The sequence below is a fragment of the Escherichia sp. MOD1-EC6819 genome (assembly GCF_002965765.1).
Taxonomy (GTDB): domain Bacteria; phylum Pseudomonadota; class Gammaproteobacteria; order Enterobacterales; family Enterobacteriaceae; genus Escherichia; species Escherichia ruysiae.
The window spans coordinates 1-57671 of record NZ_PTRG01000007.1; the positions used below are offsets into that span (position 1 = coordinate 1).

Sequence of the window (57671 nt, forward strand, 5' to 3'; positions counted from 1 at the left end):
AGGCCTGCCGCCAGCGTTCAATCTGAGCCATGATCAAACTCTTCAATTTAAAAGTTTGATGCTCAAAGAATTAAACTTCGTAATGAATTACGTGTTCACTCTTGAGACTTGGTATTCATTTATCGTCCGAGGACGTTAAGAATCCGTATCTTCGAGTGCCCACACAGATTGTCTGATAAATTGTTAAAGAGCAGTGCCGCTTCGCTTTTTCTCAGCGGCGCGGGGTGTGCATAATACGCTTTCCCGCTACAGAGTCAAGCATTTTTTGCTTTTCTCTGTTGAGATTCTCAGGAGAACCCCGCTGACCCGGCGGCGTGTTTGCCGTTGTTCCGTGTCAGTGGTGGCGCATTATAGGGAGTTATTCTGAGCTGACAAGAGGAAATTTAAAATAATTTTCCGAATGCGCGTTTTTTCATCAAAACACTTGCTGGTGTGCCATAAAACAATCAATTTGCCGTTTTTGCAACCGCAATCACACTTCCTGGTGGCATACTAAGGAGGAAAAAAAGAATAAGGAAGATGAGTATGCCATTAAGCGCACAACAGTTAGCTGCACAGAAAAACCTTTCGTATGTTCTGGCCGAGAAGCTGGCGCAACGGATCTTAAAAGGTGAATACGCACCCGGCACCATTCTGCCTGGTGAAATTGAGCTGGGTGAGCAATTTGGAGTGAGCCGTACTGCGGTACGCGAAGCGGTCAAGACGTTAACGGCAAAAGGAATGGTTTTGCCACGACCACGAATTGGTACGCGTGTCATGCCGCAATCCAACTGGAATTTTCTTGATCAAGAGTTGCTCTCCTGGTGGATGACAGAAGAGAACTTTCATCAAGTTATTGATCATTTTCTGGTTATGCGTATCTGTCTGGAGCCGCAAGCCTGCTTATTGGCAGCAACGGTGGGCACCGCAGAACAGAAGGCGCATCTCAATACACTGATGGCCGAAATGGTGTCGTTAAAAGAGCATTTCCGCCGGGAGCGTTGGATTGAGGTCGATATGGCCTGGCATGAACATATTTATGAAATGAGCGCCAATCCGTTTTTGACATCTTTCGCTTCACTATTTCATTCGGTTTATCACACTTACTTTACGTCAATAACCAGCGATACCGTGATAAAACTGGATCTACACCAGGCGATTGTCGATGCAATAATCCAAAGTGATGGCGACGCTGCATTTAAAGCTTGTCAGGCGCTGCTACGCTCCCCGGATAAGTAATATAACAAACGGATACAGTATGGCGGGTTTGCCGTGCATTGCGGCAATGGTCATCTTTATACGGACACTAAATCTCACCATCCTGAATACCACCTTATCCGCAATTGCTGCCATCATCAGTTATACGCTGACGGTGGCAATGCTTATTCCGGAGAATTATTACTGTTGCTTTCAGTAGCAATATTCATGCTTCTGAAAGCAACAGTAATAATTTGATTAAAAAAAGCGTAAATCTAAGCCGAGCCGCGCTCCATTAGTATCGGCGTAAGTTGTAGTCGTTGTTGCTGTAGATTTGGCTGTGCTATCCGGTGGATGAGTACATCAATCGCCAGCTCTCCCAGTTCATCTTTTGGTTGATGAATTGTAGTGAGCGGTGGCGTCATAAAGCTTGCCAGTTCGATATCGTCATAGCCAATCACCGCGATATCCTGCGGGACATATAACCCAGCCTGATATAGAGCCTGGTATACGCCAACTGCCATAGCGTCATTTCCAGTAAAGACTGCCTGGGGGCGCAGCGGATGCGATAACAATTGCTGCATCGCGTCAAACCCGCCGTTAAATTCAAAATCGCCAGTGACTTCATAACCATCAGGAACGTCAAGGCCAGCACGCTTCATTGCCGCCCGATAACCTTCCAGCCGCAAGCGCGCAGGCGTTTTATCCAACGGACCGGTAATACAGGCAATTCGGGTATAACCTTTGTCGATCAGATATTGCGTCGCTAAATCTCCGCCCAGCAACGAGTTATCCTGAATAAGATCGCTGTCGCCATCGAACGGCGCCCAGTCCATCATCACAGTAGGGATTGTTGGATAACGTTGCATTATTTCACGCGAAGGCTGGTGTGTTTCGGTGCACAGTAACAGCAAGCCATCAACGCGCTTTTGCATCAGCGTTTCCAGATTGCGATTCATTCGCTGCTCATCGCCTTCGGTATTACAAAGAACAAGGCTATAACCGCGTTCGAAGCAACTGCGTTCAACGCCACGCACCAGTTCGGAATAGAAAGGATTGGTACTGGCAGTAATCAACATGCCAATGGTTCGAGTCTGATTGAGCTTGAGGCTACGCGCCAGAGCTGATGGCGCGTAATTGAGTTCCTTAATCGCCGCTTCAACTTTGGCGGTAATCGCTTCGCTGACGAAGCGATCTTTATTGATGACGTGAGAAACGGTTGAGGTAGAAACGCCCGCCAGGCGGGCAACATCTTTCATTGTGGCCAAGCGTCACCTCTGCCTGTCTAAAAATGTTTCGATCTCTTCACGCCACGGTACTGACGGTTGTGCGCCTTTGCGCGTTACGGCAATCGCAGCGGCAGCATGAGCAAAACGAATCGCCTCAGGCAATGGTTTTTCTTCCAGCAACGCCGTGATTAACGCGCCGTTAAAAGTATCTCCGGCAGCAATGGTATCGACAGCCTGAACCCGGAATCCAGGAACACGCTGACCTTCGCCATTCACGCTAGCCCACACGCCACGACTTCCTAAGGTAATCAGTACGGTACGGATACCTTTCTCATGCAGTACCTGCGCAGCCTTCGCCGCATCTTCATCATTTTCAACACGAATACCGGTGAGCTTTTCTGCTTCAGTTTCGTTTGGCGTAATAATGTCCACCAGCGCCAGCAATTCATCAGGTAATTCGCGAGCCGGAGCGGGGTTAAGCGCAACGATAGTCTTATTTTGATGGGCGATTTTCGCCGCCGCCATCACACTTTCGAGTGGTGATTCCAGCTGCATTAATAATGCCGACGCGTTAGCAATACGCTCACGTTGCGCTTCCACCAGCGCCGGGGAAAGGGCAGCGTTAGCCCCGGCATGAATACCAATGACGTTCTCGCCTTCACCATTAACAAAAATCAGCGCCACGCCTGTCGATTCGCCTTTGATCACGCTGACCGGCGAAATATCAATATTATCAGTGGCGAGCTGCTGGCGAACGCTCTCACCAATACTGTCATCTCCCGTGCAGGCAATAAACGCGATATTCGCGCCGCTACGCCCTGCTGCCACAGCCTGATTCGCGCCTTTACCGCCGAATGCGACTTGATAGTGGTTACCGGTTACTGTTTCGCCTGGAGTTGGAAAAGATTGAAGATTAAGAATGTGGTCAGCATTAATGCTGCCAAGAACAACGAGGCTGCCTGCGTTTTGCATATTCGGGATGTCCATAAAATGCGCCACCGTGTTAGGGTGGCGCGTGCCCTGCTTTTCTTTATATTACACGTTCATCTGTCGATGACGTATTTATGTCACCATCAGGTCATACAACCTGATTAAAACTACTGCTTAACAACCAGTTTCAGATCAACCGGATACTTAGCCTGAACTTTCTCGCCTTTCAGCACTTTATCAGCGGTTTCGACGCCTTTAGCGCCAATCTGATCGGGTAGCTGAGCGATAGTCGCTGCTAGTTTGCCATCATTCACCGCTTTTTCGCCATCCGGTGTACCGTCAAATCCGACGACCATCACATCCGATTTACCGGCAGTTTGCAGCGCGCGCAGTGCGCCCAGCGCCATTTCATCATTCTGCGCGAACACAGCCTGCACATCCGGGTGAGCGGTCAGCAGGTTCTGCATGACGTTCAAACCTTTGGTGCGATCGAAGTCTGCCGGCTGGCTAGCGAGAACGTTAAACTTGTGAGCAGCAACGGCCTGCTGGAAGCCTTCACCACGTTCACGAGCAGCGGATGTACCGGCAATGCCTTGCAGTTCGATAACTTTTGCACCTTCGCCAGCTTTCTTCGCGATGTAATCACCCGCAATTTTGCCTCCCAGTACGTTATCAGAAGCAATGTGGCTAACCACTTCACCTTTCGTTGCCTGGCGGTCAAGAGTGATAACCGGGATGTTCGCCTGGTTAGCCATCTTCACAGCATTACCCACTGCGTCGGAGTCCGTCGGGTTAATCAGCAGAATTTTGGTGCCGCGAACGGTTAAGTCCTGCACGTTTGCCAGCTCTTTCGCCGGGTTGTTCTGGGAGTCCAGCACCACCAGGTTATAGCCAAGTTTATCCGCCTCTTTCTGCGCGCCATCTTTCAGCGATACAAAGAACGGGTTGTTAAGTGTAGAAACCACCAGCGCGATGGTGTCTTTTGCCATCGCATTCGCACTGACGGTGGCGCTTAGCGCAACAGCGGAAACCAGGGTAGCCAGTTTTTTCATGTTCATATTCAAGATGTCCTGTAGTCGTTATTACTGTTTTTTGTTGTCTACCAGCACCGCCAGCAAAATCACCACCGCTTTGACGATCATCTGGTAATAAGAGGAAACACCTAACAAATTCAACCCATTATTAAGGAAGCCAAGAATTAATGCGCCGATCAACGTCCCAACAATGCGACCTTTTCCGCCCGCCAGGCTCGTACCGCCCAGAACCACCGCAGCAATAGCATCCAGCTCATAGCCAGTCCCCGCAGTAGGTTGCGCGGAGGAGAGGCGCGCCACTTCAATGATCCCGGCCAGCGATGCCAGCAGACCACAAAGAGAATAGACGATGATTTTGATTTTATTGACGTTGATACCAGAAAGGCGCGTTGCTGCTTCGTTACCACCCAGCGCGTAGATGTAACGTCCCAGACGCGTGTGATGCAGCATGTACCAGGCCGCGAGGAAAACAATCCCCATGATCCAGACTGGCGTCGGAACACCCAGCGGACGACCAATACCAAACCAGCCGAACAGATCGGCGTTCTCAGTAAATCCGGTATTCACCGGACTACCGTTGGTGTAAACCATGGTCACGCCGCGCAGTAAAAGCATCATAACCAGCGTAGCGATGAACGCCTGGACGCGACCTTTCGCCACAATCACCCCGGTTACCGCGCCAATTGCCGCACCTAACGCGAGAGCGGCAGCGACAGCCACCAGCGCGTTGACTTCAATGCCGACGATAGATGCAGCAACTGCACCAGTCAGCGCCAACAGAGAACCGACCGACAGGTCGATGCCTGACGTCAGGATAACCAGCGTCATCCCGACCGCCATAATGGCGTTCACCGAGGTTTGCTGGAGAATATTGAATAAGTTATTGATGGTGAAAAAGTTCGGGCTTAACGTCGAGACAATCGCGATCAGCACCAGCAGAGCGATAAGCGATTTCTGTTCCATCAGCCACGCTTTCGTGAAATAACGGCGACCAGAGACAGTCTGGGTTGTCATTTTTTTACTCCTGATTCACGCGATTAAGCTTGCCCACAGCGGCAGCCATTAACACTTCCTGAGTGGCCTGCTCTCGAGTAAATTCCCCGCTGAGATGCCCTTCATGCATGACGATAATGCGATCGCTCATGCCTAATACTTCTGGCATTTCCGATGACACCAGAATGATGCTCAAACCATCGGCTTTGAACTGGTTAATCAGTTGATAGATCTCTTTTTTCGCGCCGACATCTACGCCACGGGTAGGCTCATCAAGGATCAACACTTTAGGACGCGTCATCAGGCCACGGGCAATCGCCACTTTTTGCTGATTTCCCCCGGAAAGCAGGCCTATTGCCTGTTCCATCGACGGCGTCTTGACGTTGAACAGACGGATAAAATCACTGACCGCCTGCTGCTCATCCGCATGTTTCAGGCTACCACCTGTGCGACTGAAGTAGCGTAGCGCGGTCAGTGACATGTTCTCTTTTACTGACATGCCCAACACTAAACCGTCGCGTTTACGGTCTTCAGAGATATACACAATGCCGTTTGCCAGGCCATCCTGCGGCGAACGGGTAACGACCTCATGCCCATCCAGGGTGACGTAACCGCTGGTGCGCGGCAGGGCGCCATAGAGCACTTTCATCAGTTCGGTACGACCTGCGCCCATCAAACCAGAGACGCCAAGAATTTCGCCTTTGCGTAAAGTAAAAGAGACATCGTTAACGCCGGGTCCGCAGAGATTATCGACTTTCAGTAAGACGTCCCCCGGCGCTTTGTCCAGGTGTGGATACTGATCTTCCAGCTTACGTCCCACCATCATCTCAATCAGCGAATCTTCAGTCAGTGACGCTACTTCGCGCTCGGCAATAAATTGCCCGTCACGAAAAACGGTAACGTCATCGCAAATCTCGAAGATTTCTTTCATACGGTGGGAAATATAGACAATGCCGCGCCCCTGCGATTTCAGTTCGCGGATAACGCGGAACAGGGATTCTGTTTCGGTATCGGTCAGCGCATCGGTCGGTTCATCCATAATGATGACTTTCGACTCAAAGCTCAGCACTTTGGCAATTTCCACCATCTGCTGGTCGCCAATAGAAAGATCGCCCACCAGCTTGTCGCTTTTAAACCGCAGGTTAAGTTTGGCTAAGAGTTTATCCGCTTCGGCATACATGGTTTTCCAGTCAATTTTGCCAAAGCGATTTACAAACTCACGACCGAGGAAAATGTTTTCTGCAATGGTCAACTGCGGGATCAGGTTCAGTTCCTGGTGGATAATCCCAATCCCGGCTTCCTGGGAGGATTTCGGCCCGGTAAAAGTAGTCTCTTTACCCAACCATAAAAGCGTACCTGCATCACGGGTATAGATACCGGTCAGCACTTTCATCATGGTGGATTTACCCGCACCATTTTCGCCTACCAGCGCCATCACACGACCTGGATAGACATTTAACGCGGCTCCCGAGAGAGCTTTTACGCCCGGAAACGCTTTATCGATACCTTTAAGCTGTAGTAATGCTTCCATGGCGGCCTCAGAACGTCACGCCAGCACAGAGAATGATATTCGCATACGGAGAACATTCTCCGCTGCGAATTACCGCCTGACTTTCTGCGGTTTGTTGTTTGAATTGTTCATGCGTGGTGTAACGAATTTCAATAGTGTTTCCCTGGTGTTTTTGCAGCTGCTCAAGGTGAGTGAGCAACGTTTCGTGGAGTTGCGGATTATGTTGTTTGATCTCTTCCGCGATAATGGCTGCCTCGACCTGCATTTCACTTGTGACGACGCCCAGCACCTGCATAAAAGAAGGTACACCCTGGGTTAATGCCATATCGATACGCGTTGTACTTTTGGGGATGGGTAAACCAGCATCACACACCACCAGCGTATCGGTATGTCCCAGACGGGAGATCACCGATGAAATATCAGAATTAAGAACGGTGCCTTTTTTCATTTTTTTCTCCATCAGCGAAACGTTTCGCTGACCCGCAGTTTAATCCTGACTGATTAAGGAAAACCATCACGACGTTACTGAAATGTGATCAACATCGAAACGTTTTACATCGTGAGTAACCATGAAAAAAAACGCCCCCTTATGGAGAAAGGAGGCGTCTGGCGTTAGATTTCGACCTGAGTACCCAATTCGATAACCCGGTTTGGTGGGATTTCAAACTGATCCGGCGCGCGCAGCGCATTACGTTGCAACAGCAAGTACAGCTTGCCGCGCAGACGCAAATACCACGGGCGTTTGCCAAGGATCAGTGATTCATGCGACATAAAGAAGGAGGTTTCCATCATCCGGCAACTTAATCCTTCCAGACCGCAGCGGTGGAAAACTTCTTCCACGTTTGGCGTTTCTCGCCAACCATAACTTGCCACCACCCGCCAGAACGTGGGCGACAATTGTTCAATCTGTACCCGACGGACGTTATGGACATATGGCGCGTCTTCAGTACGCAGAGTTAACAGAATAACCCGCTCATGCAACACCTTGTTATGTTTAAGGTTATGCATCAGCGCAAAGGGAATGACATTAATTGCACGCGACATATACACAGCGGTTCCGGGAACGCGAACAGGCGGTGATTTCTCCAGTGAAGCAATCATTGCTTCCAGAGAGTTACCATGTTCGTGCATCCGACGCAGCAGGCGGAAACGCTCGCTCTTCCAGGTCGTCATCACGATAAACATCACCGTGCCGAGGCTCAGAGGCAACCAGCCGCCGGAAAGCAGTTTATCGAGGTTAGCGGTAAACAGAGGGATATCGACACAAAGGAAAGCAATCAAAATCAGCGCAACAAAATACTTATTCCAGTGCCAGTTCTGACGCGCCACGGTGGTTGAAAGAATAGACGTCAGCACCATCGTTCCGGTCACCGCAATTCCATACGCCGCCGCCAGGTTGCTGGAGTGCTCAAAGCTGACAATGACAATCACGACTGCGACATAGAGCATCCAGTTCACAAACGGAATGTAGATTTGCCCTGACTCCATTTCAGAGGTGTGAATAATGCGCATCGGCGACAAGTATCCCAGACGTACCGCCTGACGCGTCAATGAGAAAACACCAGAAATAACCGCCTGCGAGGCAATCACCGTTGCCAGTGCGGCGATGATCAGTAGCGGGATCAGCGCCCAGTCCGGAGCCAACAGGAAGAACGGGTTCTTAATCGCTTCCGGGTGTTTTAACAGCAGCGCCCCCTGCCCAAAGTAGTTAAGGGTCAAAGACGGCAATACGACGGTGAACCACGCCAGGCGAATAGGGAACTTACCAAAGTGCCCCATATCGGCATACAGCGCCTCGACACCGGTAATCGACAGCACCACCGCGCCTAACGCAATAAAGGAAACGGTTTTATATTCAAGGAAGAAATGCACCGCCCACATTGGATTTAAAGCATGTAACACTTCAGGGTTGGCAATAATGCTACGTAACCCCAGCCCCGCCAGAATCAAAAACCAGGTCAGCATAATCGGCGCAAACAACTTACCGACCATGGCAGTGCCATGCTTTTGAATCATAAACAGTAAAGTGAGAACGATGATTGAGAGGGGAACTATCCAGGTATCCAGCTGAGGGGCGACGATTTCCAGACCTTCAATGGCTGACATCACCGAAATAGCGGGTGTTATGACAACTTCACCATAGAAGAAACTGCCGCCGATTAGCCCCATAATCACCAGCATTGATGTCGTTCGCGCCGACGTATTACGCCCGGCAAGCGACATCAATGTCAGTATGCCCCCTTCCCCGGCGTTATCTGCCCGCATCACGAAGGTGAGATATTTAATGGAAACCACAAAGATTAGCAGCCAGAAGATCAGCGATAAAAAGCCAAACACAGCATCGCGTTCAACGCCAAAACCAAACTGGCCGGACAAACATTCACGAAGTGTATATAACGGGCTGGTACCAATATCGCCGTAGACAACTCCAATCGCCGCGAGGGTAATCGCGGGCAACGATTGCTTATTATCAGTGCTCATAGACTAGTCTTTCGTTGAAATATGAAATGTGTGCGTAGTCCCTTGGCCCACAAAAAAGCGCACAGTATGCACGATTAACGGCAAAATCGTACTCCTAAATGCGGCCACATTAACCTGGCTCAAAGAAAAATAGCCCTCCTTTGAGACTATTTTTGCCACCAGCAAGAAACGTCTATACTCGCAGTTTACGCAGAACTTTTGACGAAAGGACGCCACTTCATTATGGCTCACCCTCATTTATTAGCGGAAAGAATTTCCCGTCTAAGCAGTTCGCTTGAAAAAGGGCTTTATGAACGTAGCCACGCCATCCGCCTGTGTTTGTTAGCGGCATTAAGTGGTGAAAGCGTATTCCTGCTTGGCCCACCAGGTATTGCTAAAAGTTTAATCGCCCGGCGCTTAAAATTCGCCTTCCAGAATGCGCGCGCGTTTGAATATCTGATGACCCGCTTCTCCACACCGGAAGAAGTTTTTGGCCCCCTTTCTATTCAGGCGTTAAAAGATGAAGGCCGCTATGAGCGTTTAACCAGCGGCTACCTGCCGGAAGCAGAAATCGTCTTTCTTGATGAGATCTGGAAAGCCGGGCCAGCGATTCTTAATACCCTACTAACCGCTATTAATGAACGCCACTTCCGCAACGGCGCACATGTTGAAAAAATCCCTATGCGCCTGCTGGTGGCGGCCTCCAACGAACTGCCAGAAGCAGACAGCAGCCTGGAAGCGTTATATGACCGTATGCTGATTCGTCTGTGGTTAGATAAAGTGCAGGATAAAACGAATTTTCGCTCCATGCTGACCAGCCAACAGGATGAAAACGACAATCCCGTTCCACCATCCTTACAGGTCACGGATGAAGAATACGAACGCTGGCAGAAAGAGATTGGTGAAATTACGCTGCCCGATCATGTATTTGAGCTGATTTTTATGCTGCGCCAGCAACTGGATAAATTACCGGATGCGCCTTATATCTCCGACCGTCGCTGGAAAAAAGCGATCCGCTTATTGCAGGCCAGCGCCTTTTTTAGCGGTCGCAGCGTGGTTGTCCCGATTGATCTCATCTTGCTGAAAGATTGCCTGTGGTACGACGCCCAAAGTCTGAATTTAATTCAACAACAAATTGACGTATTGATGACCAGTCATGCGTGGCAGCAACAGGAAATGCTGACGCGACTGAGTGCAATTGTGCAGCGTCGCCTGCAACTCCAGCAGCAACAAAGCGATAAAACGGCCTTTACGGTGATTCGTCAGGGTGGCATGTTCAGCCGTCGCCCACAGTATCAACTTCCTGCCGACGTTGCTGCTTCCACGCTGACCCTGTTGCTGCAAAAACCATTAAAATTGCATGATATGGAAGTTGTTCATATCGCTTTTGAGCGTAGCGCACTGGAACAGTGGCTGAGTAAAGGTGGTGAAATTCGCGGCAAACTGAACGGTATCGGCTTTGCCCAGAAACTGAATCTGGAAGTTGATAGCGCCCAACATCTGGTTGTACGCGATGTGAGTTTACAAGGCAGTACGCTGGCGCTTCCCGGTTCATCGGCTGAAGGTCTGCCTGGTGAAATAAAACAACAACTGGAAGAGCTTGAAAGCGACTGGCGCAAGCAACACGCCTTATTCAGCGAACAGCAAAAATGTCTGTTTATCCATAGCGACTGGTTAGGTCGCATTGAAGCCAGCCTACAGGATGTCGGCACCCAGATTCGCCAGGCGCAACAATGCTAACACTGGATACGCTCAATGTGATGCTGGCCGTCAGCGAAGAGGGATTGATCGAAGAGATGATCATCGCTCTGTTGGCCTCACCGCAGTTGGCGGTCTTCTTTGAAAAATTCCCACGACTGAAGGCGGCAATCACTGATGATATTCCCCGCTGGCGTGAGGCGCTGCGCAGTCGGCTGAAAGATGCCAGAGTTCCGCAGGAACTCACGGAAGAAGTCATGTGCTATCAGCAAAGCCAACTTCTTTCCACACCTCAATTTATTATGCAGCTACCGCAGATACTGGACTTACTGCATCGACTGAATTCCCCGTGGGCCGAACAAGCCCAGCAGTTGGTTGATGCCAACGGCACGATCACTCCAGCATTACACACGCTTTTTCTCCAGCGTTGGCGCTTAAGTCTGATAGTGCAAGCGACGACGTTAAATCAACAGTTATTAGAAGAAGAACGCGAACAACTGTTGAGTGAAGTTCAGGAACGCATGACGCTAAGTGGGCAGCTTGAACCGATTCTGGCAGAAAACAACACCGCAGCCGGTCGTCTGTGGGATATGAGCGCCGGTCAGCTTAAACGTGGCGACTATCAGTTAATTGTAAAATACGGTGAATTTCTTAACGAACAGCCGGAACTGAAGCGCCTGGCGGAACAGCTCGGGCGTTCGCGGGAAGCCAAATCGATACCACGCAACGATGCGCAGATGGAAACCTTCCGCACTATGGTGCGCGAACCGGCGACCGTTCCTGAGCAGGTTGATGGTCTGCAACAAAGCGATGATATTTTACGCCTTCTGCCGCCGGAACTGGCTACGCTTGGGATAACTGAACTGGAGTATGAGTTTTACCGTCGGCTGGTGGAAAAGCAGTTGCTTACCTATCGTCTGCACGGTGAATCGTGGCGTGAAAAAGTGATCGAACGCCCGGTGGTACATAAAGATTACGACGAACAGCCGCGCGGGCCGTTTATTGTCTGCGTGGATACTTCCGGCTCAATGGGCGGCTTTAATGAACAGTGTGCGAAAGCATTCTGCCTGGCATTGATGCGCATTGCCCTCGCTGAAAACCGGCGCTGCTTTATTATGTTATTTTCCACCGAGATTGTCCGTTATGAGCTTTCAGGCTCACAAGGCATCGAACAAGCGATTCGCTTTTTAAGCCAGCAGTTTCGTGGCGGCACCGATCTTGCCAGCTGTTTTCGCGCCATTATGGAACGCTTGCAAAGCCGGGAATGGTTTGACGCCGATGCGGTGGTGATTTCTGATTTTATCGCCCAGCGGTTGCCTGATGACGTGACGAGTAAAGTGAAAGAGTTGCAGCGGGTACATCAGCATCGCTTTCATGCCGTGGCGATGTCGGCACACGGCAAACCCGGCATCATGCGCATTTTCGATCATATCTGGCGTTTTGATACCGGGATGCGAAGCCGCCTGCTCAGACGCTGGCGGCGATAAATTATTACAGCAGAGAAGGGACGCTCTCACGAACTGCCGCAGGCCAAACGCCACACTGAACCTGGCCGATATGCGGCAGTTGCAGCAGTAGCATGGTCAAACGAGACTGGCCGATACCGCCGCCGATAGTCTGCGGCATTTCACCGCGCAGCAGCGCCTGATGCCACTCTAGTTGCAGACGATCTTCATCACCAGTTAGCGCCAGTTGGTGCTTCAGCGTGTCAGCATCTACGCGAATCCCCATTGAAGAAAGTTCAAACGCATCTTCCAGCACCGGGTTCCACACCAGAATATCGCCGTTCAGACCCGCATGGCCCAGTTCTGACGGGGTGCTCCAGTCATCATAATCCGGTGCGCGCACGTCGTGACGATGACCATCACTCAACTTGCCGCCAATCCCGACAAGGAATACCGCGCCAAGATCTTTCGCAATCGCCCGCTCACGCCCTTTGGCATCGAGATCCGGATAACGAGACAGTAATTCCTGGCTGTGTACGAAGTGGATCTGATCCGGCAGGAACGGTGCCAGGCCAAACTCTTCGCTAACCGCAGCTTCGGTTGCTTTAATTCCCGCCCAGATCGCCTCTACGGTACTTTTCAGAGTCGAGAATTGACGCTCGCCGTCGCCCATTACGCGTTCCCAGTCCCACTGGTCTACATAGACCGAGTGCAACGGAGAAAGACGGTCTTCATCGGGGCGAAGGGCTTTCATGTGCGTGTACAGCCCTTCGCCCACGCTGAAGTCGTGTTGCCCTAACGTCTGACGTTTCCACTTCGCCAGTGAATGAACCACTTCGAACTGGGCATCAGGCAGAGCTTTCACTTTTACCTGTACCGCTTTTTCACAGCCCGACAAGTTATCCTGCGTGCCATCCCCCACACGACTAAGGATTGGCGCCTGGACTTCAATCAGCCCTAAGCGTTCTTCCAGTTGACGAGAAAAGTGAGATTTCACGAAGCTAATTTGACGTTGTTTGGCAATGTAAGCGGTTTTCATTTTTTATACTCCTGCGTCCTGTTGCGTATGATTAAGCAACAAAAACCAGTACACATGCAATAATCATTCAATAAAAAGCCTTACTCACTTTTGATTCATTAAAAAAGAAGACTAAAATAGAATGAATCATCAATATGAATAAGAAAATCCTATGGAAAATTATCTGATCGACAATCTGGACCGTGGCATCCTGGAAGCATTAATGGGCAATGCGCGCACCGCTTACGCTGAACTGGCGAAACAATTTGGCGTCAGCCCGGGGACGATTCACGTTCGTGTAGAGAAAATGAAGCAGGCGGGGATCATTACCGGTGCGCGTATCGACGTCAGCCCGAAGCAGCTTGGTTATGACGTAGGCTGCTTTATCGGCATTATATTAAAGAGCGCCAAAGACTACCCTTCCGCGCTGGCAAAGCTGGAAAGCCTTGATGAAGTTACTGAAGCCTATTACACAACCGGCCACTACAGCATCTTTATAAAAGTGATGTGCCGTTCGATCGATGCTCTCCAGCATGTACTTATCAACAAGATCCAAACAATTGATGAAATTCAGTCCACCGAAACACTGATCGTCCTGCAAAACCCGATCATGCGTACCATCAAGCCATGATCAGCTTTTTTAATCCCATACTTTTCCACAGGTAGATCCCAGCGCGTTCACAGCGTACAATACGCCACTCTTAATAAAGGTGGCGGTTTATGGCAGATATCACTCTTATCAGCGGCAGCACCCTGGGCGGTGCCGAATATGTAGCAGAACACCTGGCAGAAAAGCTGGAAGAGGCGGGTTTTACCACCGAAACGCTGCATGGTCCGTTGTTAGAAGATTTATCTGCCTCCGGGATCTGGCTGGTTATCAGTTCTACCCACGGCGCCGGAGACATTCCGGACAACCTTTCTCCTTTCTATGAAGCGTTGCTGGAACAAAAACCCGATCTTTCTGCGGTACGCTTTGGCGCAATCGGTATTGGCAGTCGTGAATACGACACTTTTTGTGGTGCGATCGATAAACTCGAGGCAGAACTCAAAAATTCCGGTGCGAAACAGATGGGCGAAACACTGAAGATCAACATCCTTGATCACGACATTCCGGAAGATCCGGCAGAAGAATGGCTGGGATCGTGGATTAATTTACTCAAATAAGTATACAGATCGTGCGATCTACTGTGGATAACTCTGTCAGGAAGCTTGGATCAACTGGTAGTTATCCAAAGAACAACTGTTGTTCAGTTTTTGAGTTGTGCATAACCCCTCATTCTGATCCCAGCTTATACGGTCCAGGATCACCGATCATTCACAGTTAATGATCCTTTCCAGGTTGTTGATCTTAAAAGTCGGATCCTTGTTATCCACAGGGCAGAGCGATCCTAATAAGAGATCACAATAGAACAGATCTCTAAATAAAAAGATCTTCTTTTTAATACCCAGGATCCCAGGTCTTTCTCAAGCAGGCAAAGTTGAGTAGAATCCACGGCCCGGGCTTCAATCCATTTTCATACCGCGTTATGCGAGGCAATCACCATGTTTTATCCGGATCCTTTTGACGTCATCATCATTGGCGGGGGTCATGCAGGCACCGAGGCCGCGATGGCTGCGGCGCGTATGGGTCAACAGACTCTGCTTTTGACACACAATATCGACACTCTGGGACAGATGAGCTGCAACCCGGCAATCGGCGGTATTGGGAAGGGACATCTGGTAAAAGAAGTGGATGCACTCGGCGGTCTGATGGCAAAAGCGATCGACCAGGCGGGTATCCAGTTTAGGATACTAAACGCCAGCAAAGGATCGGCGGTTCGTGCAACCCGAGCACAGGCGGATCGTGTGCTGTACCGTCAGGCGGTACGCACTGCACTTGAGAATCAACCAAACCTGATGATCTTCCAGCAGGCGGTTGAGGATCTTATTGTCGAAAATGATCGCGTGGTCGGTGCTGTCACCCAAATGGGGTTGAAATTCCGTGCTAAGGCTGTCGTGCTCACTGTAGGCACTTTCCTTGACGGCAAGATTCATATCGGTCTGGATAATTACAGCGGTGGTCGTGCTGGAGATCCGCCTTCCATTCCGCTTTCTCGCCGTTTGCGCGAACTTCCACTGCGCGTTGGTCGTCTGAAAACAGGGACGCCGCCGCGTATTGACGCCCGCACCATCAATTTCAGTGTGCTGGCGCAACAGCATGGCGATAACCCAATGCCGGTGTTCTCGTTTATGGGCAACGCAGCGCAGCATCCACAGCAGGTGCCGTGCTATATCACCCATACCAACGAGAAAACTCATGACGTGATCCGCAGTAACCTCGATCGTAGTCCAATGTATGCCGGAGTGATTGAAGGTGTTGGCCCACGCTACTGTCCGTCGATCGAAGACAAAGTCATGCGCTTCGCCGACAGAAATCAGCATCAGATCTTCCTTGAACCGGAAGGGCTGACGTCTAACGAAATTTATCCGAACGGCATCTCCACCAGCCTGCCGTTCGATGTGCAGATGCAAATCGTCCGCTCCATGCAGGGGATGGAAAATGCGAAGATCGTGCGTCCAGGTTATGCCATTGAGTATGACTTCTTCGATCCTCGCGACCTGAAACCGACGCTGGAGAGCAAGTTTATCCAGGGGTTGTTCTTTGCTGGTCAGATTAACGGCACTACCGGTTACGAAGAAGCTGCAGCGCAAGGTTTGCTGGCCGGTCTTAACGCCGCTCGACTGTCTGCCGACAAAGAAGGCTGGGCGCCTGCACGTTCCCAGGCTTACCTTGGCGTACTGGTCGATGACCTGTGCACTTTAGGAACCAAAGAACCGTACCGTATGTTTACCTCACGCGCAGAATATCGACTGATGCTGCGTGAAGATAACGCAGACCTGCGTCTGACTGAAATTGGTCGTGAGCTGGGGCTGGTTGATGATGAACGTTGGGCGCGCTTTAACGAGAAGCTTGAGAACATCGAGCGTGAGCGCCAGCGTCTGAAATCGACCTGGGTAACGCCGTCAGCGGACGTTGCAGCCGAAGTGAATGCTCACCTGACTGCGCCGCTTTCCCGTGAAGCCAGTGGTGAAGATCTGCTGCGTCGTCCGGAAATGACTTATGAAAAATTAACCACGCTGACGCCGTTTGCCCCTGCGTTGACAGACGAACAGGCGGCGGAACAGGTTGAGATTCAGGTTAAATACGAAGGTTATATTGCGCGCCAGCAAGATGAGATCGAAAAGCAGCTGCGTAACGAGAATACCTTGCTGCCTGCGACGCTGGATTACCGCCAGGTATCCGGTCTTTCTAACGAAGTGATCGCCAAACTCAACGATCACAAACCGGCCTCTATCGGTCAGGCTTCGCGTATTTCTGGCGTCACGCCTGCGGCTATCTCCATTCTGCTGGTATGGCTGAAAAAACAAGGTATGCTGCGTCGTAGCGCATAACGCATTAAAAATGCCTGGTAAGCACCTGCTTACCAGGCAACGCATCAAGAACAGGTAATCACCGTGCTCAACAAACTCTCCTCACTGCTGAAAGACGCAGGAATTTCGCTTACCGATCACCAGAAAAATCAGCTTATTGCCTACGTAAATATGCTGCACAAATGGAACAAGGCGTACAACCTGACTTCGGTGCGCGATCCTAATGAGATGCTGGTACGCCATATTCTGGACAGCATTGTCGTCGCACCTTATCTGCAAGGTGAACGTTTTATTGATGTCGGCACCGGCCCGGGTCTGCCCGGCATTCCTCTATCTATCGTACGCCCTGACGCCCACTTCACACTACTGGATAGCCTCGGTAAACGCGTGCGTTTCCTGCGCCAGGTTCAACATGAATTGAAACTTGAGAACATTGAGCCGGTACAGAGTAGGGTAGAGGAGTTTCCGTCAGAGCCACCGTTTGATGGTGTAATTAGCCGTGCTTTTGCCTCTCTGAACGATATGGTGAGCTGGTGTCATCATCTTCCTGGCGAGCAAGGCCGTTTCTATGCGCTGAAAGGACAAATGCCGGAAGATGAAATAGCCCTATTGCCCGCAGAATATCAGGTTGAATCAGTGGTTAAACTTCAGGTTCCTGCTCTGGATGGCGAACGCCATTTGGTTGTGATTAAAGCAAATAAAATTTAATTTTTATCAAAAAAATCATAAAAAATTTATCGGTTTGACTGTTAACAACGACCAGGTTTTTTACTGATATAACTGGTTACATTTAACGCCACGTTTACCATTTCGCATCAATGAACTAACGTGGCTTTTTTGGGTAAGCAGAAAATAAGTCATCGGTGAAAATATCAGTCTGCTAAAAATCGGCGCTAAGAACCATAATTTGCTGTTAAAATTTTATTAAGAATGTCAATGTCTGGTTTTTGTTATGTAAATGCTATTTATGAAAACAGTATCTGTTTTTAGACTGAAATATCAGAAACTTGCAATGGCATCATTTGCCAAGTAAATAAATATGCTGTGCGCGAACATGCTCGATCTGTGATCTGAAGCACGCTTTACCACCAGTGTTTACGCGTTATTTACAGTTTTTCATGATCTGGCATGGTTAGCAGAAAAGTCGCAATTGTATGCACTGGAAAAATATTTAAACATTTATTCACCTTTTGGCTACTTATTGTTTGAAATCACGGGGGCGCACCGTATAATTTGACCGCTTTTTGATGCTTGACTCTAAGCCTTAAAGAAAGTTTTATACGACACGCGGCATACCTCGAAGGGAGCAGGAGTGAAAAACGTGATGTCTGTGTCGCTCGTGAGTCGAAACGTTGCTCGGAAGCTTCTGCTCGTTCAGTTACTGGTGGTGATAGCAAGTGGATTGCTGTTCAGCCTCAAAGACCCCTTCTGGGGCGTCTCTGCATTAAGCGGAGGCCTGGCAGTCTTTCTGCCTAACGTTTTGTTTATGATATTTGCCTGGCGTCACCAGGCGCATACACCAGCGAAAGGCCGGGTGGCCTGGACATTCGCATTTGGCGAAGCTTTCAAAGTTCTGGCGATGTTGGTGTTACTGGTGGTGGCGTTGGCGGTTTTAAAGGCGGTATTCTTGCCGCTGATCGTTACGTGGGTTTTGGTGCTGGTGGTTCAGATACTGGCACCGGCTGTAATTAACAACAAAGGGTAAAAGGCATCATGGCTTCAGAAAATATGACGCCGCAGGATTACATAGGACACCACCTGAATAACCTTCAGCTGGACCTGCGTACATTCTCGCTGGTGGATCCACAAAACCCCCCAGCCACCTTCTGGACAATCAATATTGACTCCATGTTCTTCTCGGTGGTGCTGGGTCTGTTGTTCCTGCTTATGTTCCGTAGCGTCGCCAAAAAGGCGACCAGCGGCGTACCAGGTAAGTTTCAGACCGCGATTGAGCTGGTAATCGGCTTTGTTAATGGTAGCGTGAAAGACATGTACCATGGCAAAAGCAAGCTGATTGCACCGCTGGCCCTGACGATCTTCGTTTGGGTATTCCTGATGAACCTGATGGACTTACTGCCTATCGATCTGCTGCCATATATCGCAGAACACTGGATCGGTTTGCCGGCACTGCGTGTAGTTCCGTCTGCTGACGTGAACGTGACGCTGTCTATGGCACTGGGCGTATTTATCCTGATTCTGTTCTACAGCATCAAAATGAAAGGCATCGGCGGCTTCACGAAAGAGTTGACGCTGCAGCCGTTCAATCACTGGGCGTTCATTCCTGTCAACTTAATCCTTGAAGGGGTAAGCCTGCTGTCCAAACCAGTTTCACTCGGTTTGCGACTGTTCGGTAACATGTATGCCGGTGAGCTGATTTTCATTCTGATTGCTGGTCTGTTGCCGTGGTGGTCACAGTGGATCCTGAATGTGCCGTGGGCCATTTTCCACATCCTGATCATTACGCTGCAAGCCTTCATCTTCATGGTTCTGACGATCGTCTATCTGTCGATGGCGTCTGAAGAACATTAATTTACCAACACTACTACGTTTTAACTGAAACAAACTGGAGACTGTCATGGAAAACCTGAATATGGATCTGCTGTACATGGCTGCCGCTGTGATGATGGGTCTGGCGGCAATCGGTGCTGCGATCGGTATCGGCATCCTCGGGGGTAAATTCCTGGAAGGCGCAGCGCGTCAACCTGATCTGATTCCTCTGCTGCGTACTCAGTTCTTTATCGTTATGGGTCTGGTGGATGCTATCCCGATGATCGCTGTAGGTCTGGGTCTGTACGTGATGTTCGCTGTCGCGTAGTAAGCGTTGCTTTTATTTAAAGAGCAATATCAGAACGTTAACTAAATAGAGGCATTGTGCTGTGAATCTTAACGCAACAATCCTCGGCCAGGCCATCGCGTTTGTCCTGTTCGTTCTGTTCTGCATGAAGTACGTATGGCCGCCATTAATGGCTGCCATCGAAAAACGTCAAAAAGAAATTGCTGACGGTCTTGCTTCCGCAGAACGAGCACACAAGGACCTTGACCTTGCAAAGGCCAGCGCGACCGACCAGCTGAAAAAAGCGAAAGCGGAAGCCCAGGTAATCATCGAGCAGGCGAACAAACGCCGCTCGCAGATTCTGGACGAAGCGAAAGCTGAGGCAGAACAGGAACGTACTAAAATCGTGGCTCAGGCGCAGGCGGAAATTGAAGCCGAGCGTAAACGTGCCCGTGAAGAGCTGCGTAAGCAAGTTGCTATCCTGGCTGTTGCTGGCGCCGAGAAGATCATCGAACGTTCCGTGGATGAAGCTGCTAACAGCGACATCGTGGATAAACTTGTCGCTGAACTGTAAGGAGGGAGGGGCTGATGTCTGAATTTATTACGGTAGCTCGCCCCTACGCCAAAGCAGCTTTTGACTTTGCCGTCGAACACCAAAGTGTAGAACGCTGGCAGGACATGCTGGCGTTTGCCGCCGAGGTAACCAAAAACGAACAGATGGCAGAGCTTCTCTCTGGCGCACTGGCGCCAGAAACGCTCGCCGAGTCGTTTATCGCAGTTTGTGGTGAGCAACTGGACGAAAACGGTCAGAACCTGATTCGGGTTATGGCTGAGAATGGTCGTCTTAACGCGCTCCCGGATGTTCTGGAGCAGTTTATTCACCTGCGTGCCGTGAGTGAGGCTACCGCTGAGGTAGACGTCATTTCCGCTGCCGCACTGAGTGAACAACAGCTCGCGAAAATTTCTGCTGCGATGGAAAAACGTCTGTCACGCAAAGTTAAGCTGAATTGCAAAATCGATAAGTCTGTAATGGCAGGCGTTATCATCCGAGCGGGTGATATGGTCATTGATGGCAGCGTACGCGGTCGTCTTGAGCGCCTTGCAGACGTCTTGCAGTCTTAAGGGGACTGGAGCATGCAACTGAATTCCACCGAAATCAGCGAACTGATCAAGCAGCGCATTGCTCAGTTCAATGTTGTGAGTGAAGCTCACAACGAAGGTACTATTGTTTCTGTAAGTGACGGTGTTATCCGCATCCACGGCTTGGCCGATTGTATGCAGGGTGAAATGATCTCCCTGCCGGGTAACCGTTACGCTATCGCACTGAACCTCGAGCGCGACTCTGTAGGTGCGGTAGTTATGGGTCCGTACGCTGACCTTGCCGAAGGCATGAAAGTTAAGTGTACTGGTCGTATCCTGGAAGTTCCGGTTGGCCGTGGCCTGCTGGGTCGTGTGGTTAACACCCTGGGTGCGCCAATCGACGGTAAAGGTCCGCTGGATCACGACGGCTTCTCTGCTGTAGAAGCAATCGCTCCGGGCGTTATCGAACGTCAGTCCGTAGATCAGCCTGTACAGACTGGTTATAAAGCCGTTGACTCCATGATTCCAATCGGTCGTGGTCAGCGTGAATTGATCATCGGTGACCGTCAGACCGGTAAAACCGCATTGGCTATTGATGCCATCATCAACCAGCGCGATTCCGGTATCAAATGTATCTATGTCGCTATCGGCCAGAAAGCGTCCACCATTTCTAACGTGGTACGTAAACTGGAAGAGCACGGCGCACTGGCTAACACCATTGTTGTGGTAGCAACCGCGTCTGAATCCGCAGCACTGCAATACCTGGCACCGTATGCCGGTTGTGCAATGGGCGAATACTTCCGTGACCGTGGCGAAGATGCGCTGATCATTTACGATGACCTGTCTAAACAGGCTGTTGCTTACCGTCAGATCTCCCTGCTGCTCCGTCGTCCGCCAGGACGTGAAGCATTCCCGGGTGACGTATTCTACCTCCACTCTCGTCTGCTGGAGCGTGCTGCGCGTGTTAACGCCGAATACGTTGAAGCCTTCACCAAAGGTGAAGTGAAAGGGAAAACCGGTTCTCTGACCGCGCTGCCGATTATAGAAACTCAGGCGGGTGACGTTTCTGCGTTCGTTCCGACCAACGTAATCTCCATTACCGATGGTCAGATCTTCCTGGAAACCAACCTGTTCAACGCCGGTATTCGTCCTGCGGTTAACCCGGGTATTTCCGTATCCCGTGTTGGTGGTGCAGCACAGACCAAGATCATGAAAAAACTGTCCGGTGGTATCCGTACCGCTCTGGCACAGTATCGTGAACTGGCAGCGTTCTCTCAGTTTGCATCCGACCTTGACGATGCAACACGTAAGCAGCTTGACCACGGTCAGAAAGTGACCGAACTGCTGAAACAGAAACAGTATGCGCCGATGTCCGTAGCGCAACAGTCTCTGGTTCTGTTCGCAGCAGAACGTGGTTACCTGGCGGATGTTGAACTGTCGAAAATCGGCAGCTTCGAAGCCGCTCTGCTGGCTTACGTCGACCGTGATCACGCTCCGTTGATGCAAGAGATCAACCAGACCGGTGGCTACAACGACGAAATCGAAGGCAAGCTGAAAGGCATCCTCGATTCCTTCAAAGCAACCCAATCCTGGTAACGTCTGGCGGCTTGCCTTAGGGCAGGCCGCAAGGCATTGAGGAGAAGCTCATGGCCGGCGCAAAAGAGATACGTAGTAAGATCGCAAGCGTCCAGAACACGCAAAAGATCACTAAAGCGATGGAGATGGTCGCCGCTTCCAAAATGCGTAAATCGCAGGATCGCATGGCGGCCAGCCGTCCCTATGCAGAAACCATGCGCAAAGTGATTGGTCACCTTGCACACGGTAATCTGGAATATAAGCACCCATACCTGGAAGACCGCGACGTTAAACGCGTGGGCTACCTGGTGGTGTCGACCGACCGTGGTTTGTGCGGTGGTTTGAACATTAACCTGTTCAAAAAACTGCTGGCGGAAATGAAGACCTGGACCGACAAAGGCGTTCAATGCGACCTCGCAATGATCGGCTCGAAAGGCGTGTCGTTCTTCAACTCCGTGGGCGGCAATGTTGTTGCCCAGGTCACCGGCATGGGGGATAACCCTTCCCTGTCCGAACTGATCGGTCCGGTAAAAGTGATGTTGCAGGCCTACGACGAAGGCCGTCTGGACAAGCTTTACATTGTCAGCAACAAATTTATTAACACCATGTCTCAGGTTCCGACCATCAGCCAGCTGCTGCCGTTACCGGCATCAGATGATGATGATCTGAAACATAAATCCTGGGATTACCTGTACGAACCCGATCCGAAGGCGTTGCTGGATACCCTGCTGCGTCGTTATGTCGAATCTCAGGTTTATCAGGGCGTGGTTGAAAACCTGGCCAGCGAGCAGGCCGCCCGTATGGTGGCGATGAAAGCCGCGACCGACAATGGCGGCAGCCTGATTAAAGAGCTGCAGTTGGTATACAACAAAGCTCGTCAGGCCAGCATTACTCAGGAACTCACCGAGATCGTCTCGGGGGCCGCCGCGGTTTAAACAGGTTATTTCGTAGAGGATTTAAGATGGCTACTGGAAAGATTGTCCAGGTAATCGGCGCCGTAGTTGACGTCGAATTCCCTCAGGATGCCGTACCGCGCGTGTACGATGCTCTTGAGGTGCAAAATGGTAATGAGCGTCTGGTGCTGGAAGTTCAGCAGCAGCTCGGCGGCGGTATCGTGCGTACCATCGCAATGGGTTCCTCCGACGGTCTGCGTCGCGGTCTGGATGTAAAAGACCTCGAACACCCGATCGAAGTCCCGGTAGGTAAAGCGACTCTGGGTCGTATCATGAACGTACTGGGCGAACCAGTCGACATGAAAGGCGAGATCGGTGAAGAAGAGCGTTGGGCGATTCACCGCGCAGCACCTTCCTACGAAGAGCTGTCAAACTCTCAGGAACTGCTGGAAACCGGTATCAAAGTTATCGACCTGATGTGTCCGTTCGCTAAGGGCGGTAAAGTTGGTCTGTTCGGTGGTGCGGGTGTAGGTAAAACCGTAAACATGATGGAGCTGATTCGTAACATCGCGATCGAGCACTCCGGTTACTCTGTGTTTGCGGGCGTAGGTGAACGTACTCGTGAGGGTAACGACTTCTACCACGAAATGACCGACTCCAACGTTATCGACAAAGTATCCCTGGTGTATGGCCAGATGAACGAGCCGCCGGGAAACCGTCTGCGCGTTGCTCTGACCGGCCTGACCATGGCTGAGAAATTCCGTGACGAAGGTCGTGACGTTCTGCTGTTTGTTGACAACATCTATCGTTACACCCTGGCCGGTACGGAAGTATCCGCACTGCTGGGTCGTATGCCTTCAGCGGTAGGTTATCAGCCGACCCTGGCGGAAGAGATGGGTGTTCTGCAGGAACGTATCACCTCCACCAAAACCGGTTCTATCACCTCCGTTCAGGCGGTATACGTACCTGCGGATGACTTGACTGACCCATCCCCAGCAACCACCTTTGCTCACCTTGACGCAACCGTGGTACTGAGCCGTCAGATCGCATCTCTGGGTATCTACCCGGCCGTTGACCCGCTGGACTCCACCAGCCGTCAGCTAGATCCGCTGGTAGTTGGTCAGGAACACTACGACACCGCTCGTGGCGTTCAGTCCATCCTGCAACGTTATCAGGAACTGAAAGACATCATCGCCATCCTGGGTATGGATGAACTGTCTGAAGAAGACAAACTGGTGGTAGCGCGCGCTCGTAAGATCCAGCGTTTCCTGTCCCAGCCGTTCTTCGTGGCAGAAGTATTCACCGGTTCTCCGGGTAAATACGTCTCCCTGAAAGACACCATCCGTGGCTTTAAAGGCATCATGGAAGGCGAATACGATCACCTGCCGGAGCAGGCGTTCTACATGGTCGGTTCCATCGAAGAAGCAGTGGAAAAAGCCAAAAAACTTTAACGCCTTAATCGGAGGGTGATATGGCAATGACTTACCACCTGGACGTCGTCAGCGCAGAGCAACAAATGTTCTCTGGTCTGGTCGAGAAAATCCAGGTAACGGGTAGCGAAGGTGAACTGGGGATCTACCCTGGCCACGCACCGCTGCTCACCGCCATTAAGCCTGGTATGATTCGCATCGTGAAACAGCACGGTCACGAAGAGTTTATCTATCTGTCTGGCGGCATTCTTGAAGTGCAGCCTGGCAACGTGACCGTTCTGGCCGACACCGCAATTCGCGGCCAGGATCTCGACGAAGCGCGAGCCATGGAAGCGAAACGTAAGGCTGAAGAGCACATTAGCAGCTCTCACGGCGACGTAGATTACGCTCAGGCGTCTGCGGAACTGGCCAAAGCGATCGCGCAGCTGCGCGTTATCGAGTTGACCAAAAAAGCGATGTAACACCGGCTTGAAAAGCACAAAGCCAGTCTGGAAACAGGCTGGCTTTTTTATTGCGTGCGCTGCGCATATTTTCATCTGGATAGCAGTACAGCAGGATTTGTGCTGTGGTCATTCATGTTCCGCGATTAACTCTTCTTATATAAACCAGCGAAATTCTTTGCTTGTTTTCTCGTTTATTCATTGATCGAAATAAGAGCAAAAACATCATGCTGACGCTTAAATGAAGGTGCTATCTTACTTTTATGCAGACAAAAGGCGCGCCAATGGTCGAAAATGATGTTTTCGTCAGTGGGGATAATCCTTTATTGCGCAATTTATCCTCTGTCCATTTCACGATGAAAAAAATGTAGTTTTTTCAATGTGAAGCGGTTTAAATTCGTTCTCAAATTACAGTCAGGACGCGTATGTTGAATAATGCTATGAGCGTAGTGATCCTTGCAGCAGGCAAAGGCACTCGCATGTATTCTGATATTCCAAAAGTGCTGCATACCCTTGCCGGGAAAGCGATGGTTCAGCATGTCATTGATGCTGCGAATGAATTAGGCGCAGCACACGTTCACCTGGTTTACGGTCACGGTGGCGATCTGCTTAAACAGTCGCTGAAAGATGACAACCTGAACTGGGTGCTTCAGGCCGAGCAACTGGGCACCGGTCATGCAATGCAGCAGGCTGCACCTTTCTTTGCCGATGATGAAGACATTTTAATGCTCTACGGCGATGTGCCGCTGATCTCGGTCGAAACACTCCAGCGTCTGCGTGATGCAAAACCGCAGGGTGGGATTGGTCTGCTGACAGTGAAACTGGATGATCCAACCGGTTATGGTCGCATTACCCGTGAGAATGGCAAAGTTACCGGCATTGTTGAGCATAAAGATGCTACCGATGAGCAGCGTCAAATCCAGGAGATCAACACCGGTATTCTGATCGCCAACGGTGCAGATATGAAACGCTGGCTGGCGAAGCTGACCAATAATAATGCTCAGGGCGAGTACTACATCACCGACATTATTGCCCTGGCGTATCAGGAAGGACGTGAAATCGTCGCTGTACATCCGCAGCGTTTAAGCGAAGTCGAAGGTGTAAATAACCGTCTGCAACTCTCCCGTCTGGAGCGCGTTTATCAGTCCGAACAGGCAGAAAAATTGCTGCTGGCGGGAGTTATGCTGCGCGATCCGGCTCGTTTTGATCTGCGCGGTACGCTTACTCACGGGCGCGATGTTGAAATTGATACTAACGTTATCATCGAGGGTAATGTTACTCTCGGCAATCGCGTGAAAATTGGCACTGGTTGCGTGATTAAAAACAGCGTGATTGGCGATGATTGCGAAATCAGCCCATATACAGTCGTGGAAGATGCGAATCTGGCGGCGGCCTGTACCATTGGCCCGTTTGCCCGTCTGCGTCCTGGTGCAGAGCTGCTGGAAGGTGCGCACGTCGGTAACTTCGTTGAGATGAAAAAAGCGCGTCTGGGTAAAGGCTCGAAAGCCGGTCATCTGACTTACCTGGGCGATGCGGAAATCGGCGATAACGTTAACATCGGCGCGGGAACTATTACCTGCAACTACGACGGTGCGAATAAATTTAAAACCATTATTGGCGACGATGTATTTGTCGGTTCTGACACCCAACTTGTTGCACCGGTAACGGTTGGTAAAGGCGCAACCATTGCTGCGGGTACTACCGTAACGCGCAATGTTGGTGAAAATGCCCTGGCAATCAGCCGTGTGCCGCAGTCACAAAAAGAAGGCTGGCGTCGTCCGGTTAAGAAAAAGTAATTCTGGCTGGGTAATCCGGCCACCAGGGATGAGGAGATAACATAATCTCCCGCCCAATATGTTGTACTTATAAAAATAACCCCACTCTCTACAAGGCTCGGGGCGCCCGAAAAATCGGGTATACAGGTTGACCGACAACGATATCAATCGGAATTAAAAACTATGTGTGGAATTGTTGGCGCGATCGCGCAACGTGATGTAGCTGAAATCCTTCTTGAAGGCTTACGTCGTCTGGAATACCGTGGTTATGACTCTGCCGGTTTGGCAGTCGTCGATGCAAACGGAAATATGACCCGCTTGCGTCGTCTCGGTAAAGTACAGATGCTGGCCCAGGCAGCGGAAGAACATCCTCTGCATGGTGGCACCGGTATTGCTCACACCCGCTGGGCGACTCACGGAGAACCTTCAGAAGCGAATGCGCATCCGCATGTTTCTGAACACATTGTGGTGGTGCATAACGGCATCATCGAAAACCATGAACCGCTGCGCGAAGAGTTAAAAGCGCGTGGCTATACCTTCGTTTCTGAAACCGACACAGAAGTGATTGCTCACCTGGTGAACTGGGAACTGAAACAGGGCGGCACTCTGCGTGAGGCCGTTCTGCGCGCTATCCCGCAACTGCGGGGCGCTTACGGTACGGTTATCATGGACACCCGCAACCCGGATACTTTGCTGGCGGCTCGTTCCGGTAGCCCGCTGGTTATCGGCCTCGGTATGGGCGAAAACTTTATCGCTTCTGACCAGTTGGCACTATTGCCGGTGACCCGCCGTTTTATCTTCCTTGAAGAGGGCGATATTGCGGAAATCACTCGCCGTTCGGTAAACATCTTCGATAAATCTGGCGCGGAAGTAAAACGTCAGGATATCGAATCCAATCTGCAATATGACGCGGGCGATAAAGGTATTTACCGCCACTACATGCAGAAAGAGATCTACGAACAGCCTAACGCGATCAAAAACACTCTCGCCGGACGTATTAACCACGGTCAGGTTGATCTAAGCGAGCTGGGCCCGAATGCCGATGAACTGCTGTCGAAGGTTGAGCATATTCAGATCCTCGCCTGTGGCACTTCTTACAATTCTGGTATGGTTTCCCGCTACTGGTTTGAATCGCTGGCAGGCATTCCGTGCGACGTCGAAATCGCCTCTGAATTCCGCTATCGCAAATCAGCCGTGCGTCGTAACAGTCTGATGATCACTCTGTCGCAGTCCGGTGAAACGGCAGATACCCTGGCTGGCCTGCGTCTGTCGAAAGAGCTGGGTTACCTTGGTTCGCTGGCAATCTGTAACGTTCCTGGTTCTTCTCTGGTGCGTGAATCCGATCTGGCGCTGATGACCAATGCCGGTACTGAAATTGGCGTGGCATCTACCAAAGCCTTTACCACTCAGCTAACTGTGCTGTTGATGCTGGTGGCAAAATTGTCTCGACTGAAAGGTCTGGATGCCTCCATTGAACATGACATCGTGCATGGTCTGCAGGCGCTGCCGAGTCGTATTGAGCAGATGCTGTCTCAGGACAAACGTATTGAAGCTCTGGCAGAAGATTTCTCTGACAAACATCACGCACTGTTCCTGGGCCGTGGCGATCAGTATCCCATCGCGCTGGAAGGCGCATTGAAGCTGAAAGAGATCTCTTATATTCACGCTGAAGCCTACGCTGCGGGTGAACTGAAACACGGTCCGCTGGCGTTGATTGACGCCGATATGCCGGTTATCGTCGTCGCGCCGAATAACGAACTGTTGGAAAAACTGAAATCCAACATTGAAGAAGTTCGCGCGCGTGGCGGTCAGTTGTACGTCTTTGCCGATCAGGACGCAGGTTTTGTAAGTAGCGATAATATGCACATCATCGAGATGCCGCATGTGGAAGAAGTGATTGCCCCAATCTTCTACACCGTTCCGCTGCAACTGCTGGCGTACCATGTCGCGCTGATCAAAGGCACCGATGTTGACCAGCCGCGTAACCTGGCGAAATCGGTTACGGTTGAGTAATTCTAACCGTTAAGTAAGTAAGGGCTGCCAGCGGGTGGCCCTTTTTCATATTTATTTCCAATAAATTTTCCATTTAGATAACTAAATAAATATATTCTGAATTTTTACCAATGTCCGTTTACGAACTTGATTTACTATTATTTGAATAATATTTATATAATAAATTTATATTCTCCGATTGATTTATAGATATTAATTTAGCTAAACCTGTGTCATTGATGTAATATGTTTGCGAATCATAAATACACTTATTAATATAAGTGATGGTTCGGGTTGAAGGATATATTATATCAATGGAGTTTTTATGAAACGTAATATTATTGGTGGTGCATTCACGCTGGCATCTTTAATGCTGGCCGGACATGCACTCGCAGAGGATGGTGTTGTTCACTTTGTTGGTGAAATTGTTGACAGTAGTTGTGAAGTTACCTCCGATACAGCGGATCAAACTGTTCCTCTTGGAAAAGTCAGTAAAAATGCATTTTCAGGCGTAGGTAGCATGGCATCGCCACAGCAGTTTAGTATTAAACTGGAGAAATGCCCGGCAACGTACACTCAGGCTGCGGTTCGTTTTGATGGTACAGAAGCACCTGGCGGCGATGGCGATCTGAAAGTGGGTACTCCGACTACAGCTGCCGATCCGGGTGATTATACCGGCACCGGGGCAGCGATTGTGGCCACTGGTGTTGGTATCCGTATCTTTAACCAGGCTGACAACTCTCAGGTCAAACTTTATAACGACTCAGCTTATACCACTATCGATGGTAACGGCACTGCGGAAATGAAATTTATTGCACGCTATGTTGCAACAAATGCAGTCGTAACGGCGGGTACAGCGAACGCCGATTCACAATTTACTATCGAATATAAGAAATAATTTATCAGAGCCTTTTTATTCAGTTGGCTTTGGCCAGGGAGTTATTATGTCCAGAAAAAGTTGTTTAATCAGGCTCTTTAAAACAACCCTTTGGTACAAATTATTTATCGCGATTATGTTAAGCCTTTTTTTAGGCCAGCCAGCATTAACCTATGCAGGCGTTGTCATTGGCGGTACGCGGGTTGTTTACATAAGTAATAATGCAGATAAATCTATTTCTGTATTCAGCAAGGAAGAGAAGATCCCTTATCTCATCCAGTCATGGGTGGATCCGTTTAATAAAGATGATAAAAGTAAAGCGCCCTTTACTGTTATACCTCCTGTATCCCGACTTGAACCCGGACAAGAAAAAGTATTACGTATTCTTCACACGAAGGGAATGTCATTACCCGACGACCGTGAATCCGTCTTCTGGCTGAATATCAAAAATATTCCGCCTGCAGCAACCAATAAAGCGGCTAACTCTTTGGAAATTGCTGTTAAAACGCGTATCAAGCTGTTCTGGCGACCAGCAACTATTCGACTTATTCCTGAAGATGCAGCGCCTAAGGTTAAGTGGCGCCGTGAAGGCAAAAATCTGATTGCTGAAAATCCAAACCCGATTCATATCAGTGTGATGGATGTCATTGTTGATGGCCATGATGTGCCTCTCAATATGATCCGTCCTTTCGAAACGCTCTCTTTACCGTTGCCTGCCAATTCTGCAGGTAACCAAATGACCTGGCGATTCATAAATGATTATGGCGCGATAAGCGAACCGCTAAAAAACGCACTGTAAGCATGGCATAAGGATAGGCGTATTATGGTTACGACCAGAATAGCGGTTGGCCTGATGGCAGGGACGTGTCTGATATTCTCACATAGTCTGATGGCCCAGGTCAGCGTATTTAACCCGGCGCTACTGGAAATCGACCATCAATCCGGGGTCGACATTCGTCAGTTTAACCGGGCAAATATGATGCCTCCCGGCGTTTATAGCGTTGATATTTTTATCAACGGTAAAATGTTTGAACGTCAGGATGTGACATTTGTTCAGGATAATCCCGATGCTGATTTACACGCCTGCTTTGTCGCTATAAAAAAAACGCTGATCTCCTTTGGCGTAAAAGTTGATGCACTGAAATCGCTCAATGATGTGGATGAAACGGTCTGTATTGATCCTGAGCCACGCATTGAAGGCTCATCCTGGCAACTGGACAGCGATAAACTGCAACTGAATATCTCCATTCCCCAAATCTACATGGACGCGATGGCCTACGATTACATAAGCCCTACGCGTTGGGATGAGGGGATTAATGCGCTCACTATCAACTACGATTTTTCCGGTTCACATACCCTGCGTTCTGATTATGGTTCTCAGGAGACGAATACCAGCTATCTCAACCTGCGCAACGGACTGAATATTGGGCCGTGGCGATTACGCAATTACAGTACTTTAAACACAACCGATGGTCGTGCGGATTACAACTCTATAAGCACCTGGATACAACGTAATATTGCCGCGTTACGAAGCCAGATTATGATCGGCGATACGTGGACGGCGAGCGATATTTTCGACAGCACGCAAATCCGTGGCGCACGTCTTTATACCGATAACGATATGTTGCCTGCCAGCCAGAATGGATTTGCCCCTGTGGTGCGTGGCATTGCCAAGTCCAACGCCACGGTCATCATTCGTCAAAGTGGTTATGTGATTTACCAGTCTGCCGTTCCACTAGGTGCCTTTGAAATTACTGACCTGAACACTGCCAGTTCAGGGGGAGATTTGGACGTAACTATCAAGGAAGAAGATGGTAGCGAACAACGATTCACCCAACCTTACGCCACTTTGGCAATCCTTAAGCGTGAAGGTCAAACAGATGTCGATATCAGTGTGGGTGAATTACGCGATGAAGATGGATTTATGCCAGATGTCATCCAGGCGCAGATCCTTCATGGCCTGCCGCATGGGTTTACGTTGTATGGTGGTTTACAGGCTACCGAGAATTATGGTTCAGCAGCGTTAGGGATGGGTAAAGATCTTGGTTCTCTGGGTGCTATCTCGTTCGATGTGACTCATGCGCGTGCAAAATTTAGTCATGATGATACGGAAACCGGACAGTCCTATCGCTTTCTGTATTCGAAACGTTTTGATGATACGGACACCAGTTTGCGTCTGGTTGGCTATCGTTATTCCACTGAAGGCTACTATACCCTCAACGAATGGGCGTCACGGAGCAACAGTCCTGACGATTTCTGGCAAACCGGTAACCGCCGCAGTCGTGTGGAAGGAACGCTAACGCAGTCGCTGGGAAGAGATTACGGCAACGTATACCTGACATTAAGTCGTCAGCAGTACTGGCATACCGATGATGTCGAGCGATTAATGCAATTTGGCTACAGCAGTAGCTGGAAGCGTCTCTCGTGGAATATCTCCTGGAGTTATTCCAATACCGCTCGTCAGGGGACGAGTAATAATTATGCCAGTGATAACAGCAGTGAGCAGATCTACATGCTCTCTTTATCTGTGCCTTTATCTGGCTGGTGGGGGAATAGTTACGCCACATATTCCGTTTCACAAAATGATAATTCCGGCAGTTCACATCAAGTAGGGATAAGCGGAACAGCCCTGGAAAAAAATAATCTGTCCTGGAATTTAATGCAGTCTTATAACAGCCACGATGATGAAGTTGGCGGGAATATGTCACTGTCTTATGACGGCACCTACGGTTCGTTGAACGGCAGTTATAATTACAGCCAAAATTCCCAGCGACTCAATTACGGTATTAAGGGCGGAATTCTGGCGCACAGCGAAGGGGTAACGTTAAGTCAGGAGTTAGGTGAAACCATCGCTCTGGTTAAAGCACCAGGCGCAGCCGGGCTGGAAATTGATAATATGCGCGGTGCCGCAACGGACTGGCGTGGCTACACGGTCAAGACACAACTAAATCCGTATGATGAAAACCGAGTGGCAATCAGTGATAACTATTTCTCGAAAGCCAATGTCGAGCTTGATAATACCGTCGTGACGATGATTCCGACGCGTGGCGCAGTGGTTAAAGCAGAGTTTGTTACGCATGTGGGTTACCGTGTTTTATTCAGAGTCATGAATGTAAACGGTAAGCCAGCACCATTTGGCGCGATGGCATCAGTACAAAGTACGTCCTCTGCAAACTCAGGGATTGTGGGGGAGCATGGCGAGCTTTATCTCTCGGGGCTTCCTGAAAAGGGACAAGTAACATTATCCTGGGGCGAAAATGCGACCACAAAATGTACCTTCGATTACACTCTCTCATTACCTGCAAGTGAAAGTGGATTAATTGAGCAAGACGTGACATGTCATTAAAAGGATTTTTATGAACAAGAATATTATACGATGGTGGTTGGCGATTCTTATTGTCTCTTTTAGTGGCACAATACTAGCTGCGCCTAAAGGTATCTGTACTCCAGATAATGGGGTTTTCCATAGTACGCTTAATTTTTCAGGCTATCTTATTACAGCGAACCAGAACAGAGTAGGTACGATATTTAACACTACGGTGAGTAATGGTGGCTCTTATCCAGGTCGCTGTCATTGTGATACGGGGCCTTTAGATCGATTCTCCTTTATTTACTACACAGCCAGAATCAATGATGCCTTAAGCTTTGCTGGTGTTCACTCAGGCTTGAATTATTATAATCTTAATCCGAATCTCGATGTGGGTATTGCAATTGATATTCTCGGAGTAGGAATGGTTAATGCACCGTTTGACTATCAGCCTAATAAGCCTTCTAACAGTTATGATTGTGGCCGTATTTCCCCCTTGAATATTTCCAGCGGTGCAAGAGCACAAATTTATTTTTATATCAAAAAAACCTTTGTGGGAAAGTTAATTATTCCTGAAACAAAGATATCTACGTTGTATGGAACCATAAGTCGTGATACGCCGGTTGATTATTCTCAACCGATGGCTGATGTTTACATTCACGGCGATATCACTGCGGCACAAACTTGCGAAATTAATAATTTACAACCGGTTTATTTTGATTTTAAAGAAATACCCGCCGCAGATTTTTCCTCTGTTACCGGGAGTGCGGTAACAACGCATAAAATCACTAAAACCGTCACTATTGAGTGTGAAAACATGGGGTTACTGAATACAGACGATATCACCACATCATTTTATGCTACTGAATCCAGTACGGATAATTCTATGGTTGTAACGTCAAACCCCAACGTGGGGGTAAAAATATACGATAAAAATAATAAGGAAATCAAAGTAAACGGAGGCGAATTGTCGACAGATATGGGCAAAACAACCGTCTATGGAGAGAAAGCTGGCAACGTCACTTTTTCTGCCGCACCTGCAAGTCTCACTGGAGCTCGCCCTGCGCCAGGAACATTTACCGCGACTGCAACCATAACAATTGAGATTGTTCGCTAACCGAACTGACAGCGGTGCTCCTCACACCGTTGTCATTTTACGCATTTTTGGCTGTATATTTTCATCCGACATGACAAAACGATGACATCGCTTTCCTTTTTTTCTTCAAATAAATTAAATACTTAAATAATAATCCTGATTTGTCATAAAACTGTCATAAACCTTACATATAACTGTCACCTGTTTGTCCTATTTTGCTTCTCGTAGCCAACAAACAATGCTTTATGAATCCTCCCAGGAGACATTATGAAAGTTATGCGTACCACCGTCGCAACTGTTGTCGCCGCGACCTTATCGATGAGTGCTTTCTCTGTGTTTGCAGAAGCAAGCCTGACAGGTGCAGGTGCAACCTTCCCTGCGCCGGTGTATGCCAAATGGGCTGACACTTACCAGAAAGAAACCGGTAATAAAGTTAACTACCAGGGTATCGGTTCTTCCGGTGGCGTAAAACAGATTATCGCCAATACCGTTGATTTCGGTGCTTCAGACGCGCCGCTGTCTGACGAAAAACTGGCTCAGGAAGGCCTTTTCCAGTTTCCGACCGTGATTGGCGGCGTGGTGCTGGCGGTTAACCTGCCGGGTCTGAAATCTGGTGAACTGGTGCTGGATGGTAAAACTCTCGGTGACATCTACCTGGGCAAAATCAAAAAGTGGGATGACGAAGCCATCGCTAAACTCAATCCGGGTCTGAAACTGCCTTCACAGAACATTGCCGTAGTGCGCCGCGCAGATGGCTCCGGGACTTCCTTCGTCTTCACCAGCTACCTGGCGAAAGTGAACGAAGAGTGGAAAAACAACGTTGGTACTGGCTCTACCGTAAAATGGCCGATCGGTCTGGGCGGTAAAGGTAACGACGGTATCGCCGCGTTCGTTCAGCGTCTGCCGGGTGCAATTGGTTACGTTGAATATGCTTACGCTAAGCAGAACAACCTGGCGTACACCAAACTGATCTCCGCTGATGGTAAACCGGTTAGTCCGACCGAAGAAAACTTCGCTAATGCAGCAAAAGGTGCAGACTGGAGCAAAACCTTCGCTCAGGATCTGACCAACCAGAAAGGCGAAGATGCATGGCCTATTACCTCTACCACGTTCATACTGATCCACAAAGATCAGAAGAAACCTGAGCAGGGTGTAGAAGTGCTGAAGTTCTTCGACTGGGCATACAAAACCGGGGCTAAACAGGCTAACGACCTTGATTACGCCAGCCTGCCGGAGAGCGTTGTAGAACAGGTTCGCGCTGCGTGGAAGACCAATATTAAAGACAGTAGCGGTAAGCCGCTGTACTAATAAAACACCATGCCGGATAAGGTCTTTACGTCGTATCCGGCATTACAAAATGACTTTGTAAACGCGTTTAACTGAAGAGTAACTTATGGCTGCAACCAAGCCTGCTTTTAACCCACCGGGTAAAAAGGGCGACATAATTTTCAGCGTGCTGGTAAAACTGGCGGCGCTGATTGTGCTATTGATGTTGGGTGGCATTATTGTCTCTCTGATCATCTCCTCCTGGCCGAGCATTCAGAAATTTGGTCTGGCTTTCCTGTGGACCAAAGAGTGGGATGCGCCGAACGATATCTACGGGGCGCTGGTGCCGATCTACGGTACGCTGGTGACCTCGTTTATCGCGCTGCTGATCGCCGTTCCGGTGAGTTTCGGTATCGCCCTGTTCCTGACCGAGCTTGCGCCAGGCTGGCTGAAACGCCCGCTGGGGATCGCCATTGAGCTGCTGGCAGCCATTCCAAGTATCGTTTACGGCATGTGGGGCCTGTTTATCTTCGCGCCGCTGTTTGCCGTTTACTTCCAGGAGCCAGTCGGCAATATCCTGTCGAATATCCCGATTGTCGGCGCGCTGTTCTCCGGACCGGCCTTTGGTATCGGTATCCTCGCGGCAGGCGTGATCCTCGCCATCATGATCATTCCGTACATTGCGGCGGTCATGCGCGATGTGTTCGAACAGACACCTGTGATGATGAAAGAGTCGGCCTACGGTATCGGCTGCACCACCTGGGAAGTTATCTGGCGTATCGTTCTTCCGTTCACCAAAAATGGTGTTATCGGCGGCATTATGCTGGGGCTGGGGCGCGCGCTCGGTGAAACCATGGCGGTGACCTTTATCATCGGTAACACCTATCAGCTCGACAGCGCCTCGCTGTACATGCCGGGCAACAGTATCACCTCTGCGCTGGCGAACGAATTTGCGGAAGCGGAATCTGGCCTGCACGTTGCCGCACTGATGGAACTGGGCCTGATCCTGTTTGTAATTACCTTCATCGTACTGGCCGCATCGAAGTTTATGATTATGCGCCTGGCTAAGAATGAGGGGGCACGCTAATGGCTATGGTTGAAATGCAAACCACTGCGGCGCTGGCGGAATCACGCCGCAAAATGCAGGCGCGTCGCCGCCTCAAAAACCGTATTGCGCTGACGCTCTCAATGGCGACGATGGCCTTCGGCCTGTTCTGGCTGATCTGGATTTTAATGTCCACCATCACTCGCGGAATCGACGGTATGTCGCTGGCGCTGTTCACCGAAATGACGCCGCCGCCAAATACGGAAGGTGGTGGTCTGGCGAACGCCCTGGCGGGTAGCGGCCTGTTAATTTTGTGGGCCACGGTATTCGGTACGCCGCTGGGTATTATGGCGGGGATTTATCTGGCGGAGTATGGCCGTAAATCCTGGCTGGCAGAAGTGATTCGCTTTATTAACGACATTCTGCTCTCCGCTCCGTCGATTGTGGTTGGTCTGTTTGTTTATACCATCGTGGTGGCGCAGATGGAGCACTTCTCCGGCTGGGCGGGCGTAATTGCGCTGGCGCTGTTGCAGGTGCCGATTGTTATCCGTACCACCGAGAACATGCTGAAACTGGTGCCGGACAGCCTGCGTGAAGCGGCTTATGCGCTGGGTACGCCGAAGTGGAAGATGATCTCCGCGATTACGCTGAAAGCGTCGGTGTCCGGGATCATGACCGGTATCCTGCTGGCGATTGCCCGTATTGCCGGTGAAACCGCGCCGCTGCTGTTTACCGCGCTCTCCAACCAGTTCTGGAGCACGGACATGATGCAGCCGATCGCCAACCTGCCGGTGACGATCTTTAAGTTTGCGATGAGCCCATTTGCGGAATGGCAGCAACTGGCCTGGGCCGGGGTATTGATCATCACCCTGTGCGTCCTGCTGCTGAACATTCTGGCGCGCGTTGTTTTTGCGAAGAATAAACACGGTTGATATTGCTGACACGGTTTTCCCCTCACCCTAACCCTCTCCCCAGAGGGGCGAGGGGACCGATCGAGCGCCTTTTTGACTCTGTACACGGTTAACACTTTGTCGGATGCGGCGTGAGCGCCTTATCCGGCCTACGGTAAGCCTGATTAGCGAAGTGCATCAGGCACGATGAGGAAAAGATTGCAATGAGTATGGTTGAAACTGCCCCGAGTAAAATTCAGGTTCGTAATTTGAACTTCTACTACGGCAAATTCCATGCCCTGAAAAACATCAACCTGGATATCGCTAAAAACCAGGTTACGGCGTTTATCGGGCCGTCCGGCTGCGGTAAATCGACGCTGCTGCGTACCTTCAATAAAATGTTTGAACTGTACCCGGATCAGCGTGCGGAAGGTGAAATTCTGCTCGATGGCGACAACATTCTGACGAACACTCAGGATATCGCCCTGCTGCGTGCGAAAGTGGGCATGGTGTTCCAGAAACCGACACCGTTCCCGATGTCCATCTACGACAACATCGCTTTTGGTGTCCGTCTGTTTGAGAAGCTCTCTCGTGCCGACATGGACGAGCGCGTACAGTGGGCATTGACCAAAGCCGCATTGTGGAACGAAACCAAAGATAAATTGCACCAGAGCGGTTACTCTCTCTCTGGTGGTCAGCAACAGCGTCTGTGCATTGCGCGAGGAATCGCCATTCGCCCGGAAGTGCTGCTGCTCGACGAACCGTGTTCGGCGCTCGACCCTATCTCCACCGGGCGTATTGAAGAGCTGATCACCGAACTGAAGCAGGATTACACCGTGGTGATCGTCACCCACAACATGCAGCAGGCTGCGCGTTGTTCCGACCACACGGCATTTATGTATATGGGCGAATTGATTGAGTTCAGCAACACGGACGATCTGTTCACCAAGCCAGCGAAGAAACAAACAGAAGACTACATCACCGGTCGTTACGGTTGATTCAGGAGTGCGTTATGGACAGTCTCAATCTTAATAAACATATTTCTGGCCAGTTCAATGCCGAACTGGAAAGCATCCGCACGCAGGTGATGACCATGGGCGGTATGGTGGAGCAACAGCTTACTGATGCCATCACCGCCATGCACAACCAGGACAGCGATCTGGCGAAGCGTGTGATCGAAGGCGACAAAAACGTCAACATGATGGAAGTGGCAATCGATGAAGCCTGTGTGCGCATTATTGCTAAACGTCAGCCGACGGCGAGCGACCTGCGTCTGGTGATGGTGATCAGCAAGACCATCGCCGAACTGGAGCGTATTGGCGACGTGGCGGACAAAATCTGCCGCACCGCGCTGGAAAAATTCTCCCAGCAGCATCAGCCGTTGCTGGTAAGTCTGGAATCTCTGGGGCGTCACACAATCCAGATGCTGCATGACGTACTGGACGCGTTCGCGCGCATGGATATTGACGAAGCGGTACGAATTTATCGTGAAGATAAAAAAGTCGATCAGGAGTACGAAGGTATTGTTCGTCAGCTGATGACCTACATGATGGAAGATTCGCGCACTATTCCGAGCGTACTTACCGCGCTGTTCTGTGCGCGTTCAATCGAACGTATCGGTGACCGTTGTCAGAATATCTGTGAATATATCTTCTACTACGTGAAAGGGCAGGATTTCCGTCACGTCGGCGGCGATGAGCTGGATAAACTGCTGGCAGAGAAAGATCCGAAAGCCTCACGCTAACCGTATGCCGCATCAGGCAATCTGCGAGTACGTAATCTGACCGGTGAGATATATCACCGGTCTCTTTATTTACCGAGTGATATCCCAGCCGCGAGCCTTCCAGAGTTCCGGTAACTGTGAAAGATGGGTAAAAGTAGTGACTTTCGGATGAACGATCGGCTTATTGTGCGGGTCAGCGCAGAAGTAAAACACTTCCATACCGGCATCGATTCCTGACTGCGCACCGGCGCTGGAGTCATCAACCAGAATGCAGTTTTCAACGTTCACATTCATCGCTTTTGCCGCATGGAACATTAACGCCGGATCGGGCTTCCAGCGTTGGATATCGTAACCGCTGAACAGTTTTTCCGGGAAATAGTGCAGCATATTGAGTTTGCCAAGCGAATGTTGCATTTTGCTGACTGGGCCGTTAGAGACGACGCACATCGGCACGTTAACGCTCGCCAGCAATTCGTTAGCACCCGCAATCACCTCCAGTTCGCTATCAAACAGACGCGCCACTTCCGCACGATAAACGTGCTCGGCATCGGCACGAACCATTTCTACGCCCTGTTCTTTGCTAATGATGTCGATGATTTCGTAGAGTTTTACGCCTTTAAAACGGGTAAAAATTTCTTCCAGGTCAACGTGAATGCCAAATTCCCTGAACATCGTGACATAGGCGCGAGAGCAAATGACCTCGCTATCGACCAGCGTACCGTCACAGTCGAAAAATACCGCTTCTATCTGGGACATGTCTTTCCTTTATCGTTAGTTTAACGTTTTCGTCATGCAGATTGGCGCGACGCAATCGTTGCCGTATAAGCAAATACAATGAAAAAAAGTTATCTTCAGCCGTCCATATTGTCTCATTTTGGTATACGATAGCGACGGATTTTCCCTCCTTGTTCGGAAATAGATAATGAGTCAACAACACACAACCCAGGCTTCTGGCCAGGGGATGCTGGAACGCGTGTTTAAACTGCGCGAACATGGCACGACGGCACGAACCGAAGTGATCGCTGGTTTTACCACCTTCCTGACGATGGTTTACATCGTTTTTGTTAACCCGCAAATTCTTGGCGTCGCTGGCATGGACACCAGCGCCGTCTTCGTCACCACCTGTCTGATTGCTGCGTTCGGCAGTATTCTGATGGGGCTGTTTGCTAACCTGCCAGTCGCGCTGGCTCCCGCTATGGGTCTGAATGCGTTCTTCGCCTTTGTTGTGGTGCAGGCGATGGGCTTGCCATGGCAGGTCGGGATGGGCGCCATTTTCTGGGGCGCGATTGGTCTGCTGTTACTGACGATTTTCCGCGTTCGCTACTGGATGATTGCCAACATTCCAGTGAGTCTGCGTGTGGGGATCACCAGCGGTATCGGCCTGTTCATTGGTATGATGGGGCTGAAAAACGCAGGTGTCATTGTCGCTAACCCGGAAACGCTGGTCAGCATCGGTAACCTGACTTCTCACAGCGTGCTGCTGGGTATCCTCGGCTTCTTCATCATTGCTATTCTGGCCTCGCGCAACATTCACGCGGCGGTACTGGTTTCCATCGTGGTGACGACGCTTTTGGGCTGGATGCTGGGTGATGTGCACTACAACGGCATTGTCTCCGCGCCGCCGAGCGTGATGACGGTAGTGGGTCATGTGGATTTAGCCGGGTCATTAAACCTCGGTCTGGCAGGGGTAATTTTCTCTTTCATGCTGGTCAACCTGTTTGACTCCTCCGGTACGTTGATTGGCGTAACCGATAAAGCGGGTCTGGCGGATGAGAAAGGTAAATTCCCGCGCATGAAGCAGGCGCTGTATGTCGACAGTATCTCTTCTGTTACCGGTTCCTTTATCGGTACATCTTCCGTCACGGCGTATATTGAGTCCTCTTCTGGTGTTTCCGTTGGCGGTCGTACCGGTCTGACGGCAGTGGTTGTCGGCCTGCTATTCCTGCTGGTTATCTTTCTGTCACCGCTGGCGGGAATGGTGCCTGGCTATGCTGCTGCTGGCGCGCTGATCTACGTGGGCGTACTGATGACCTCAAGTCTTGCTCGCGTGAAATGGCAGGATCTTACTGAATCCGTTCCGGCGTTTATTACCGCCGTGATGATGCCGTTCAGCTTTTCGATTACTGAAGGTATTGCGCTGGGCTTCATTTCCTACTGCGTGATGAAAATCGGCACCGGACGTCTGCGTGATCTAAGCCCGTGCGTAATCATCGTTGCGCTGCTGTTTATCCTGAAGATCGTGTTTATCGACGCCCACTAAAATCGATAACTCGTTAAAAAACCCGCCATGAGTTACCGCTGGCGGGTTTTTTATTTAGAGTTTCACCCGCTGAATAAACTCGCCAAATGCGGTCAATTGTCCGGTCAGATGATCCAGTGTTCCTTGATCAATCACTTCTCCGGTTTGTGGATCGACTTTGTTCTGAATCACACCGCCCATAAACTCCGGTTTGTTCATTACCATCGCGTCGAGAAAAACCAGAATCTGGCGCAGGTGATACTGGCAGCGCGCGCCGCCAATCACGCCCATTGAGCTGGTCTGAATCAACACCGGTTTACCGGCCAGCGGTTGATCCGGCAGGCGAGATAGCCAGTCGATGGCATTTTTCAGTCCGCCCGGCACGGAGTAGTTATATTCCGGCGTGACGATCACCACGCCGTCAGCTTGGCGAATTTGTTCCGCCAGAGTTTCAACTGCCGCTGGAAAACCTTCTTCCTGCTGTACGTCAGCGTCATACAGAGGAATGTCGGCAATGGAAGGTAACGCATTGACTTCCATACCCGCAGGGGCAATTTTCGGCAGTGTACGTGCAACCATGCCATTAAATGAGCCTTTGCGCAGGCTCCCCAGTAACGTAACCACCTTCAATTTTTCAGACATGATGACTCCTGTGGTTGTCTATCAATTTGGCGAAAAAGACTTCACGGTAGATAGCTGGGCAAAACGCATCATCCGGCTGGTGGGGTTGTTGGCGCGACTGTGAATATCCGGCAGACTTTTCCAGCCTTGCTTACCATCTAACTCCCAGACACTGAGCTTCTCAATCGCTGGAGTGACCGCCACGGACCACACCAGCACGTCCTCTGCGTCGCATAACGCTTCTACATGATTTACATGGGCACATTTCAGGCGTCCGGCAATGGGCAGCAATTGCAGATCGCGCGGGTCGTCATTCAGTACATCGCCGGTAAGTTTTAGCACGCTTCGGCGCAAAGTAATGAGTTGCGCTCGTGCTTCATTAGGATCGTTCTGCTTACTGATCCATAACGATTCATTGCTGGAAAAAATAGGGTTATCGGGTGCATGGGGACTATGAAACCCGCGTGTTGCGCGCTGTAGCTCCATATCGAGACCACACTCACCTTCGGTTGTTAACGCTACGCCGACCATATTTCCGGCATAGGATATTGAAAATGATGGCAAATTTTTATCGAGGAAAACCGGCTTTCCTTTAGCCTGGGTGACGATCTCTGGTAATTCGCTTATGCCATACAGCATAGACATCAGTTCTGCGAGTAAACCTCTGGACGCCAGAAAACGACTTTGACGATGAGGGGGAAGATTTCGGGCTTCTTGATGACACCGGGAGGGGAGACGAACAGATATCAAATGTCCTTCCGTTAAAATCCCTCGGGCAAAGTGAGTCGCCATTTTTCGCTCCATGCTTAATGGTCCATTATGAATACAAGAGTAATCATTTGCTGGAACTATGGACAGACTAAAGTGGCGAAAAGTTCGATTCGGATAAGTTTATTACATGTTTTTTACATTTTATCGTGAAATGTGGTCGCATTTTATACGATTTTATTATGCTATCGAGGCGTAAATATTTTTAATGGTTTCCCGTAACCAGACGATCTTCGGGTTATGGCTATTCCGTTTGTGCCACAGCAGAGTAAACGGTACTTCCAGTTTTTTTTGCTGGCTTTCGTCAAAGGGGAGAGGAAGAGCAACCAACGGCAGTTGGTGGAGCTGATTGTAGTACTGACAGTAGCGTGGCGCGGTCGCCATTAGCAGATTGTCGGGCTGCGCCGCCATAAATAGTGCCTGCTCAAATTCTGGCAGACTCATAGCAATCGTGCGTTCTCGGCCTAGCTCCTGTAACACATTGTCCAGCGCCCAGGTGTCGCTCTGTTCCCAGCAAATGCTGATATGCGGATAACGCAGAAAGGTGTCCAGATCCCACGCTTCACGTAGTGCCGGATGATCTTTGCGTAGCCAGACGCAGGGCACATCACTAAACAGCACTTCATAATCAATGGATAACGGCAACGAACTTAGTAGCTCCCGCGAACGGGGATGACTTTCACGACCGGAAAAACCGATATCCACTTCGCCACGGGTAATTGCATCCAGCGAATCGTAATCCCAGTTACGTAGTTTGATGGTCGCCTGGGGGTAACGCTGGTAGATCTGTTTCGATAACGCGTTAAACATGATCATCATCAGCGGCGACTCCGCCGCTAACTCAAACTTAAGGCCGCGCGGCGTTTCGTGATGCGGTTTATCCAGCAGCAGATTGCTCATTTGCATCCATTCCGCCAGATTTTGTTCCATGCTGACCATCAGCGGCGTGGGCGTCAGACCCAGCGGTGAGTTCACAAAGAGCGGATCATCAAACCATGCCCGAAGTTTTGCTAATGACTTGCTCACCGCCGAAGGCGTGACGTTCATCCGTTTCGCCGCTTTGGTTACGCTGCGCTCCTGCATCAGCAATTGCAGACAGAGCAGCAAATTGAGATCAAGCGTGGTGATGGATTTCTTCATGAGCGGCAACCGGGCGTCCAGGCGCGACGAACATAATCAGCAACAGGCTCACTATGCTACAGGCAATCAGAATCCCGATCAGCATATTCCATGCGCCGATACCAACCACCGCCGCCAGCCAAATCCACAGTGACGAACCGCAAACTTGCGCAATACCTAAGGTCGAGCTGGCTACGCCCGCGCGTAATGAAAACGGCCCTAACGCCTGACTCATCGCCACACCAAAACCTACCGAGAAACCGGCACAAATCAGCGTGATACCAAACAGAGAAACCGCATGGGAAGGTGAAACGGCAAGGGTGATACCCGCCGCCAGGAATAACACCTGCGAGGTGATCATCAGCGTTCGCGGCTTAAAAATTCCCAATGCAAACGGCGTGGAGAACGATACGGTCATACTGACGCCTGCGGTCAGCGCCATAATGGTGGCGTATTCTCCGCGCTCAAAACCCATGATTTCCATCATCAATACAGGCGACGTATTCACGAAGGTGAGGATCACCGAAACGCTGAGGGTGGTGATAACAACACGGCTGAGGAAAAAACGGTTAAGCAGCGATTCAGTATCTTCTCGTGGTTTGTCCGAAGCGGCAGGCGCGGCAGGGCGCGTTTCTTTTAAAATAAATAAAGACAACATCAGTACTGCGAAGCCCATCATCGCCATTACCCAGAACAGGCTTTGCCACGGGAATTTAAGCATAATCAGATGCCCGAGTACCGGTGCTAACACCGGAATGATGCAGGTAATACCGTTGAGTAACGACAGCACTTTTGCCCGACGTCGATCGTCCAGTGTGTCGCGTAAAATGGCGAACGCCACCACGTAACAACAGCCCGCGCCCAGCCCCTGTAGAAAGCGTCCTGCAAGAAATAACGCGCTGGTTTCAGCCAGTGAACAGAACACTGAGGCGATAATAAATAGCGCCGCGCCGGGTATGGCGACCGGCTTTCTCCCTGAACGATCGGCCACTTTACCGGCAAATAACATCGCTGCCGCCATTCCCGCCAGATAAACGGAAAACGCAATATGTAACTGCGCTTCGCTGGCATTGAGGTCGGCGGCGATGCGCGGTAAACCAACGAGGTACATATCAATCCCTGCGGGATAAAGTAAAACCAGGGCAAAACTACAAATTAAGAAACGGGACATGAGCTAAAGCGTCCTGACGGAAAGGTGACGCAAAGCATACGTGGTGACGGAGAATCAGGCGAGTTGCCATTTGGACAAAAGAGATTTCCTGACAGGCAAGAAGCCAGCAAAATAGCTGGCTTCTTGAAGGGATCAGCCAAATTTAGGTAACACGTTAAAAACGTTACCGAACCAGCATAAAATTACGGTTATACCAAAGAGAATGACAATCGCCGGAATGAGATTGCCGCCCCAAACCGTGAACATCTGGTTGGGAAACTTCTTGCGGGCTTTGATTGCCAATACCGCAGGGATAATGACCGCCCAGATGGTGGCGCACAGCCCGGCACCGCCGATCCCGTAAATAAAGCCATTCGGGAAGACCAGATACAACAACGCGGGTGGCAGGAAGGTTAACAGCACGGTTTTGAAACGCCCGCCGTGGGAGTTATCAATCTTAAACAGATCCGCCAGATAATCGAACAGTCCCAGCGTGACGCCAAAGAACGAACTGGCGACAGCTAAGTTAGAGAACACCAGCAGGCAAAACTCGATAATGCCATGTTGTTTGGTGCCGAGGAACGATTTCACCAGTGAATCGACGTTGCCGCCGGAGGAGATAATCGCTTTAAAACTTTCACGCGGAATATTCCCCATCGTGCAATACAGCCAGAAGAGATAAATCACCAGCGCCAGCAGCGAACCGAAAACCACGCTTTTGATGAGCTTATCTTTGCGTTTGCCATAGCAAATAATCAGGCTGGGAATATTGCCGTGGAAACCAAATGACGCAAGGCACACTGGCAGAGCCATAAAAATGTACGGGAAGTAAGACGTCCCCGCAGTCGTGCTGGTGGCATCACGTAGAACGGAATAATCGACCTGGAAGAAGAAAGAGCCAAACACAATGACAAAGGAGATAATCTTCAGCCCGAGGAACAATGACGTGATACGGCTGGCGGCTAACGAACTTATCCATAATACGCTGGCGACGAAAATGGCCGTGCAGATCCCGACAATGCGAGGATTGGCATGGTAGCCCAGATTCATTGATATCGTTTCGCTAATGATCGCGCCGTTAGCGGAGATATAGGCGTAAGTGAGAATATAGAGAACGAAGGCAACGGTAATGCCGCTGATAATGTTCCAGGTGTTACCGATTAAATCTTTAGTGATGGTATTAAAACTGGAGCCGACGGGATAATTTAAATTTGCTTCTAATAAAAGTAACCCAGAATGTAGCATTGAAAACCAGGCAATGATAAGGATAAAGGCACCCCAGAAAAACCAGGCACCGGCAAGATCAACAGGTAAAGCAAACATACCTCCACCGATTACTGTACCTGCTATAACCATAACACCCCAAAATGCAGAGTGTTTTTTTTCTGCTTGTTCAGTCATGATGCCACCTTTAGAGGAAGGCTATTTTTGTTATTGAGGATGTAGGGAGTGGAGTGGCTAACATCCTTATAGCCACTCTGAGTGTATTAATTAAACTTCTTTCAGTTTTGCGGTGAAGTGACGCAATACTTTCGGTTCGTAGGTAAAGGTTAACCCTTTAATATTTGCTGCGTTCTCTTTCACATGTTTGAAGGCTTCAATAATAAAGTCCATATGTGTTTGAGTATAGGTTGCGCGTGGAATGGTTAAACGCAGCAATTCTGCCGGGCACGGCAGTTGTTTACCGGTTTTCGGATCGCGGCCTAACAGGAAAGAACCAATTTCTACCGCACGGATACCGGCGACTTTATACAGCTCGCACGCCAGCGCCTGTGCCGGGAACTGATCTGCCGGAATATGCGGCAACAGTTTACCTGCATCAACGAACGCCGCGTGACCGCCCGCCTGCTGACACACAACGCCAATCTCTTCCAGACCATCGACCAGATACTGCACCTGCGCAATACGATAAGCCAGCCAGTCATGATTCATGCCATCATACAGACCCACAGCCAGACGCTCCATCGCGCCACCTTCCAGACCACCATAAGTCGGGAAGCCTTCCTGCACCACGCAAAGGGTTCTGCACTCGGTATAGACATCGAAGAAGCTGTCGTCTTTCACGCACAGCAGGCCGCCCATCGGCACCATCGCATCTTTCTTGGCGGACATTGCCAGCATATCGGCATATTTGTAGGTTTCGCGGGTAATTTGCTCGATAGTCCAGTCTTTGTATTCCGCTTCACGTTGCTTGATGAAATAGGCGTTTTCAGCAAAGCGCGCGGAGTCCATCACTACAGGAATGTCATATTTCTTCGCAATGCTGTACATCGCTTTCATATTTGCCAGTGAAACCGGCTGACCACCTGCGGAGTTACTGGTGATGGTAGCAACGATATATGGCACGTTATTCGGGCCAACTTCCTCAATACCGCGTTCTAATCCTTCGAGGTCAAAGTTACCTTTAAAGTCGTAACGCACGCCCGTATCGAAGGCTTCTTTGATATAGACGTTACGCACGGTACAGCCGTTAATCTGGCTATGCCCCTGAGTGGTGTCGAAGAAATAGTTCGAGAACGCTACCATTTTGCTGCGATCCAGCCCTTTTTCCTGCTCGCGTTTTTTAATCAGTACCGGAATGTAGATTTGCTCTGCGCCACGCCCCTGGTGAGTCGGAATGGTGTATTGATAACCAAAGATATTCTTCACTGACTCGGCTAATGCGTAGTAGCTGCGGCTGCCGCTGTAGGCTTCGTCGCCGCGCATCATCGCTGCCTGCATACTCTGCGTCACCGCTCCGGTGCCACTGTCGGTCAGTAAATCGATAAACACATCTTCGCTATCCAGCAGAAATGGGTTCATACCGGATTTAATAATCGCTTCTTCACGATAAGCGCGAGTGGTACGTTTTACTGGCTCAATAACACGAATGCGGAACGGTTCAGGGAGGTGTTTAAAGTTTTCCATTGCATAATCCTTCATTTATTTTAATTGCAGTGATCCCTGTGAATATTACATTTGCAATATCTATTAATTCGCCAGATATATATGCAAGAGCCATCATTTACTAAAACAAGTAAATAAATGAGAGATAGCCTTTGCAAAAGGCAAAATTAAGATATAGCAAACAAATAGATCACATGGAATCTAATTCGGTTTGGTTCTGATGATGGCTACAGAAGGGTAAATTAAGGGCGGTGATCGACAATTCTGTTGTCAATATTAAACCACTTTGAGGTCACACATATATGTAAGGTATTCATAATGCACTTATCCTCGAAAGACACGACGTTACAGTATAATACTCAAGATTTTTGTCTATTCTGAAATTGTTTAAATGTGAATCGAATCACAAACGATTACGAAGCAATATTAAATGCTTTTTTAAGAAAATAAGTTACGTGAGAAGGTTAAGGTTTATAAAAAGAGTTGAGTAATAATAAGAGTGCTAACAAGAAAGCAAAGCCGCATCAGGCAATCAGGATGCGGCTTTGTAGGTACGGGTTACTTACCGATACAGAAGCTGGAGAAAATCCGCCCCAGCAAATCATCAGAGGTAAATTCCCCGGTGATTTCGCTTAAGTTCTGCTGTGCCAGGCGCAACTCTTCCGCCAGCAGTTCACCTGCCCAGGCTCCCAACAGTTGCGCTTTGCCCTGTTGTAGATGTTCCGCCGCCTGTTCCAGCGCCTGTAAGTGACGACGACGCGCCAGGAAGCCACCTTCCATATTCGTGTCGAAACCCATGCTCTGTTTGAGATGGTTACGCAACACATCCACGCCTTCGCCAGTCCTTGCAGAGAGACGAATCAACGCGTGACCGTTCACTTCGCTCATTCCCAGCGTTTCGCCGGTAATGTCGGCTTTATTGCGCACCACGGTGATCGGCAGTTTTGCAGGCAGACGGGCGATAAACTCCGGCCAGATCTCTGCTGGATCAACGGCGTCTGTCGTCGTGCCATCAACCATAAACAGCACGCGATCGGCCTGTTCAATTTCCTGCCACGCGCGCTCGATACCAATACGTTCCACTTCGTCGCTGGCTTCTCGTAGCCCGGCGGTATCGATAATATGTAGAGGCATCCCGTCAATATGAATATGCTCACGCAGCACGTCGCGCGTGGTTCCGGCAATATCAGTCACGATTGCCGCTTCACGGCCTGCCAGCGCGTTTAACAGGCTCGATTTACCGGCATTTGGGCGCCCGGCAATCACCACCTTCATCCCTTCGCGCAGCAGACTACCCTGACGTGCTTCGGCGCGTACTGCGTCGAGGTCGGCAATCACGTCATTGAGCTGGGCTTCAATTTTTCCGTCGGAGAGGAAATCGATCTCTTCATCGGGGAAATCAATTGCCGCTTCGACGTAAATGCGCAAGTGGGTGAGGGCTTCCACCAGATGGTTGACCCGTGCGGAGAATGCGCCTTGCAGCGAGTTAAGTGCCGAACGGGCTGCCTGTTCCGAACTGGCGTCGATAAGATCGGCAATCGCCTCGGCCTGGGCTAAGTCGAGTTTATCGTTAAGAAACGCGCGTTCGGAAAACTCACCAGGGCGAGCAATCCGCAGGCCGGGAATGGTCAGAATGCGTTTTAACAGCAGGTCGAGGATCACCGGACCGCCATGACCTTGCAGTTCCAGCACATCTTCGCCAGTAAACGAGTTCGGGCCAGGGAACCATAGCGCAATCCCCTGATCGAGCACGCTGCCGTCGGCGTCTTTAAACGGAAGATAATCGGCGTAGCGTGGCTTAGGCAGTTTACCCAGCACGGTTTCGGCAACTTCACGGGCTTTGAGGCCGGAGATGCGCAGGATGCCAACACCGCCACGTCCCGGAGGCGTGGCCTGGGCTACGATAGTGTCATTATCGCTCATGATGTTCCTGTTGCTTTGTGTGGCGGATGCGCGGTGCTTATCCGCCCTACGAAAAGAAAAAAGGCGGTCAACTGACCGCCCTTATTTTAGCGAAAACTCACCGAATCAGGATTTTTTCTTCTCGCGGCTATGCAGGCCACGTTTTTCCAGACCACGGTAAATCAGCTGCTGCTGAATAATGGTTACCAGGTTGCTGACGATATAGTACAGCACCAGACCTGACGGGAACCACAGGAAGAACACGGTGAAGATAACCGGCATAAAGGTCATGATCTTCTGCTGCATCGGGTCGGTCACGGTGGTCGGCGACATCTTCTGAATGAAGAACATCGTTACGCCCATCAGGATCGGCAGGATGTAGTACGGGTCCTGTGCAGACAGGTCGTGGATCCACAATGCAAACGGTGCCTGACGCAGTTCAACGGAACCCATCAGCATGTAGTACAACGCCAGGAAGATTGGCATCTGGATCAGCAGCGGGAAGCAGCCGCCCAGCGGGTTAACCTTCTCAGCTTTGTACAGCGCCATCATTTCCTGACTGATACGCTGTTTGTCATCGCCCAGACGCTCACGCATAGCCTGAATCTTCGGCTGCAGCATACGCATCTTCGCCATGGAGGTGTACTGCGCTTTGGTCAGCGGGTACATGATGCCACGAACGATAAAGGTGATGATGATAATGGAGAAGCCCCAGTTACCCACAAAGCTATGGATCCATTTCAGCAGTTTGAACAGCGGCTGAGAGATGAACCACAACCAACCGTAATCAACGGTCAGATCCAGGTGCGGAGCAACAGCTGCCATTTTGTCCTGGATTTCCGGGCCAACCCACAGGGTGCTGTTCATCGCGCCAGTCTGACCAGGCTGAACCAGTACCGGCTGAGATTTATAGCCGATAGCGGCGATGCCGTTACCCAGATTAGCGGTATAGAAGTTGTTGGTACCGTCGTTATGCGGGATCCACGCCGTCGCGAAATACTGTTGCAGCATCGCCACCCAACCACCTTTCGAAGAGATGTTCAGGTTTTCGTTATCGGCAATGGTATCGAATTTGTATTTCTCGTACTTCTCATCAGGCGTGGAGTACGCCGCGCCACGGAAGGTGTGCAGTGCGAAGTTGCTGCTTCCGGTATCGAGATGCGGAGGCAGAGTGATGGATTGCTTCAACTGACCAAAGGTGGAGATTTCCAGCGGTTTCTCGCCAGCGTTCTGCACGTTGTAGTTGACGTTGACAGCGTAATCACCACGTTTCAGGACAAACGTTTTGGTAAACGTGTTGCCTGCCGCGTCGGTATACGTCATCGGCACCTGCAGTTCGTTTTGACCTTCAGCCAGCACATAAGCGTCTTTTTCAACGTTATACAGCGGACGCGGGCCGTTAGCCGGGTTATCCGGGCCATCACGACCGGTCAGACCGCTCTGTGCCTGATAAATAAACTGCGGTGAGGTTTCCAGCAGCTGGAACGGCTGGGTAGAGTTCAGTTCTTTCGGGTAAGCCGGCAGCAGGGCCTGCTCAACATCACCACCACGGGTGTTGATGGTCAGATCAAGCACGTCGGTTTTAACCGAAATCAGTTTCCCCTGGCCACTGGCCGGTACGCCCTGGTCGGCGGCGCTACCCGCTGCGGTGGTCGTTGTCTGCGTGGTCTGTTGAACCTGAGGTTGCGGGTTTTTATCCTGCTCCCAGGCTTGCCAGATCATGAAAGACACGAACAGCAAAGCGATGACTAAAAGATTGCGTTGCGAATCCATCGTTAGTGTTCTCTGGTATCAAATGGTCCGGGCGGGACGGGATCGTCACCACCAGGGTGTAAAGGGTGGCATTTTAATACGCGTTTCACCGTCAACCAACTGCCTTTTATCACTCCAAACCTGCGCAATGCCTCAATTCCGTAGCTTGAACAGGTTGGAGTGAAACGACAATGCGGCCCGAGTAGCGGACTAATCAGGCGTTGGTAGACCCGAATAAGGGCTATCAGGACCCGCGAGCCAGGCGACAGTGGCGGCGCCATAATTTTTCCAACGCTTCCGAGAGAGCACGGTTATCGAGGTCGGCAACCCCTTTTTTCGCCACCACCACGAAATCCATAGCCGGGAGTTCATGTTGGCGTAGACGGAAGCTTTCACGCGTCAGACGTTTAATCCGATTGCGTTCATGCGCTCGTCGAACGTTTTTCTTGGCGACTGTAAGACCGATACGGGGATGCCCCAGCGAATTCAGGCGGCCGAGGATGGTGATTTGCGGCGTGCCAGCCCGTTGTGGCTGCTGGAAGACGAATGTGAATTGACTGGGAGTTAACAAGCGTAACTCCCTGGGAAATGCGAGCTTAACCACTCAGGGGTTAGCTTTATTACTTAGAAACGGTCAGACGAGCACGGCCTTTAGCACGACGACGTGCCAGTACCTGACGACCATTTTTAGTAGCCATACGAGCACGGAAGCCGTGAGAACGGTTGCGCTTCAGTACAGACGGTTGAAAAGTGCGTTTCATGGCGATTTCTACCTAAACTTGAATAAATTCAATGGCTTTATTGGATATCCGTCCGAAAATCGAACGATGGACACCGAAGCCATGGGTGATTAAAGAGGCCGGATTGTAATAATTGTACACTCCGGAGTCAATTCTCTTTCCTTATTTACCGCGCTTTTCCGCACCTTTTCACAGGGAAAAAGTGCAACTGTATACCGGTGAAAACCAGCATTGCGCGCCGGGTGGAGGATTATACGGGCTACCAGGTAAAGCGCAAGGATCGCTCAGGATCTTTATTAGATCGATTAAGACTAATTTTGTTTATGGTCATTAAATTTTCCAATATGCGGCCTAAATCGTGCCCGCCTTGCGCCTGGATCGTTTACACTTAACGGGTTCTGGAAAGTCCTGTGGATAAATCGGGAAAATCTGTGAGAAACAGAAGATCTCTTGCGCAGTTTAGGCTATGATCCTCGGTCCCGATCGTTTTGCAGGATCTTGATCGGGCATATAACCGCAGACAGCGGTTCGTGCGTCACCCTCATGCAGGGTCTTTTCGACGTGCGTCAACAATCATGAATGTTTCAGCCTTAGTCATAATCGACTTTTGTTCGAGTGGAGTCCGCCGTGTCACTTTCGCTTTGGCAGCAGTGTCTTGCCCGATTGCAGGATGAGTTACCAGCCACAGAATTTAGTATGTGGATACGCCCATTGCAGGCGGAACTGAGCGATAACACGCTGGCCTTGTACGCGCCAAACCGTTTTGTCCTCGACTGGGTACGGGACAAGTACCTCAATAATATCAATGGACTGCTAACCAGTTTCTGCGGAGCGGATGCCCCACAGCTGCGTTTTGAAGTGGGCACAAAGCCCGTGACACAAACGCTGAAAGTCCCTGCCAGTAACACCGTTGCACCAGCTCAGGCCGCTCAGGTGCAACCGCAACGTGCTGCACCTGCGGCGCGCTCGGGTTGGGATAACGTTCCGGCTCCGGCAGAACCGACCTATCGTTCCAACGTTAACGTTAAACATACATTTGATAACTTCGTCGAAGGTAAATCTAACCAACTGGCGCGCGCGGCGGCTCGCCAGGTGGCAGACAACCCTGGCGGCGCCTATAACCCGCTGTTCCTTTATGGCGGCACGGGGCTGGGGAAAACTCACCTGCTCCATGCGGTGGGCAATGGCATTATGGCGCGCAAGCCCAATGCCAAAGTGGTTTATATGCACTCCGAACGTTTTGTGCAGGACATGGTAAAAGCTCTGCAAAACAACGCGATTGAAGAGTTTAAACGCTACTACCGTTCCGTAGATGCGCTGCTGATCGACGATATTCAGTTTTTTGCTAATAAAGAACGATCCCAGGAAGAGTTTTTCCACACCTTCAACGCCCTGCTTGAAGGTAATCAGCAGATCATTCTCACCTCGGATCGCTATCCGAAAGAGATCAACGGCGTTGAAGATCGTTTGAAATCCCGCTTTGGCTGGGGACTGACTGTGGCGATCGAACCGCCAGAGCTGGAAACCCGCGTGGCGATCCTGATGAAAAAGGCCGACGAAAACGACATTCGTTTGCCGGGCGAAGTGGCGTTCTTTATCGCCAAGCGTCTACGATCTAACGTGCGTGAGCTGGAAGGGGCACTGAACCGCGTCATTGCTAACGCTAACTTTACCGGACGGGCGATCACCATCGACTTCGTGCGTGAGGCGCTGCGCGACTTGCTGGCATTGCAGGAAAAACTGGTCACCATCGACAATATTCAGAAGACGGTGGCGGAGTACTACAAGATCAAAGTCGCGGATCTCCTTTCCAAGCGTCGATCTCGCTCGGTGGCGCGTCCGCGCCAGATGGCGATGGCGCTGGCGAAAGAGCTGACTAACCACAGTCTGCCAGAGATCGGCGATGCGTTTGGTGGTCGTGACCACACGACGGTGCTTCATGCTTGCCGTAAGATCGAGCAGTTGCGTGAAGAAAGCCATGATATCAAAGAAGATTTTTCAAATTTAATCAGAACATTGTCATCTTAATCCTATGAAATTTACCGTAGAACGTGAGCATTTATTAAAACCGCTACAACAGGTGAGCGGTCCGTTAGGTGGTCGTCCTACGCTACCGATTCTCGGTAATCTGCTGTTACAGGTTGCTGACGGTACGTTGTCGCTGACCGGTACTGATCTCGAGATGGAAATGGTGGCACGTGTTGCGCTGATTCAGCCGCACGAACCAGGGGCGACGACCGTTCCGGCGCGCAAATTCTTTGATATCTGCCGTGGTCTGCCTGAAGGCGCGGAAATTGCCGTGCAACTGGAAGGTGAGCGGATGCTGGTGCGCTCCGGGCGTAGCCGTTTTTCGCTGTCTACCCTACCAGCGGCGGATTTCCCGAACCTCGATGACTGGCAGAGCGAAGTCGAATTTACCCTGCCGCAGGCGACGATGAAGCGTCTGATTGAAGCGACCCAGTTTTCAATGGCGCATCAGGACGTTCGCTATTATTTAAACGGTATGTTGTTCGAAACCGAAGGCGAAGAACTGCGTACCGTGGCGACCGACGGTCACCGTCTGGCGGTCTGCTCAATGCCGATTGGTCAGTCTTTGCCAAGCCATTCGGTGATTGTGCCGCGTAAAGGCGTGATTGAACTAATGCGTATGCTCGACGGTGGCGACAATCCGCTGCGCGTGCAGATTGGCAGCAACAACATTCGCGCCCACGTTGGCGACTTTATCTTCACCTCCAAACTGGTGGACGGTCGCTTCCCGGATTACCGTCGAGTTCTGCCGAAGAACCCGGATAAACATCTGGAAGCTGGCTGTGATCTGCTCAAACAGGCGTTTGCTCGTGCGGCGATTCTCTCTAACGAGAAATTCCGTGGTGTGCGCCTGTATGTCAGTGAAAACCAGTTGAAAATTACCGCCAACAACCCGGAACAGGAAGAAGCGGAAGAGATCCTCGACGTCACCTATAGCGGTGCAGAAATGGAAATCGGCTTCAACGTTAGCTATGTGCTGGATGTTCTGAACGCGCTGAAATGCGAAAACGTGCGTATGATGCTGACCGATTCGGTTTCCAGCGTGCAGATTGAAGATGCCGCATCACAGTCGGCTGCCTATGTTGTCATGCCAATGAGACTGTAATGTCCCTCACCCGCTTGTTGATCCGCGATTTCCGCAATATCGAAAACGCGGATCTCGCTTTATCTCCTGGCTTTAACTTTCTGGTGGGTGCCAACGGCAGTGGCAAAACCAGCGTGCTGGAAGCCATCTATACGCTCGGTCACGGTCGGGCGTTTCGTAGTTTGCAGATTGGTCGCGTCATTCGCCATGAGCAGGAGGCGTTTATTCTTCACGGGCGATTACAGGGCGAAGAGCGTGAGACGGCAATTGGCTTAACCAAAGATAAACAGGGCGACAGCAAAGTCCGCATTGACGGTACTGACGGGCATAAAGTCGCGGAGCTGGCGCATCTGATGCCGATGCAACTGATAACGCCAGAAGGGTTTACTTTACTCAACGGCGGCCCGAAATACAGAAGAGCATTCCTCGACTGGGGATGCTTTCACAACGAACCTGGATTTTTCACCGCCTGGAGCAATCTCAAGCGTTTGCTCAAGCAGCGCAATGCGGCGCTGCGCCAGGTGACTCGTTACGAGCAGCTACGCCCGTGGGATAAAGAACTGATCCCGCTGGCGGAGCAAATCAGCACCTGGCGCGCCCAGTACAGCGCCGGTATCGCCGCCGATATGGCCGATACCTGTAAGCAATTTCTCCCGGAGTTTTCTCTGACTTTCTCTTTCCAGCGCGGCTGGGAGAAAGAGACAGAATATGCTGAGGTGCTGGAACGTAATTTTGAACGCGATCGCCAGCTAACCTACACCGCGCACGGCCCGCACAAAGCGGACTTACGCATTCGCGCCGACGGTGCGCCGGTGGAAGATACCTTATCGCGTGGGCAGCTAAAGCTGCTGATGTGCGCCTTACGTCTGGCGCAAGGAGAGTTCCTCACCCGTGAAAGCGGGCGGCGGTGTCTCTACCTGATAGATGATTTTGCCTCTGAGCTTGATGATGAGCGTCGCGGACTGCTTGCCAGTCGCTTAAAAGCGACGCAATCACAGGTCTTTGTCAGTGCGATAAGTGCTGAACACGTTATAGACATGTCGGACGAAAATTCGAAGATGTTTACCGTGGAAAAGGGTAAAATAACGGATTAACCCAAGTATAAATGAGCGAGAAACGTTGATGTCGAATTCTTATGACTCCTCCAGTATCAAAGTCCTGAAAGGGCTGGATGCGGTGCGTAAGCGCCCTGGTATGTATATCGGCGACACGGATGACGGCACCGGTCTGCACCACATGGTATTCGAGGTGGTAGATAACGCTATCGACGAAGCGCTCGCGGGTCACTGTAAAGAAATTATCGTCACCATTCACGCCGATAACTCTGTCTCTGTACAGGATGATGGGCGCGGCATTCCGACCGGTATTCACCCGGAAGAGGGCGTATCGGCGGCGGAAGTGATCATGACCGTCCTGCACGCGGGCGGTAAATTTGACGATAACTCCTATAAAGTGTCCGGCGGTCTGCACGGCGTTGGTGTTTCGGTAGTAAACGCCCTGTCGCAAAAACTGGAGCTGGTTATCCAGCGTGAAGGTAAAATTCACCGTCAGATCTACGAGCACGGCGTACCGCAGGCACCGCTGGCGGTTACCGGCGATACTGATAAAACCGGCACTATGGTTCGTTTCTGGCCAAGCCTCGAAACGTTCACCAATGTGACCGAGTTTGAATATGAAATTCTGGCGAAACGTCTGCGTGAGTTGTCGTTCCTCAACTCCGGCGTTTCCATTCGCCTGAAAGACAAACGTGATGGTAAAGAAGACCACTTCCACTATGAAGGCGGTATCAAGGCATTCGTTGAATATCTGAACAAGAACAAAACGCCAATCCACCCGAATATCTTCTACTTCTCCACCGAAAAAGACGGTATCGGTGTCGAAGTGGCATTGCAGTGGAACGATGGCTTCCAGGAAAACATCTACTGCTTTACTAACAACATTCCGCAGCGTGACGGCGGTACTCACCTGGCAGGCTTCCGTGCGGCGATGACCCGTACCCTGAACGCCTACATGGACAAAGAAGGCTACAGCAAAAAAGCCAAAGTCAGCGCCACCGGTGACGATGCGCGTGAAGGCCTGATTGCGGTCGTTTCCGTGAAAGTGCCGGATCCGAAATTTTCCTCCCAGACCAAAGACAAACTGGTTTCTTCTGAGGTGAAATCGGCGGTAGAACAGCAGATGAACGAACTGCTGGCAGAATACCTGCTGGAAAACCCAACCGACGCGAAAATCGTGGTCGGCAAAATCATTGATGCCGCTCGTGCGCGTGAAGCTGCGCGTCGCGCCCGTGAAATGACCCGTCGTAAAGGCGCGCTG

At 50.5% G+C, this 57671-nt stretch carries 54 protein-coding genes and 1 pseudogene (1 of these 55 running past the window's edge); 33 read left to right on the forward strand and 22 right to left on the reverse strand.

Annotated features, from left to right (window positions below):
- Positions 1-525 precede the first annotated feature (525 nt).
- Complete coding sequence (locus A7Z06_RS11240) at positions 526-1218, forward strand: FadR/GntR family transcriptional regulator (RefSeq protein WP_001131152.1); 693 nt, start codon at positions 526-528, stop codon at positions 1216-1218.
- Positions 1219-1237: 19 nt separating this feature from the next.
- Positions 1238-1369: pseudogene (locus tag A7Z06_RS22050) on the forward strand (hypothetical protein); the annotation flags it as partial.
- Positions 1370-1451: 82 nt separating this feature from the next.
- Here A7Z06_RS22050 and rbsR read toward each other — a convergent pair.
- From rbsR to kup, 7 genes are all read right to left on the reverse strand, one after another.
- Complete coding sequence (gene rbsR, locus A7Z06_RS11250; RefSeq protein WP_000224480.1) at positions 1452-2444, reverse strand: ribose operon transcriptional repressor RbsR; 993 nt, start codon at positions 2442-2444, stop codon at positions 1452-1454.
- Positions 2445-2447: 3 nt separating this feature from the next.
- A complete protein-coding gene (rbsK, locus tag A7Z06_RS11255; RefSeq protein WP_024165201.1) occupies positions 2448-3377 on the reverse strand; it encodes a ribokinase in 930 nt (309 codons plus the stop codon).
- Between the two features lie 125 nt (positions 3378-3502).
- Entirely contained in the window at positions 3503-4393 is an 891-nt protein-coding gene (rbsB, locus tag A7Z06_RS11260; protein WP_001056273.1) for a ribose ABC transporter substrate-binding protein RbsB, read from the reverse strand.
- A 24-nt stretch (positions 4394-4417) separates the two neighbouring features.
- Positions 4418-5383, reverse strand: a complete 966-nt coding sequence (gene rbsC, locus A7Z06_RS11265; RefSeq protein WP_000211858.1) for a ribose ABC transporter permease — start codon at positions 5381-5383, stop codon at positions 4418-4420.
- A 4-nt stretch (positions 5384-5387) separates the two neighbouring features.
- The gene (gene rbsA, locus A7Z06_RS11270) at positions 5388-6893 is read right to left on the reverse strand and encodes a ribose ABC transporter ATP-binding protein RbsA (RefSeq protein ID WP_000387777.1); all 1506 of its coding nucleotides are present in this window, start codon (positions 6891-6893) and stop codon (positions 5388-5390) included.
- A gap of 7 nt (positions 6894-6900) precedes the next feature.
- Complete coding sequence (gene rbsD / locus A7Z06_RS11275) at positions 6901-7320, reverse strand: D-ribose pyranase (protein WP_024165202.1); 420 nt, start codon at positions 7318-7320, stop codon at positions 6901-6903.
- Positions 7321-7484: 164 nt separating this feature from the next.
- Positions 7485-9353 (reverse strand): low affinity potassium transporter Kup, encoded by a 1869-nt coding sequence (gene kup, locus A7Z06_RS11280; RefSeq protein WP_000102310.1) that lies wholly within the window; start codon positions 9351-9353, stop codon positions 7485-7487.
- A 222-nt stretch (positions 9354-9575) separates the two neighbouring features.
- On the opposite strand from kup, the gene ravA reads away from it, so the two are divergent.
- Positions 9576-11072, forward strand: a complete 1497-nt coding sequence (ravA, locus tag A7Z06_RS11285) for an ATPase RavA (protein ID WP_010347241.1) — start codon at positions 9576-9578, stop codon at positions 11070-11072.
- A complete protein-coding gene (viaA, locus tag A7Z06_RS11290) occupies positions 11066-12517 on the forward strand; it encodes an ATPase RavA stimulator ViaA (RefSeq protein ID WP_000956600.1) in 1452 nt (483 codons plus the stop codon). Before ravA ends, viaA begins: the two co-directional genes overlap by 7 nt.
- 4 nt (positions 12518-12521) lie before the next feature.
- Here the strand turns inward: viaA and asnA are convergent, their stop codons facing one another.
- On the reverse strand, positions 12522-13514 hold the full coding sequence (gene asnA / locus A7Z06_RS11295) for an aspartate--ammonia ligase (RefSeq protein ID WP_000845136.1): 993 nt from the start codon (positions 13512-13514) through the stop codon (positions 12522-12524).
- A gap of 151 nt (positions 13515-13665) precedes the next feature.
- On the opposite strand from asnA, the gene asnC reads away from it, so the two are divergent.
- From asnC to phoU, 24 genes are all read left to right on the forward strand, one after another.
- Entirely contained in the window at positions 13666-14124 is a 459-nt protein-coding gene (asnC, locus tag A7Z06_RS11300) for a transcriptional regulator AsnC (RefSeq protein WP_000432970.1), read from the forward strand.
- 89 nt (positions 14125-14213) lie between these two features.
- Positions 14214-14657, forward strand: coding sequence for an FMN-binding protein MioC (gene mioC / locus A7Z06_RS11305; RefSeq protein ID WP_000763736.1), 444 nt, complete (start codon positions 14214-14216; stop codon positions 14655-14657).
- A 378-nt stretch (positions 14658-15035) separates the two neighbouring features.
- Positions 15036-16925, forward strand: a complete 1890-nt coding sequence (mnmG, locus tag A7Z06_RS11310) for a tRNA uridine-5-carboxymethylaminomethyl(34) synthesis enzyme MnmG (RefSeq protein ID WP_000499817.1) — start codon at positions 15036-15038, stop codon at positions 16923-16925.
- Between the two features lie 63 nt (positions 16926-16988).
- A complete protein-coding gene (gene rsmG / locus A7Z06_RS11315; RefSeq protein WP_000932852.1) occupies positions 16989-17612 on the forward strand; it encodes a 16S rRNA (guanine(527)-N(7))-methyltransferase RsmG in 624 nt (207 codons plus the stop codon).
- A 616-nt stretch (positions 17613-18228) separates the two neighbouring features.
- The gene (gene atpI / locus A7Z06_RS11320; protein ID WP_000116699.1) at positions 18229-18609 is read left to right on the forward strand and encodes a F0F1 ATP synthase subunit I; all 381 of its coding nucleotides are present in this window, start codon (positions 18229-18231) and stop codon (positions 18607-18609) included.
- An 8-nt stretch (positions 18610-18617) separates the two neighbouring features.
- Positions 18618-19433, forward strand: coding sequence for a F0F1 ATP synthase subunit A (gene atpB / locus A7Z06_RS11325; RefSeq protein WP_000135622.1), 816 nt, complete (start codon positions 18618-18620; stop codon positions 19431-19433).
- A gap of 46 nt (positions 19434-19479) precedes the next feature.
- On the forward strand, positions 19480-19719 hold the full coding sequence (atpE, locus tag A7Z06_RS11330) for a F0F1 ATP synthase subunit C (RefSeq protein WP_000429386.1): 240 nt from the start codon (positions 19480-19482) through the stop codon (positions 19717-19719).
- Positions 19720-19780: 61 nt separating this feature from the next.
- Positions 19781-20251, forward strand: a complete 471-nt coding sequence (gene atpF / locus A7Z06_RS11335) for a F0F1 ATP synthase subunit B (RefSeq protein ID WP_001052219.1) — start codon at positions 19781-19783, stop codon at positions 20249-20251.
- A 14-nt stretch (positions 20252-20265) separates the two neighbouring features.
- Positions 20266-20799, forward strand: a complete 534-nt coding sequence (atpH, locus tag A7Z06_RS11340) for a F0F1 ATP synthase subunit delta (RefSeq protein WP_001288587.1) — start codon at positions 20266-20268, stop codon at positions 20797-20799.
- Positions 20800-20811: 12 nt separating this feature from the next.
- On the forward strand, positions 20812-22353 hold the full coding sequence (gene atpA / locus A7Z06_RS11345; RefSeq protein WP_001176745.1) for a F0F1 ATP synthase subunit alpha: 1542 nt from the start codon (positions 20812-20814) through the stop codon (positions 22351-22353).
- Positions 22354-22403: 50 nt separating this feature from the next.
- Positions 22404-23267, forward strand: a complete 864-nt coding sequence (gene atpG / locus A7Z06_RS11350; RefSeq protein WP_000896498.1) for a F0F1 ATP synthase subunit gamma — start codon at positions 22404-22406, stop codon at positions 23265-23267.
- 26 nt (positions 23268-23293) lie between these two features.
- A complete protein-coding gene (gene atpD, locus A7Z06_RS11355; protein ID WP_000190506.1) occupies positions 23294-24676 on the forward strand; it encodes a F0F1 ATP synthase subunit beta in 1383 nt (460 codons plus the stop codon).
- A gap of 20 nt (positions 24677-24696) precedes the next feature.
- Positions 24697-25116, forward strand: coding sequence for a F0F1 ATP synthase subunit epsilon (locus A7Z06_RS11360; RefSeq protein ID WP_001251965.1), 420 nt, complete (start codon positions 24697-24699; stop codon positions 25114-25116).
- 404 nt (positions 25117-25520) lie between these two features.
- A complete protein-coding gene (glmU, locus tag A7Z06_RS11365) occupies positions 25521-26891 on the forward strand; it encodes a bifunctional UDP-N-acetylglucosamine diphosphorylase/glucosamine-1-phosphate N-acetyltransferase GlmU (protein ID WP_000933711.1) in 1371 nt (456 codons plus the stop codon).
- Between the two features lie 162 nt (positions 26892-27053).
- On the forward strand, positions 27054-28883 hold the full coding sequence (gene glmS, locus A7Z06_RS11370) for a glutamine--fructose-6-phosphate transaminase (isomerizing) (RefSeq protein ID WP_000334114.1): 1830 nt from the start codon (positions 27054-27056) through the stop codon (positions 28881-28883).
- A gap of 304 nt (positions 28884-29187) precedes the next feature.
- A complete protein-coding gene (lpfA-O113, locus tag A7Z06_RS11375) occupies positions 29188-29760 on the forward strand; it encodes a long polar fimbria major subunit LpfA-O113 (RefSeq protein ID WP_000827800.1) in 573 nt (190 codons plus the stop codon).
- Positions 29761-29806: 46 nt separating this feature from the next.
- Positions 29807-30538 (forward strand): long polar fimbrial chaperone LpfB-O113, encoded by a 732-nt coding sequence (gene lpfB-O113, locus A7Z06_RS11380; RefSeq protein WP_000088108.1) that lies wholly within the window; start codon positions 29807-29809, stop codon positions 30536-30538.
- A 24-nt stretch (positions 30539-30562) separates the two neighbouring features.
- The gene (gene lpfC-O113 / locus A7Z06_RS11385) at positions 30563-33085 is read left to right on the forward strand and encodes a long polar fimbrial usher protein LpfC-O113 (RefSeq protein WP_000258933.1); all 2523 of its coding nucleotides are present in this window, start codon (positions 30563-30565) and stop codon (positions 33083-33085) included.
- A gap of 10 nt (positions 33086-33095) precedes the next feature.
- A complete protein-coding gene (locus A7Z06_RS11390) occupies positions 33096-34163 on the forward strand; it encodes a fimbrial protein (protein ID WP_001038771.1) in 1068 nt (355 codons plus the stop codon).
- 246 nt (positions 34164-34409) lie between these two features.
- The gene (pstS, locus tag A7Z06_RS11395; RefSeq protein ID WP_000867164.1) at positions 34410-35450 is read left to right on the forward strand and encodes a phosphate ABC transporter substrate-binding protein PstS; all 1041 of its coding nucleotides are present in this window, start codon (positions 34410-34412) and stop codon (positions 35448-35450) included.
- An 85-nt stretch (positions 35451-35535) separates the two neighbouring features.
- On the forward strand, positions 35536-36495 hold the full coding sequence (pstC, locus tag A7Z06_RS11400) for a phosphate ABC transporter permease PstC (RefSeq protein ID WP_000741617.1): 960 nt from the start codon (positions 35536-35538) through the stop codon (positions 36493-36495).
- Positions 36495-37385, forward strand: coding sequence for a phosphate ABC transporter permease PstA (gene pstA / locus A7Z06_RS11405; RefSeq protein ID WP_001251991.1), 891 nt, complete (start codon positions 36495-36497; stop codon positions 37383-37385). The genes pstC and pstA overlap by 1 nt, the downstream gene beginning before the upstream one ends.
- Before the next feature lie 182 nt (positions 37386-37567).
- On the forward strand, positions 37568-38341 hold the full coding sequence (gene pstB / locus A7Z06_RS11410; RefSeq protein ID WP_000063120.1) for a phosphate ABC transporter ATP-binding protein PstB: 774 nt from the start codon (positions 37568-37570) through the stop codon (positions 38339-38341).
- 14 nt (positions 38342-38355) lie between these two features.
- Positions 38356-39087 (forward strand): phosphate signaling complex protein PhoU, encoded by a 732-nt coding sequence (phoU, locus tag A7Z06_RS11415; RefSeq protein WP_000377802.1) that lies wholly within the window; start codon positions 38356-38358, stop codon positions 39085-39087.
- A gap of 69 nt (positions 39088-39156) precedes the next feature.
- On the opposite strand, the gene yieH is transcribed toward phoU, so the two are convergent.
- Positions 39157-39822, reverse strand: a complete 666-nt coding sequence (yieH, locus tag A7Z06_RS11420) for a 6-phosphogluconate phosphatase (RefSeq protein ID WP_000078049.1) — start codon at positions 39820-39822, stop codon at positions 39157-39159.
- Between the two features lie 166 nt (positions 39823-39988).
- On the opposite strand from yieH, the gene adeP reads away from it, so the two are divergent.
- Positions 39989-41326, forward strand: a complete 1338-nt coding sequence (adeP, locus tag A7Z06_RS11425) for an adenine permease AdeP (RefSeq protein WP_010347264.1) — start codon at positions 39989-39991, stop codon at positions 41324-41326.
- 54 nt (positions 41327-41380) lie between these two features.
- Here adeP and yieF read toward each other — a convergent pair whose 3' ends face one another.
- The 13 genes from yieF to A7Z06_RS22440 form a co-directional block, all read right to left on the reverse strand.
- Positions 41381-41947: a class I chromate reductase YieF gene (gene yieF, locus A7Z06_RS11430; protein WP_001291114.1), complete on the reverse strand. Its 567-nt coding sequence runs from the start codon at positions 41945-41947 to the stop codon at positions 41381-41383.
- Between the two features lie 21 nt (positions 41948-41968).
- Positions 41969-42718, reverse strand: coding sequence for a 4'-phosphopantetheinyl transferase family protein (locus A7Z06_RS11435; RefSeq protein ID WP_010347267.1), 750 nt, complete (start codon positions 42716-42718; stop codon positions 41969-41971).
- Positions 42719-42874: 156 nt separating this feature from the next.
- A complete protein-coding gene (gene yidZ, locus A7Z06_RS11440; RefSeq protein WP_000748505.1) occupies positions 42875-43834 on the reverse strand; it encodes an HTH-type transcriptional regulator YidZ in 960 nt (319 codons plus the stop codon).
- Positions 43809-44984 (reverse strand): multidrug efflux MFS transporter MdtL, encoded by a 1176-nt coding sequence (gene mdtL, locus A7Z06_RS11445; RefSeq protein WP_000085972.1) that lies wholly within the window; start codon positions 44982-44984, stop codon positions 43809-43811. Before mdtL ends, yidZ begins: the two co-directional genes overlap by 26 nt.
- A 132-nt stretch (positions 44985-45116) precedes the next feature.
- Positions 45117-46364 carry a low affinity tryptophan permease TnaB gene (tnaB, locus tag A7Z06_RS11450; RefSeq protein WP_000138823.1) on the reverse strand — a complete coding sequence of 416 codons (1248 nt, stop codon included), beginning with the start codon at positions 46362-46364 and terminating at the stop codon, positions 45117-45119.
- Positions 46365-46454: 90 nt separating this feature from the next.
- On the reverse strand, positions 46455-47870 hold the full coding sequence (gene tnaA, locus A7Z06_RS11455) for a tryptophanase (RefSeq protein WP_010347274.1): 1416 nt from the start codon (positions 47868-47870) through the stop codon (positions 46455-46457).
- Positions 47871-48091: 221 nt separating this feature from the next.
- Complete coding sequence (tnaC, locus tag A7Z06_RS11460; RefSeq protein WP_032147965.1) at positions 48092-48166, reverse strand: tryptophanase leader peptide; 75 nt, start codon at positions 48164-48166, stop codon at positions 48092-48094.
- Positions 48167-48407: 241 nt separating this feature from the next.
- Positions 48408-49772: a tRNA uridine-5-carboxymethylaminomethyl(34) synthesis GTPase MnmE gene (mnmE, locus tag A7Z06_RS11465; RefSeq protein ID WP_001282361.1), complete on the reverse strand. Its 1365-nt coding sequence runs from the start codon at positions 49770-49772 to the stop codon at positions 48408-48410.
- Between the two features lie 105 nt (positions 49773-49877).
- Positions 49878-51524: a membrane protein insertase YidC gene (yidC, locus tag A7Z06_RS11470; RefSeq protein WP_000378289.1), complete on the reverse strand. Its 1647-nt coding sequence runs from the start codon at positions 51522-51524 to the stop codon at positions 49878-49880.
- A 2-nt stretch (positions 51525-51526) separates the two neighbouring features.
- Positions 51527-51784 (reverse strand): membrane protein insertion efficiency factor YidD, encoded by a 258-nt coding sequence (gene yidD / locus A7Z06_RS11475; RefSeq protein WP_001307474.1) that lies wholly within the window; start codon positions 51782-51784, stop codon positions 51527-51529.
- Positions 51748-52107, reverse strand: a complete 360-nt coding sequence (rnpA, locus tag A7Z06_RS11480; RefSeq protein WP_000239730.1) for a ribonuclease P protein component — start codon at positions 52105-52107, stop codon at positions 51748-51750. Before rnpA ends, yidD begins: the two co-directional genes overlap by 37 nt.
- Positions 52108-52123: 16 nt before the next feature.
- The gene (gene rpmH, locus A7Z06_RS11485) at positions 52124-52264 is read right to left on the reverse strand and encodes a 50S ribosomal protein L34 (protein ID WP_000831330.1); all 141 of its coding nucleotides are present in this window, start codon (positions 52262-52264) and stop codon (positions 52124-52126) included.
- A 238-nt stretch (positions 52265-52502) separates the two neighbouring features.
- Positions 52503-52574: a hypothetical protein gene (locus A7Z06_RS22440; RefSeq protein ID WP_123056761.1), complete on the reverse strand. Its 72-nt coding sequence runs from the start codon at positions 52572-52574 to the stop codon at positions 52503-52505.
- Positions 52575-52870: 296 nt separating this feature from the next.
- On the opposite strand from A7Z06_RS22440, the gene dnaA reads away from it, so the two are divergent.
- The 4 genes in view from dnaA to gyrB are tightly spaced (at most 28 nt apart) and all read left to right on the forward strand, a layout consistent with a single transcriptional unit that may run on beyond the window.
- Entirely contained in the window at positions 52871-54271 is a 1401-nt protein-coding gene (gene dnaA / locus A7Z06_RS11490; RefSeq protein WP_000059098.1) for a chromosomal replication initiator protein DnaA, read from the forward strand.
- A gap of 4 nt (positions 54272-54275) precedes the next feature.
- Complete coding sequence (gene dnaN / locus A7Z06_RS11495) at positions 54276-55376, forward strand: DNA polymerase III subunit beta (RefSeq protein ID WP_000673456.1); 1101 nt, start codon at positions 54276-54278, stop codon at positions 55374-55376.
- The gene (gene recF / locus A7Z06_RS11500) at positions 55376-56449 is read left to right on the forward strand and encodes a DNA replication/repair protein RecF (RefSeq protein WP_000060090.1); all 1074 of its coding nucleotides are present in this window, start codon (positions 55376-55378) and stop codon (positions 56447-56449) included. Before dnaN ends, recF begins: the two co-directional genes overlap by 1 nt.
- 28 nt (positions 56450-56477) lie before the next feature.
- A protein-coding gene (gene gyrB, locus A7Z06_RS11505) for a DNA topoisomerase (ATP-hydrolyzing) subunit B (RefSeq protein WP_000072053.1) crosses the window boundary here: on the forward strand, positions 56478-57671 show its beginning. The gene runs 1221 nt beyond the window's last position; the window shows 1194 of its 2415 coding nt (coding positions 1-1194); it begins with the start codon at positions 56478-56480; its stop codon lies beyond the right edge, outside the window.

What these genes read in the sequence shown, in the direction of transcription:
- adeP (WP_010347264.1), top strand. Translation starts at nt 39,989, where the DNA reads ATGAGTCAACAACACACAACCCAGGCTTCTGGCCAGGGGATGCTGGAA.
- tnaB (WP_000138823.1), bottom strand. Translation starts at nt 46,364, where the DNA reads ATGACTGAACAAGCAGAAAAAAAACACTCTGCATTTTGGGGTGTTATG.
- atpB (WP_000135622.1), top strand. Translation starts at nt 18,618, where the DNA reads ATGGCTTCAGAAAATATGACGCCGCAGGATTACATAGGACACCACCTG.
- pstB (WP_000063120.1), top strand. Translation starts at nt 37,568, where the DNA reads ATGAGTATGGTTGAAACTGCCCCGAGTAAAATTCAGGTTCGTAATTTG.
- mioC (WP_000763736.1), top strand. Translation starts at nt 14,214, where the DNA reads ATGGCAGATATCACTCTTATCAGCGGCAGCACCCTGGGCGGTGCCGAA.
- recF (WP_000060090.1), top strand. Translation starts at nt 55,376, where the DNA reads ATGTCCCTCACCCGCTTGTTGATCCGCGATTTCCGCAATATCGAAAAC.
- rbsK (WP_024165201.1), bottom strand. Translation starts at nt 3,377, where the DNA reads ATGCAAAACGCAGGCAGCCTCGTTGTTCTTGGCAGCATTAATGCTGAC.
- yidD (WP_001307474.1), bottom strand. Translation starts at nt 51,784, where the DNA reads ATGGCGCCGCCACTGTCGCCTGGCTCGCGGGTCCTGATAGCCCTTATT.
- pstS (WP_000867164.1), top strand. Translation starts at nt 34,410, where the DNA reads ATGAAAGTTATGCGTACCACCGTCGCAACTGTTGTCGCCGCGACCTTA.
- mdtL (WP_000085972.1), bottom strand. Translation starts at nt 44,984, where the DNA reads ATGTCCCGTTTCTTAATTTGTAGTTTTGCCCTGGTTTTACTTTATCCC.
- A7Z06_RS11360 (WP_001251965.1), top strand. Translation starts at nt 24,697, where the DNA reads ATGGCAATGACTTACCACCTGGACGTCGTCAGCGCAGAGCAACAAATG.
- atpG (WP_000896498.1), top strand. Translation starts at nt 22,404, where the DNA reads ATGGCCGGCGCAAAAGAGATACGTAGTAAGATCGCAAGCGTCCAGAAC.
- lpfB-O113 (WP_000088108.1), top strand. Translation starts at nt 29,807, where the DNA reads ATGTCCAGAAAAAGTTGTTTAATCAGGCTCTTTAAAACAACCCTTTGG.
- glmS (WP_000334114.1), top strand. Translation starts at nt 27,054, where the DNA reads ATGTGTGGAATTGTTGGCGCGATCGCGCAACGTGATGTAGCTGAAATC.
- mnmE (WP_001282361.1), bottom strand. Translation starts at nt 49,772, where the DNA reads ATGAGCGATAATGACACTATCGTAGCCCAGGCCACGCCTCCGGGACGT.
- A7Z06_RS11390 (WP_001038771.1), top strand. Translation starts at nt 33,096, where the DNA reads ATGAACAAGAATATTATACGATGGTGGTTGGCGATTCTTATTGTCTCT.
- pstC (WP_000741617.1), top strand. Translation starts at nt 35,536, where the DNA reads ATGGCTGCAACCAAGCCTGCTTTTAACCCACCGGGTAAAAAGGGCGAC.
- asnA (WP_000845136.1), bottom strand. Translation starts at nt 13,514, where the DNA reads ATGAAAACCGCTTACATTGCCAAACAACGTCAAATTAGCTTCGTGAAA.
- rbsC (WP_000211858.1), bottom strand. Translation starts at nt 5,383, where the DNA reads ATGACAACCCAGACTGTCTCTGGTCGCCGTTATTTCACGAAAGCGTGG.
- glmU (WP_000933711.1), top strand. Translation starts at nt 25,521, where the DNA reads ATGTTGAATAATGCTATGAGCGTAGTGATCCTTGCAGCAGGCAAAGGC.
- atpH (WP_001288587.1), top strand. Translation starts at nt 20,266, where the DNA reads ATGTCTGAATTTATTACGGTAGCTCGCCCCTACGCCAAAGCAGCTTTT.
- rbsD (WP_024165202.1), bottom strand. Translation starts at nt 7,320, where the DNA reads ATGAAAAAAGGCACCGTTCTTAATTCTGATATTTCATCGGTGATCTCC.
- kup (WP_000102310.1), bottom strand. Translation starts at nt 9,353, where the DNA reads ATGAGCACTGATAATAAGCAATCGTTGCCCGCGATTACCCTCGCGGCG.
- atpI (WP_000116699.1), top strand. Translation starts at nt 18,229, where the DNA reads ATGTCTGTGTCGCTCGTGAGTCGAAACGTTGCTCGGAAGCTTCTGCTC.
- A7Z06_RS11435 (WP_010347267.1), bottom strand. Translation starts at nt 42,718, where the DNA reads ATGGCGACTCACTTTGCCCGAGGGATTTTAACGGAAGGACATTTGATA.
- pstA (WP_001251991.1), top strand. Translation starts at nt 36,495, where the DNA reads ATGGCTATGGTTGAAATGCAAACCACTGCGGCGCTGGCGGAATCACGC.
- tnaA (WP_010347274.1), bottom strand. Translation starts at nt 47,870, where the DNA reads ATGGAAAACTTTAAACACCTCCCTGAACCGTTCCGCATTCGTGTTATT.
- yieH (WP_000078049.1), bottom strand. Translation starts at nt 39,822, where the DNA reads ATGTCCCAGATAGAAGCGGTATTTTTCGACTGTGACGGTACGCTGGTC.
- atpA (WP_001176745.1), top strand. Translation starts at nt 20,812, where the DNA reads ATGCAACTGAATTCCACCGAAATCAGCGAACTGATCAAGCAGCGCATT.
- ravA (WP_010347241.1), top strand. Translation starts at nt 9,576, where the DNA reads ATGGCTCACCCTCATTTATTAGCGGAAAGAATTTCCCGTCTAAGCAGT.
- atpE (WP_000429386.1), top strand. Translation starts at nt 19,480, where the DNA reads ATGGAAAACCTGAATATGGATCTGCTGTACATGGCTGCCGCTGTGATG.
- yidC (WP_000378289.1), bottom strand. Translation starts at nt 51,524, where the DNA reads ATGGATTCGCAACGCAATCTTTTAGTCATCGCTTTGCTGTTCGTGTCT.
- yieF (WP_001291114.1), bottom strand. Translation starts at nt 41,947, where the DNA reads ATGTCTGAAAAATTGAAGGTGGTTACGTTACTGGGGAGCCTGCGCAAA.
- asnC (WP_000432970.1), top strand. Translation starts at nt 13,666, where the DNA reads ATGGAAAATTATCTGATCGACAATCTGGACCGTGGCATCCTGGAAGCA.
- yidZ (WP_000748505.1), bottom strand. Translation starts at nt 43,834, where the DNA reads ATGAAGAAATCCATCACCACGCTTGATCTCAATTTGCTGCTCTGTCTG.
- dnaN (WP_000673456.1), top strand. Translation starts at nt 54,276, where the DNA reads ATGAAATTTACCGTAGAACGTGAGCATTTATTAAAACCGCTACAACAG.
- A7Z06_RS11240 (WP_001131152.1), top strand. Translation starts at nt 526, where the DNA reads ATGCCATTAAGCGCACAACAGTTAGCTGCACAGAAAAACCTTTCGTAT.
- mnmG (WP_000499817.1), top strand. Translation starts at nt 15,036, where the DNA reads ATGTTTTATCCGGATCCTTTTGACGTCATCATCATTGGCGGGGGTCAT.
- lpfA-O113 (WP_000827800.1), top strand. Translation starts at nt 29,188, where the DNA reads ATGAAACGTAATATTATTGGTGGTGCATTCACGCTGGCATCTTTAATG.
- atpD (WP_000190506.1), top strand. Translation starts at nt 23,294, where the DNA reads ATGGCTACTGGAAAGATTGTCCAGGTAATCGGCGCCGTAGTTGACGTC.
- phoU (WP_000377802.1), top strand. Translation starts at nt 38,356, where the DNA reads ATGGACAGTCTCAATCTTAATAAACATATTTCTGGCCAGTTCAATGCC.
- rbsB (WP_001056273.1), bottom strand. Translation starts at nt 4,393, where the DNA reads ATGAACATGAAAAAACTGGCTACCCTGGTTTCCGCTGTTGCGCTAAGC.
- lpfC-O113 (WP_000258933.1), top strand. Translation starts at nt 30,563, where the DNA reads ATGGTTACGACCAGAATAGCGGTTGGCCTGATGGCAGGGACGTGTCTG.
- rbsA (WP_000387777.1), bottom strand. Translation starts at nt 6,893, where the DNA reads ATGGAAGCATTACTACAGCTTAAAGGTATCGATAAAGCGTTTCCGGGC.
- rpmH (WP_000831330.1), bottom strand. Translation starts at nt 52,264, where the DNA reads ATGAAACGCACTTTTCAACCGTCTGTACTGAAGCGCAACCGTTCTCAC.
- viaA (WP_000956600.1), top strand. Translation starts at nt 11,066, where the DNA reads ATGCTAACACTGGATACGCTCAATGTGATGCTGGCCGTCAGCGAAGAG.